Source organism: Patiriisocius hiemis (assembly GCF_031846325.1).
GTDB lineage: Bacteria > Bacteroidota > Bacteroidia > Flavobacteriales > Flavobacteriaceae > Patiriisocius_A > Patiriisocius_A hiemis.
Map to the genome: position 1 here is coordinate 230,687 of NZ_JAVRHZ010000001.1, position 57,671 is coordinate 288,357.

The 57,671-nt window shown below is 33.7% G+C and carries 50 protein-coding genes (2 of these 50 running past the window's edge); 35 read left to right on the forward strand and 15 right to left on the reverse strand.

Features of this window, described 5'->3' with window-relative positions; translation table 11 throughout:
* The 3 genes in view from rluF to RM538_RS01095 are tightly spaced (at most 54 nt apart) and all read right to left on the reverse strand, a layout consistent with a single transcriptional unit that may run on beyond the window.
* A protein-coding gene (gene rluF / locus RM538_RS01085) for a 23S rRNA pseudouridine(2604) synthase RluF (protein WP_311331540.1) crosses the window boundary here: on the reverse strand, positions 1-26 show its 5' end (the start). Its footprint begins 772 nt before the window's first position; 26 of the gene's 798 nt are visible here — the first part of the coding sequence; its start codon is at positions 24-26; the stop codon falls past the left edge of the window.
* Positions 27-80: 54 nt separating this feature from the next.
* Positions 81-320 (reverse strand): DUF2007 domain-containing protein, encoded by a 240-nt coding sequence (locus tag RM538_RS01090; RefSeq protein WP_311331541.1) that lies wholly within the window; start codon positions 318-320, stop codon positions 81-83.
* Between the two features lie 3 nt (positions 321-323).
* Entirely contained in the window at positions 324-1,040 is a 717-nt protein-coding gene (locus tag RM538_RS01095) for a hypothetical protein (protein WP_311331542.1), read from the reverse strand.
* 183 nt (positions 1,041-1,223) lie between these two features.
* Between RM538_RS01095 and RM538_RS01100 the strand changes: the two genes are divergently transcribed.
* Positions 1,224-1,856: a fasciclin domain-containing protein gene (locus RM538_RS01100; RefSeq protein WP_311331543.1), complete on the forward strand. Its 633-nt coding sequence runs from the start codon at positions 1,224-1,226 to the stop codon at positions 1,854-1,856.
* A gap of 71 nt (positions 1,857-1,927) precedes the next feature.
* Here the strand turns inward: RM538_RS01100 and pheT are convergent, their stop codons facing one another.
* Entirely contained in the window at positions 1,928-4,354 is a 2,427-nt protein-coding gene (gene pheT / locus RM538_RS01105) for a phenylalanine--tRNA ligase subunit beta (RefSeq protein WP_311331544.1), read from the reverse strand.
* Positions 4,355-4,437: 83 nt separating this feature from the next.
* Between pheT and RM538_RS01110 the strand changes: the two genes are divergently transcribed.
* A complete protein-coding gene (locus RM538_RS01110) occupies positions 4,438-5,646 on the forward strand; it encodes a peroxiredoxin family protein (protein WP_311331545.1) in 1,209 nt (402 codons plus the stop codon).
* Positions 5,647-5,747: 101 nt separating this feature from the next.
* Here RM538_RS01110 and RM538_RS01115 read toward each other — a convergent pair whose 3' ends face one another.
* Complete coding sequence (locus RM538_RS01115) at positions 5,748-8,066, reverse strand: ATP-dependent helicase (RefSeq protein ID WP_311331546.1); 2,319 nt, start codon at positions 8,064-8,066, stop codon at positions 5,748-5,750.
* Positions 8,067-8,258: 192 nt separating this feature from the next.
* Here RM538_RS01115 and RM538_RS01120 point away from each other — a divergent pair, with 192 nt between their 5' ends.
* The gene (locus RM538_RS01120; RefSeq protein ID WP_311331547.1) at positions 8,259-9,539 is read left to right on the forward strand and encodes an amidohydrolase; all 1,281 of its coding nucleotides are present in this window, start codon (positions 8,259-8,261) and stop codon (positions 9,537-9,539) included.
* Here RM538_RS01120 and RM538_RS01125 read toward each other — a convergent pair whose 3' ends face one another.
* On the reverse strand, positions 9,540-11,087 hold the full coding sequence (locus RM538_RS01125) for an AsmA family protein (RefSeq protein ID WP_311331548.1): 1,548 nt from the start codon (positions 11,085-11,087) through the stop codon (positions 9,540-9,542).
* A 55-nt stretch (positions 11,088-11,142) separates the two neighbouring features.
* Here RM538_RS01125 and RM538_RS01130 point away from each other — a divergent pair, with 55 nt between their 5' ends.
* Positions 11,143-12,756, forward strand: a complete 1,614-nt coding sequence (locus tag RM538_RS01130; RefSeq protein ID WP_311331549.1) for an FMN-binding glutamate synthase family protein — start codon at positions 11,143-11,145, stop codon at positions 12,754-12,756.
* Between the two features lie 11 nt (positions 12,757-12,767).
* Complete coding sequence (locus RM538_RS01135) at positions 12,768-13,292, forward strand: DUF7935 family protein (RefSeq protein ID WP_311331550.1); 525 nt, start codon at positions 12,768-12,770, stop codon at positions 13,290-13,292.
* 37 nt (positions 13,293-13,329) lie between these two features.
* On the opposite strand, the gene RM538_RS01140 is transcribed toward RM538_RS01135, so the two are convergent.
* On the reverse strand, positions 13,330-15,381 hold the full coding sequence (locus RM538_RS01140; protein ID WP_311331551.1) for a M1 family metallopeptidase: 2,052 nt from the start codon (positions 15,379-15,381) through the stop codon (positions 13,330-13,332).
* 46 nt (positions 15,382-15,427) lie between these two features.
* On the opposite strand from RM538_RS01140, the gene recG reads away from it, so the two are divergent.
* Positions 15,428-17,533 (forward strand): ATP-dependent DNA helicase RecG, encoded by a 2,106-nt coding sequence (gene recG, locus RM538_RS01145; protein ID WP_311331552.1) that lies wholly within the window; start codon positions 15,428-15,430, stop codon positions 17,531-17,533.
* A gap of 6 nt (positions 17,534-17,539) precedes the next feature.
* Positions 17,540-18,130, forward strand: coding sequence for a hypothetical protein (locus tag RM538_RS01150; RefSeq protein ID WP_311331553.1), 591 nt, complete (start codon positions 17,540-17,542; stop codon positions 18,128-18,130).
* 1 nt (position 18,131) lies between these two features.
* Here RM538_RS01150 and RM538_RS01155 read toward each other — a convergent pair whose 3' ends face one another.
* Positions 18,132-19,016: an alpha/beta hydrolase fold domain-containing protein gene (locus tag RM538_RS01155; protein ID WP_311331554.1), complete on the reverse strand. Its 885-nt coding sequence runs from the start codon at positions 19,014-19,016 to the stop codon at positions 18,132-18,134.
* 152 nt (positions 19,017-19,168) lie between these two features.
* On the opposite strand from RM538_RS01155, the gene RM538_RS01160 reads away from it, so the two are divergent.
* Positions 19,169-19,786, forward strand: coding sequence for an L-threonylcarbamoyladenylate synthase (locus tag RM538_RS01160; protein WP_311331555.1), 618 nt, complete (start codon positions 19,169-19,171; stop codon positions 19,784-19,786).
* On the opposite strand, the gene RM538_RS01165 is transcribed toward RM538_RS01160, so the two are convergent.
* The 4 genes from RM538_RS01165 to RM538_RS01180 all read right to left on the reverse strand — a co-directional run bounded on the left by RM538_RS01165 (position 19,783) and on the right by RM538_RS01180 (position 22,731).
* A complete protein-coding gene (locus tag RM538_RS01165; RefSeq protein ID WP_311331556.1) occupies positions 19,783-20,247 on the reverse strand; it encodes a nuclear transport factor 2 family protein in 465 nt (154 codons plus the stop codon). The genes RM538_RS01160 and RM538_RS01165 overlap by 4 nt on opposite strands.
* A 65-nt stretch (positions 20,248-20,312) precedes the next feature.
* Positions 20,313-21,176: an OmpA/MotB family protein gene (locus tag RM538_RS01170; RefSeq protein WP_311331557.1), complete on the reverse strand. Its 864-nt coding sequence runs from the start codon at positions 21,174-21,176 to the stop codon at positions 20,313-20,315.
* 91 nt (positions 21,177-21,267) lie between these two features.
* Positions 21,268-22,263, reverse strand: a complete 996-nt coding sequence (locus RM538_RS01175) for a glycosyltransferase family 2 protein (protein WP_311331558.1) — start codon at positions 22,261-22,263, stop codon at positions 21,268-21,270.
* 18 nt (positions 22,264-22,281) lie between these two features.
* On the reverse strand, positions 22,282-22,731 hold the full coding sequence (locus tag RM538_RS01180) for a type I restriction enzyme HsdR N-terminal domain-containing protein (RefSeq protein WP_311331559.1): 450 nt from the start codon (positions 22,729-22,731) through the stop codon (positions 22,282-22,284).
* A 50-nt stretch (positions 22,732-22,781) separates the two neighbouring features.
* Here RM538_RS01180 and holA point away from each other — a divergent pair, with 50 nt between their 5' ends.
* Positions 22,782-23,780, forward strand: a complete 999-nt coding sequence (gene holA / locus RM538_RS01185) for a DNA polymerase III subunit delta (RefSeq protein WP_311331560.1) — start codon at positions 22,782-22,784, stop codon at positions 23,778-23,780.
* Here the strand turns inward: holA and RM538_RS01190 are convergent, their stop codons facing one another.
* Positions 23,781-24,152 carry a DoxX family protein gene (locus tag RM538_RS01190; RefSeq protein WP_311331561.1) on the reverse strand — a complete coding sequence of 124 codons (372 nt, stop codon included), beginning with the start codon at positions 24,150-24,152 and terminating at the stop codon, positions 23,781-23,783.
* Between the two features lie 198 nt (positions 24,153-24,350).
* Between RM538_RS01190 and RM538_RS01195 the strand changes: the two genes are divergently transcribed.
* From RM538_RS01195 to RM538_RS01240, 10 genes are all read left to right on the forward strand, one after another.
* On the forward strand, positions 24,351-28,142 hold the full coding sequence (locus RM538_RS01195) for a choice-of-anchor I family protein (protein ID WP_311331562.1): 3,792 nt from the start codon (positions 24,351-24,353) through the stop codon (positions 28,140-28,142).
* Positions 28,143-28,244: 102 nt separating this feature from the next.
* A complete protein-coding gene (gene menA, locus RM538_RS01200; RefSeq protein WP_311331563.1) occupies positions 28,245-29,150 on the forward strand; it encodes a 1,4-dihydroxy-2-naphthoate octaprenyltransferase in 906 nt (301 codons plus the stop codon).
* A gap of 50 nt (positions 29,151-29,200) precedes the next feature.
* Complete coding sequence (locus tag RM538_RS01205) at positions 29,201-29,878, forward strand: metal-dependent hydrolase (RefSeq protein WP_311331564.1); 678 nt, start codon at positions 29,201-29,203, stop codon at positions 29,876-29,878.
* Positions 29,879-29,926: 48 nt separating this feature from the next.
* Positions 29,927-30,280 carry a four helix bundle protein gene (locus tag RM538_RS01210; RefSeq protein WP_311331565.1) on the forward strand — a complete coding sequence of 118 codons (354 nt, stop codon included), beginning with the start codon at positions 29,927-29,929 and terminating at the stop codon, positions 30,278-30,280.
* 58 nt (positions 30,281-30,338) lie between these two features.
* Positions 30,339-31,388 carry an o-succinylbenzoate synthase gene (locus RM538_RS01215; RefSeq protein WP_311331566.1) on the forward strand — a complete coding sequence of 350 codons (1,050 nt, stop codon included), beginning with the start codon at positions 30,339-30,341 and terminating at the stop codon, positions 31,386-31,388.
* Between the two features lie 5 nt (positions 31,389-31,393).
* Positions 31,394-32,335: a CPBP family intramembrane glutamic endopeptidase gene (locus tag RM538_RS01220; protein WP_311331567.1), complete on the forward strand. Its 942-nt coding sequence runs from the start codon at positions 31,394-31,396 to the stop codon at positions 32,333-32,335.
* Between the two features lie 12 nt (positions 32,336-32,347).
* Entirely contained in the window at positions 32,348-33,418 is a 1,071-nt protein-coding gene (locus tag RM538_RS01225; protein ID WP_311331568.1) for an AMP-binding protein, read from the forward strand.
* A gap of 12 nt (positions 33,419-33,430) precedes the next feature.
* Positions 33,431-34,657 carry a glycosyltransferase gene (locus RM538_RS01230; protein ID WP_311331569.1) on the forward strand — a complete coding sequence of 409 codons (1,227 nt, stop codon included), beginning with the start codon at positions 33,431-33,433 and terminating at the stop codon, positions 34,655-34,657.
* A gap of 146 nt (positions 34,658-34,803) precedes the next feature.
* Positions 34,804-35,289, forward strand: coding sequence for a sigma-70 family RNA polymerase sigma factor (locus tag RM538_RS01235; protein WP_311331570.1), 486 nt, complete (start codon positions 34,804-34,806; stop codon positions 35,287-35,289).
* 4 nt (positions 35,290-35,293) lie between these two features.
* Positions 35,294-35,893 (forward strand): hypothetical protein, encoded by a 600-nt coding sequence (locus RM538_RS01240; protein ID WP_311331571.1) that lies wholly within the window; start codon positions 35,294-35,296, stop codon positions 35,891-35,893.
* Positions 35,894-36,027: 134 nt separating this feature from the next.
* Here RM538_RS01240 and RM538_RS01245 read toward each other — a convergent pair whose 3' ends face one another.
* Positions 36,028-38,517: a M14 metallopeptidase family protein gene (locus tag RM538_RS01245; protein ID WP_311331572.1), complete on the reverse strand. Its 2,490-nt coding sequence runs from the start codon at positions 38,515-38,517 to the stop codon at positions 36,028-36,030.
* A 153-nt stretch (positions 38,518-38,670) separates the two neighbouring features.
* On the opposite strand from RM538_RS01245, the gene bshC reads away from it, so the two are divergent.
* The 14 genes from bshC (at position 38,671) to RM538_RS01315 (ending at position 53,479) form a co-directional block, all read left to right on the forward strand.
* The gene (gene bshC, locus RM538_RS01250) at positions 38,671-40,266 is read left to right on the forward strand and encodes a bacillithiol biosynthesis cysteine-adding enzyme BshC (RefSeq protein ID WP_311331573.1); all 1,596 of its coding nucleotides are present in this window, start codon (positions 38,671-38,673) and stop codon (positions 40,264-40,266) included.
* Positions 40,267-40,434: 168 nt separating this feature from the next.
* Positions 40,435-41,520, forward strand: a complete 1,086-nt coding sequence (locus RM538_RS01255; RefSeq protein WP_311331574.1) for a hypothetical protein — start codon at positions 40,435-40,437, stop codon at positions 41,518-41,520.
* The gene (locus RM538_RS01260; protein WP_311331575.1) at positions 41,517-42,326 is read left to right on the forward strand and encodes a hypothetical protein; all 810 of its coding nucleotides are present in this window, start codon (positions 41,517-41,519) and stop codon (positions 42,324-42,326) included. Before RM538_RS01255 ends, RM538_RS01260 begins: the two co-directional genes overlap by 4 nt.
* Before the next feature lie 243 nt (positions 42,327-42,569).
* Positions 42,570-43,382: a hypothetical protein gene (locus RM538_RS01265; RefSeq protein WP_311331576.1), complete on the forward strand. Its 813-nt coding sequence runs from the start codon at positions 42,570-42,572 to the stop codon at positions 43,380-43,382.
* A 174-nt stretch (positions 43,383-43,556) separates the two neighbouring features.
* Positions 43,557-44,531 carry a hypothetical protein gene (locus tag RM538_RS01270; RefSeq protein ID WP_311331577.1) on the forward strand — a complete coding sequence of 325 codons (975 nt, stop codon included), beginning with the start codon at positions 43,557-43,559 and terminating at the stop codon, positions 44,529-44,531.
* A 164-nt stretch (positions 44,532-44,695) separates the two neighbouring features.
* On the forward strand, positions 44,696-45,154 hold the full coding sequence (locus tag RM538_RS01275; RefSeq protein ID WP_311331578.1) for a hypothetical protein: 459 nt from the start codon (positions 44,696-44,698) through the stop codon (positions 45,152-45,154).
* Between the two features lie 145 nt (positions 45,155-45,299).
* Positions 45,300-45,881, forward strand: coding sequence for an Imm27 family immunity protein (locus tag RM538_RS01280; protein ID WP_311331579.1), 582 nt, complete (start codon positions 45,300-45,302; stop codon positions 45,879-45,881).
* A gap of 161 nt (positions 45,882-46,042) precedes the next feature.
* A complete protein-coding gene (locus RM538_RS01285; RefSeq protein ID WP_311331580.1) occupies positions 46,043-46,750 on the forward strand; it encodes a hypothetical protein in 708 nt (235 codons plus the stop codon).
* A gap of 194 nt (positions 46,751-46,944) precedes the next feature.
* Complete coding sequence (locus tag RM538_RS01290; protein WP_311331581.1) at positions 46,945-47,469, forward strand: DUF6584 family protein; 525 nt, start codon at positions 46,945-46,947, stop codon at positions 47,467-47,469.
* Positions 47,470-47,645: 176 nt separating this feature from the next.
* Complete coding sequence (locus tag RM538_RS01295) at positions 47,646-48,962, forward strand: gliding motility protein GldB-related protein (RefSeq protein WP_311331582.1); 1,317 nt, start codon at positions 47,646-47,648, stop codon at positions 48,960-48,962.
* 271 nt (positions 48,963-49,233) lie between these two features.
* Positions 49,234-50,262 carry a serine hydrolase domain-containing protein gene (locus RM538_RS01300; RefSeq protein ID WP_311331583.1) on the forward strand — a complete coding sequence of 343 codons (1,029 nt, stop codon included), beginning with the start codon at positions 49,234-49,236 and terminating at the stop codon, positions 50,260-50,262.
* 165 nt (positions 50,263-50,427) lie between these two features.
* Positions 50,428-51,498: a hypothetical protein gene (locus RM538_RS01305; protein ID WP_311331584.1), complete on the forward strand. Its 1,071-nt coding sequence runs from the start codon at positions 50,428-50,430 to the stop codon at positions 51,496-51,498.
* A gap of 253 nt (positions 51,499-51,751) precedes the next feature.
* Positions 51,752-52,831, forward strand: coding sequence for a serine hydrolase domain-containing protein (locus RM538_RS01310; protein ID WP_311331585.1), 1,080 nt, complete (start codon positions 51,752-51,754; stop codon positions 52,829-52,831).
* Between the two features lie 159 nt (positions 52,832-52,990).
* The gene (locus tag RM538_RS01315) at positions 52,991-53,479 is read left to right on the forward strand and encodes a hypothetical protein (protein ID WP_311331586.1); all 489 of its coding nucleotides are present in this window, start codon (positions 52,991-52,993) and stop codon (positions 53,477-53,479) included.
* An 85-nt stretch (positions 53,480-53,564) separates the two neighbouring features.
* Here RM538_RS01315 and RM538_RS01320 read toward each other — a convergent pair whose 3' ends face one another.
* Entirely contained in the window at positions 53,565-55,121 is a 1,557-nt protein-coding gene (locus RM538_RS01320; RefSeq protein WP_311331587.1) for a ComEC/Rec2 family competence protein, read from the reverse strand.
* A gap of 131 nt (positions 55,122-55,252) precedes the next feature.
* On the opposite strand from RM538_RS01320, the gene guaA reads away from it, so the two are divergent.
* Both guaA and RM538_RS01330 read left to right on the forward strand, forming a co-directional pair.
* On the forward strand, positions 55,253-56,782 hold the full coding sequence (gene guaA, locus RM538_RS01325) for a glutamine-hydrolyzing GMP synthase (protein WP_311331588.1): 1,530 nt from the start codon (positions 55,253-55,255) through the stop codon (positions 56,780-56,782).
* A gap of 57 nt (positions 56,783-56,839) precedes the next feature.
* Positions 56,840-57,671, forward strand: the start of a protein-coding gene (locus RM538_RS01330) for a LysM peptidoglycan-binding domain-containing protein (RefSeq protein ID WP_311331589.1). It continues 1,076 nt past the right edge of the window; 832 of the gene's 1,908 nt are visible here — the first part of the coding sequence; its start codon is at positions 56,840-56,842; its stop codon lies beyond the right edge, outside the window.

Here is a 57,671-nt window from a genome sequence, read left to right on the forward strand (position 1 = left end):
CGAATAGAATCTGGGTGGTGTTGCATCCTGCAAAAGTACAAGACTTATAGTAATTCATAATATATTAATGGAAAATAAGCTTACTCTCCAATTCCTGAGAGATAGGCATCAATAACAGGTTGTGCTTTTTCGAGTTGATCTTTTCTAACAAAAAGCATTACTTGTCCAGGAACTCCTTTTGCAAAACCAGCAGTAATGCCACTTTCATTATCATTGCGCTCAATAGGGCTAATACCAATCTCATTAAGATGAGCAATTAGTCCCTTAGCTATCATCGCTGGACCAGTATAAATTCTAGTAGTTGTTTTGTCTTTTTCCATAAGTTATGCGTTATAGTATTTGCTATTCCAAATCACACCATTAAAGTTTTTTCCTTTTGCAAAACCATAATAAAGTACAATGCCTGCTACTGCTTTAAACATAAACAAAAACATCAAAAAATATTCTTGCAATGTTACATCCCCTTTGGTAAAAGCCTGCATGGGAGTTATAGATGTTAAAAAAATACTGACCAATAGGGTGGTTAAAATTAGATTTTCAAAACTTTTATAAGGCCACATTACTATTTTACGAAGTGGGTGTAAATCGTTTCCCCATTTGTGAATTAAATAGAAATAATTATTCCCCATGGGAGCAAACAAAAGTGGGTCGTCTGCATTTTCTAATTTTAAAAGCTTAGCTGGCGCAACAATCTTTAAGTTTGAAAGTATAGTGCCGTGTTCTTTTTCAAGCACTCTTATTTTAGAGATGGCTTCTTCTGGAATAGTCCCCTTAAAAAAATGACTATCTAAAAAGCGAAGCCTGTATGTAACACATAAAGCTTTAATGTCTTCAATGTGATAAATTTTTTCTGTTTTAAGGTGTTCTATGTTAAACTCAGCGCTTACCGTTTCTTTATTTGAAAGTCTTTCTGAAATAGCCTGTCTCTGTGTTTCATTTTCAGCAAAAATGGAATACACTTCATCTATCAACTCCTTTTCGGTAACTCTCTTATCTCTAAACTCGCTAAGTTTTTGTTGAATATTTGTTTTTGAAAGCATTTTCTTTTTCTTTTAAAATTACAACATAGTAATGTGCAATACAAGTCTTTAATTGATTTTTGAAGGTATTTTAACACCCTTGTAAAACGTTAAATAAACACTAAAGTTAGCGCTTTATAAAAACCGTGATTGTCTATACTTCGTTTATAATAGTATATCAACACAAATAAAAACTATAATAAAATGAAAACTAAAAAAATTATTACATCAGGATTAGTAGCATTAGCATTACTTGTAAGTGCTACAACTTTTGGACAAGATAAAATGTCTAAGAAAAGTAAAATGGACAAAAAGGAGAAGATGATGATGGATAAGAAAATGTCTAGTGAGAAAACTGTAATGGTTGGTGGTGCTGCAATGTATCCTAGCAAAAATATTATTGAAAATGCTGTAAATTCAAAAGACCATACAACGCTTGTTGCTGCTGTTAAAGCTGCAGGTCTAGTAGAAACTTTACAAGGAGATGGTCCTTTTACAGTATTTGCTCCTACTAATAGTGCTTTTGATAAATTACCAGATGGTACAGTTGCAACTTTGTTGAAAGAAGAAAACAAGAAAAAATTGCAAACAGTATTAACATATCACGTAATTGCTGGAAAATTTAATGCTAGTGATGTTGTAAAAGCAATTAAACAAGGAAAAGGAAATGCAACGTTTACAACCGTAAGTGGTGGTAAATTAATGGCAACTATTAATGGAGATAAAGTAATGTTAACAGATGAAAATGGAGGTACATCTACTGTGACCATTGCAGATGTTAATCAGTCTAATGGAGTGATTCATGTAATAGATACAGTTGTATTACCTAAATCATAAAATTAACTAATACATAAGAAGCTTAGTTAATTTAGGTAAAAGGCGGCAATTTTTATTGCCGCCTTTTAGTATTAACGTAATGTGGCTCCAAAGTCTTTTTCAAACTTTTGCTGGAGTTTTTGCATTATTTTATCAATTTGTTTATCTGTCAATGTTTTGTTCTCGTCTTGTAATGTAAAGTTTAAAGCGTATGATTTTTTTCCATTAGGAAGGTTATCTCCTGTATAGACATCAAACAATTGAACATTTTTAAGTAATTTCTTCTCAGTTTGAAAAGCAGCTTGTTGTAAGCCACCAAATGAGACGGCATCATCAACCAAAAGTGCAAAGTCCCTAGAAACTGATTGATATTTTGGGATAGGTTTCATTTTAAAGTCATCAGTAGAAATTTCTGAAAGAATATTATCCCAATTAAAATCTGCATAAAAAGCTTCATTTTCGGCTTCAAAATGCTTGAGTACTTTTTTTGAAACCACACCAAAGTCAACAAGTGCTTTTTTGTGTAGGGTAAAACTAATTCCTTCAGAAAATATACTGTTCTTAGTATCTTTTTCAGAAAAACCAGTAATTCCTAATCGCTCTAATACTGAAGTGATAATCCCTTTTGTATAAAAGAAATTTGTTTTTTCATCTTTTTGCGTCCAAGCACTTTCTTTCTTTTCCCCTGAAATGAGGATGCTTAAATGTTTGTGTTCTTCTCTTCCGCCTGGAAAATTATGATAGGTTTTACCAAACTCAAACAATTTTACATTGTTCTGTTTTCTATTGTTGTTGTATGCTAATGCTTCTAGTGCGCTTGGAAGCATAGATTGTCTTAAAACCGATAAATCTTGACTAAGTGGATTAAGCATTTCTATATTATATGCTTCTTTTAGGTCAGAAAGAATAGGAGTGTGTTTTGCAGCAGTTAAAGAATTCCCCATCATCTCATGAAAACCGAGTGCTGTTAATTGATTAGCCACTTTATTTTGAATTTGGTAATCCTCAATCTTTTGCGTAGTAGCCATTGAAGCATTTAGTTTTTGAGTAAAACCAATTTTGTTGTATCCATATACGCGTAAAATCTCTTCAATTACGTCTGCTTCTCTTGTTACATCATTTCGGTAGGCAGGTATAGTCATACCTAAACCAGACTCTGTCACATTATTAATCTTAATTTCAAGAGAAGTTAAAATATCTTTTATGGTCTCTCTTGGAATTTCTTCACCAATTAACTTTGTTGCATTTTCAAAACTTAAGACTACTTGATGGTCTTCAATCTTTTTAGGGTATATATCTGTAATATCACTTGTTATCTCACCTCCAGCTATTTGCTGAATTAAGATGGCAGCACGCATTAAGGCATATTCAGTAATATTTGGGTCAATACCTCTTTCAAATCTAAATGATGCATCGGTATTTAATCCGTGTCTTTTTGCAGTTTTACGAACACTTACTGGGTTAAAATAAGCACTTTCTAAAAATATACTTGTAGTGCTTTCGGTAACACCGCTATCAACTCCACCAAATACTCCAGCGATACACATTGGTGTTTCTGCATTACAAATCATTAAATCTTCTTCATGAAGTGTGCGTTCTATACCATCTAAAGTTGTAAATTTTGTTCCAGCTGGAAGTGTTTTTACGTTAACTGTATTTCCAGTAATTTTTGTAGCATCAAATGCATGAAGTGGCTGTCCTAGCTCATGCAATACATAATTTGTCGCATCTACAATATTATTTACTGGGGTTAAGCCAATAGCTTTTAATCTATTTTGTAAACTAGTAGGAGATGCTTCAACCTTAAGCCCACTTAGTGTTAATCCACAATATCTGGGAGCTAATTCACTATTCTCTACTTCAATATCAATTTTTAAAGTTCTACTATCTACATGAAAACTACTAGTAGATGGAGTAATGAGTTCTAAGGACTCTTCATGCTGTAATAATCCAGCACGTAAATCTCTTGCAACACCCCAATGACTCATTGCATCTGCACGGTTGGGTGTAAGACCAATTTCAAAAACGTGATCGTTTTCAATTTCAAAGATTGAGGCCACTGGTGTCCCTACTTCTAGATCAGCATCAAGAACCATAATACCATCATGGCTTTCTCCTAGTCCAAGTTCGTCTTCGGCACAAATCATTCCTTGACTCTCTTCTCCTCGTATCTTTCCTTTTTTTATTTTCCAAGGTTTTCCTTCTGCATCATAGAGAGTAGTACCAATAGTCGCTACAGGTACTTTTTGTCCAGCTGCCACATTAGGAGCTCCACAAACAATTTGTACAGGCTCTCCAGTACCTAAATCTACTTTGGTTACCTTTAACCTATCTGCATTAGAGTGTTGCTCGCATGAAAGTACATGTCCAACTACAACTCCTTCTAAACCACCAGGTATAGAAGTAAACTTAGAAATCCCTTCTATTTCAAGTCCTAAATCTGTAAGAAGCTCGCCTGTTTTTTCGGCGTCCCACTCAATATTGATAAATTGCTTTAACCAGTTATATGAAATCTTCATTTTTAAATATCCTTAACAAAGGAGCAAAGATAACACTTACCTCGTTTTTTGTGCCTAAATTTGAAATATTAAAATGTAACATTATGAAGAATCTACTTGTACTACTACTATTTATTGTGCTAATCTCTTGTACTTCAAAAGTTACTCCGCCTAAGTCTGGTGAATGGAGAGCGGTTTTAGATTTAGGAAATGGTAAAGAATTACCTTTTTTATTTACATATAATGATGATGAGAGTTTAATTATTTACAATGCTGAAGAAAGTATTGAGGTAAATGATATTACTCTTAAAAAAGATTCTATCATAATAGAACATCCTGTTTTTGAAGGAGTATTTAAAGGAGTTTTTACAGAGACATCGATTAAAGGAGATTTTATAAAACCCAGTTTAGATAGAGTAGTGCCTTTTATTATGGAACAAGGTAAAGTTGAGAGGTTTGATGTAAAAACTGCCCCCGACAAGAATGTTACAGGTATTTGGGAAACTGTCTTTAGCCCAGGTAGTGAAGAAGACAGGTACATTGCAAAGGGTGTTTTTGAACAAGTAGGGCATAAGGTTACTGGAACGTTTAGAACAACTACTGGAGATTACAGGTATCTAGATGGAGCAGTTGAAAATGACTCGATGAAACTTTCAACTTTTGATGGAGCTCATGCATTTTTATTTGAAGCAAAAGTGACAGATAGTACACTTAATGGTATTTTTTATAGTGGAAATCATTGGAAAGAACCATTTACTGCAAAGCGAAACCAAGCATATGAACTCCCTAGTGCAGATTCATTAACTTTTTTACGTAAAGGCTACGATAAAATTGAATTTAGTTTTCCTGACACTACTGGAAAGCTTGTGTCTCTTTCTGATGATAGGTTTAAAAACAAAGTAGTTTTAGTGCAAATTATGGGAACGTGGTGTCCTAACTGTCTTGATGAAAGTAAATACTACAAGCAATACCTTGAAGAAAACCTATCTGAAGACCTAGAAATTATAGCACTTGCTTTTGAATATGCTAAAACTGAAGAGAAAGCAGTACAGTCTATTACAAAGTTTAAAGAAGGTACAGGAGTACAATACCCAGTACTATTAGCGCAGTTTGGTACATCAGATAAAAAAGAAGCCAATAAAAAATTACCTATGCTTAATCATGTATTATCCTACCCAACTACTATATTTATTGATAAAAAAGGCGAAGTTCGTAAAATACATACAGGGTTTAATGGTCCCGCTACAGGTAAAAAATACGAAGAGTTTATTGAAGAGTTTGAGCGTTTTGTGTCAATTTTACTTGAAGAGTAAGGCTTTGTTATTTAAAAAGAGTACTCAAGCATTGGAGCAGAATGGCAATTATTTAGCATCTGTCTACATTCTAACAGCGAAGCGGTCTATCGTCTAACGATCTAATCCAACACATTCAACTTCGCAAAACGAAGTAGTAATTTTTTAAGCCCGCCGTTTTCAAAATTTATTTCGGCTTTGGTATCTGCACCTACACCTTCAATTTTTGCAATGGTTCCTTTTCCAAATCGGACATGCTCTACTTTAGTTCCTATCGCTAGATTTGCGTCTTCTGCATTAAAGTTTTTTGAAGCTTCACTTTTTGCAGGTTTTAAACGTCGTAGTTTTCTTAATTGTGCTTCGGTAGGACCTTTAGGAGGTGAACCAGCCTTTGGCTTTCGCATTCTTAATTTACTTTTATCTACTTCGTCAAAGATGTCTACATCTAAAAGGGGCTTAAAGCGATGTTCGGTAATAGGAGTTAGGTATTCAAGGTAAGAAGCATCAATTTCCTCAATAAAACGACTAGGTTCTGCATCAATTAGCTTTCCCCATCGATAACGAGACTGGGTATAAGTTAAATATGCTTGTTTTTCTGCTCTTGTTAAAGCTACATAGAACAATCTGCGTTCTTCTTCAAGTTCGCTACGAGTATTCATACTCATTCCACTTGGGAAGAGCTCTTCTTCCATACCAACTATATACACATATGGAAACTCTAACCCTTTTGCTAAGTGAACTGTCATTAGCGCTACTCTATTTTCGTCGCCTTTATCATTATCCATGTCTGTTGCAAGAGCAACATCTTCTAGGAATTCGGCTAAAGAACCTGTAGTGTCGGCAATTTCTTTTTGTTCTTCAACAAAATCACGCATACCATTAAGTAGTTCTTCAATATTCTCTATACGAGCAATACCTTCTGGTGTACCATCTTTTTTTAGTTCTTGAACTAACCCCGTTTTTTTAGTAACGTGCTCTGCAATCTGGAATGCATCATACCCTTTATTGAGCACTTGAAAACTTTCAATCATGGTAACAAAGTCCTGTAGTTTTCCTTGAGTACCTTTATTGATTTTTAAGTCAATTTTTTCTATGTTCTTCATTACCTCAAACATAGAGCGCTCATAGTGGTTGGCAGCTACAATAAGTCTGTCTACTGTAGTTTGCCCAATTCCTCTAGCTGGGTAATTAATAACACGTTTTAGCGCTTCTTCATCTTTTGGGTTAAGGATAAGACGTAAATATGCTATAACGTCTTTAATCTCTTTACGTTGATAAAAACTAAGCCCGCCGTATATACGATACGGAATATCTTTTTTTCTCAAGGCATCTTCCATTGCACGAGATTGTGCATTGGTACGATATAAAATGGCAAAATCTCCTGGTTTTGCCTGCTCGTTCATTTGTGTCTCAAAAACATTACTTGCTACAAAACGACCTTCATCACCATCGGTCATTGTACGATTAACTTTAATCTTAGCGCCCTCGTCATTAGCTGTCCACACTACTTTTTCTAATCGAGTTTTATTTTTTTCTATAATACTATTTGCAGCATGTACAATGTTCTTTGTAGAGCGGTAGTTTTGCTCCAAGCGATACACTTTTACATCGTCATAGTCCTTCTGAAAGTTTAATATATTATTAATATTCGCTCCTCTAAAAGCATAAATACTCTGTGCATCGTCACCAACTACACAAATATTTTGAAACCTATCTGAAAGTGCTCTTACAATTAAATACTGACTGTGATTAGTATCTTGGTACTCATCTACTAAAATGTATCTAAATCTATTTTGGTACTTTGCCAACACGTCTGGAAAACGAGTTAAAAGCTCATTTGTTTTAAGCAATAAATCATCAAAATCCATTGCGCCAGCTTTAAAGCATTTATCAACATAATTTTTATAGATATCACCAAGGCGAGGCATTTTTGCCATGGCATCAGACTCCATTAATTCAGGGTTGGTAAAATAGGCTTTAACGGTAATAAGACTGTTTTTGTAAGAGGATATTCTAGAATATACTTGTTTATATTTATAGATGTCTTTATCCAATTGCATTTCTTTTATAATACTACGTATTACACTTTGTGAATCTTGAGTATCATAAATTGTGAAGTTTGAAGGGTAGCCTAATTTTTCAGCTTCAAAGCGAAGTATTTTTGCAAAAATACTATGAAACGTTCCCATCCACAGATTCTTAGCTTCACTTGCGCCTACAATTTGTGAGATACGTTTTTTCATCTCACGAGCTGCCTTGTTTGTAAACGTTAATGCCAAAATATTAAAAGGATCAACCCCTTGTGACATTAAATAGGCAATGCGATAAGTAAGTACACGGGTTTTTCCAGAACCTGCACCAGCAATTACAATCATAGCACCATCTTTTTGAAGAACAGGTGCTCGCTGGGCATCATTTAACTGTTGTAAATAGTTTTGCAATTTTCTTTTAAAATGTAGTTGAAATTAGCTTCGAATTTTAAAAATGAAAAATACAGAAAATTGTAGTAGTTATGTATTGAAAAATCTAATAATTATAAACAGTTTATCATTTTTGGATTCTTCTTATTTGTAATATCTTTATCTTTCATTCAGGTGGTAATTATGTGTCGTATTTACCTATAAAACTAACTTATGAAAAACATTCTCTACTTTTTACTACTAGTTATTACATGCAATACGCAAGCCCAAATGGATGCTAGCATTCTTAAAGATATTGAAACTATAGAAGATAAGGTTATTGATTGGCGTCGTTATTTCCATGCCAATCCTGAGCTTTCCAATAAAGAATTTAAAACAGCTGCAAAAATTGCTGACCATCTTAAAAGCTTAGGAATGGAAGTACAAACAGGAATTGCTATTACAGGAGTAGTTGGAGTTTTAAAAGGAGATAATCCCGGAAAAGTAGTGGCACTTAGAGCAGATATTGATGCGTTACCTGTTACCGAACGAAATGACTTACCCTATAAAAGTACAGTTACAGATACTTTTTTAGGAACTGAATCTGGTGTAATGCATGCCTGCGGTCATGATACGCATATTGCTATTTTAATGGGGGTTGCTGAGGTACTTTCAAAGCACAAAGATAAAATTAATGGAACTGTGAAATTTATTTTTCAGCCTGCTGAGGAGGGACCGCCACCAGGAGAAGAAGGCGGTGCTAAGCTTATGATTAAAGAAGGCGTTTTAGAGAATCCAAAAGTAGATGCTATTTATGGATTACATATTAATTCTGGGACTCCTGTAGGCACTATTAAAGTAAAGCCTGAAGGAATTATGGCAGCTGTAGAACGCTTTGAAGTTCATGTAGAAGGTAAAGGATCTCATGGTTCTGCTCCATGGGCTGGGGTAGATCCTATTTTAATTTCAGCAAAGATAATTGATGGCTTTCAGACTATTATTTCTCGTGAGTCTAATCTTATTGATGCACCAGCTGTAATAACAGTAGGGAAGATTACAAGTGGTACTCGTTTTAATGTTATTCCTGAAAGTGCAGAACTTATTGGAACTGTTAGAACTCTTGATTCTAACATGAGAGAACACATTATAAAAAGAATGACCGAGATGGCTAGTGATATTGCTGAAGCTTATGGCGGAAAGGCTACTATGAAATGGCGAAACCAAACAGTTGTAACTTACAATGACCCTGCACTTACAACAAAGGCTGTTAATACTTTAAAAATGGTCGCGGGTGAGAATAATGTTGAAGATATGAAAGCCATTACAGGTGGTGAAGATTTCTCATACTTTCAAGAAAAAGTGCCAGGTGTATATTTCTTTTTAGGAGGCATGACACCAGGTAATACTAATCCGTATCCACATCATACACCAGACTTTTTAATAGATGATTCTGGTTTAACTTTAGGAGTAAAAGCATTATCACAATTAGCATTAGACTACCTTAATAAAAGTTAATTAGGTTAATGCATCAAGAAGTGCTGCACTCACATTTTTCCAAATAAAATTAAAGATAGATTTTGTTTTGTCTCGCTTAACTTCTTCTTTCTTTCCATTTTTAAATTGAGAGTTCGTCTCATCACTTTTCTTTGAAATAAACAAATTTACTATTGCAGAGATAAATTTATTTTTTTCTTTACCATCCTTGGTAAGTACTTTTACTTCAAAATCTTCATACTTAATTTTTAAGTCAATATTACCAATTGAACTATTTCCATTAATAGAAAAATAAGTTTTGTCTAACATCCCTGATACTTTGGTGTTTAGACTTGCCTCTGTAAATTGGTTAAGTTTTTGAGCTTGTAATGATCCAATATCGGCTTTAAAATTAAATTGGTCATTTGCATTAAAATTCCATTGCACCGAAATTGGGCTTTGATTCATAAAAGTAGCTTTAATATCAATCTTAGTGGTGTCTTCAATAAATTCGTTTGTTATATTATCTATTTGAGCATTTAATTTAGAGAAATAGATATTTCCAGTTGGTCTATCTTTTTTTACTTTTTCAGAATAGTCTATATGCCCATTATTTAGTTCAACTTTAGAAATTGTTATTTTAAAAGGTAATTCTTGTAATAAAGTAGCATACATAGGTTTTATAGTTGTATCATCTGGGACTAGTTTATCTCTATATATATTGAGTTTTGGATTTTCAAGTTCAACTTTTTCAATGGTAAACTTAAGACTATCATTTGCCGTTGTTTCAAAGTTAGAATTACTTAGTGTGAGAGAATCAACAGTAAAGTCAAAGTGGTCTCTTTCTGTTTTTAAAATAGTAGATAGTTTTTCTTTTGAATACCTAGTTTTGATTGCTAAATTATTTATTTCTGAATTTTTTGGGGTAACAGAAATACTTTTAGAAGTAAGAATATCAAAATCATTTAATTGATATTTTAGTTCTTCTGAAGAAATAGTATAATTTTTAAATTGAAACGGAATAGGTTTGTTTTTGATTTCTTCAGAAAATAATAAATCTTCTACTAAAACATTTACATTGGTTGCTTGCAACAAAAGACTATCTTTTTTGTTATGAATAATATTAAGTGAGCCATCTTCGATGCTTAGCCTATTAATATTAATTGGTTTTTCGCTTAGCTCTTTTAAAAAGCTATTTTCTTTTTGAGAAGATTCCTTTTTATTATATGTCACGTTAGGCTTTATGACTACTATTTCTTGAATACTAATTTTATTATTCACGATGTAGTCCCAATAGCTTGTATTAGTGACCTCAATGCTGTTTATAAAAAGGGTGTTGTCCTTAGTTGGGAGTGTATCATTTTTAAGCACCAACTTGATATCATTCAAGATAATACTTCCAGAAATAGTGCTAATTGTTAAGTTTTTATATGATAGGTCAACGTTTTGGGGTAAGTTACTAAGGTGTTCTTCTACTTTATTTTTTACGAAGCTATTTATAAATAGACTAAGGGCTACAAAAAGTAACATTACTGTAGTTACGATATATAGCAATTTTTTCTTCTTATTTGCCATAAAATAAAGATACATATATCCTTATTTTTTTAAGAGTCAATTTTAATATCTTTACCTAAAAAATAAGTATATGGATTCTGTTTTGGCTACTATTAGTAGTATTCCTTGGTGGGCTTGGGTTCTATTAGTGATTGTAATTATTGCTTTGCGTGATATTTTTCAGAAAAAACATACAATTCTCCATAACTTCCCTGTAGTTGGACACTTTCGGTATATGCTAGAAAGTATAGGTCCAGAGCTACGTCAATATATTGTTGCCAATAATCGTGAAGAACTTCCTTTTAATAGGATAGAGAGAGGGTGGATTTATGCTTCTGCAAAAAATGAAAATAATTATGAAGGATTTGGTACTGACCGAGATATCTATGAATCAAACTATATTTTTATAAATAATGCAATGCTTCCCTATAAGCTCGCAGATGACCATCCAAATAGAAAAGACCCATATTTTTTAGGATGTGCAAAAGTTATGGGTGCTCATAATAAACGAAGAAGACCTTATAGACCATCTTCAATTATTAATGTTTCGGCAATGAGTTTTGGTTCACTCTCTGCAAGAGCTATTGCCTCTTTAAACAAGGGCTGTAAACTTTCGTATGCGTATCACAATACTGGTGAAGGTGGTTTGTCGCCTTACCATAAGAATGGGGGTGATGTTGTTTTTCACTTTGGAACAGGCTATTTTGGGGTTCGTGACGATGATGGGAACTTTTCTATGGAAAAGATGATAGAACTTGTAAAAAATAACCCGCAAATAAGAGCTATCGAGGTAAAGCTGTCGCAAGGGGCAAAGCCAGGTAAAGGCGGTGTACTTCCTGCTTCAAAAATAACAAAAGAAATTTCTGAAATACGTAATGTTCCTATGAACAAAGACGTACTTTCTCCTCCCACACATTCAGCTTTTGATGGCGTAGAAGGATTGGTAGATTTTGTAGAGGCTATTGCCGATGCAACAGGACTTCCCGTTGGGATAAAATCTGCAGTTGGAAAACTTGATGACTGGCATAAATTGGCCGAACTAATGGAAAAAACTGGAAAAGGTCCAGATTTTATAGCTGTTGATGGAGGAGAAGGGGGTACTGGAGCAGCGCCACCAAGCTTCGCAGATCATGTGTCAATGCCTTGGGTATTTGCTTTTCCTGAAGTCTATAAAATATTTAAAAAACATAATCTCTGTGAAAAAGTAGTTTTTGTAGGAAGTGGAAAATTGGGGTTTCCGGCTAGAGCTGCAATGGCTTTTGCTATGGGAGTAGATTGCATTAATGTGGCTCGTGAGGCAATGTTAGCTGTTGGGTGTATACAAGCTAAGGTATGTCATAATAATACATGTCCAACAGGAATCGCTACTCAAAATAAATGGTTGCAAAGAGGAATTAATATTGATGATAAAGCCACGCGAACTCATTTTTATTTTAAAAATTTTAGAAAAGAATTATTAGAGATGACGCATGCCTGTGGGTATGAGCACCCTTCGCAGTTTACAATGGAAGATGTTGAAATTACTTTAGGCGATAAAAACTTAATAAAAACGTTATCAGATTCGTTTGGGTACAATAAAGTTGATGTTCCTTTTAATGGCGTAAAAGAAATACAAGAGTGTCCAAATCTTGGAGGAAATTACAAAAAGAAAGAAGCAAAGGAGAAGGTAAAAGAATTAAAAAAGTTAGATGAAATAAGATATTAATATAAGTTAGCATGGAAGAAATGACCCAAGTTTTAAGTTATGTTGCGTATTTATTACCAGCAATTGTAGTAGGAATTATAGCCTATTTCTTTTTTAAAGGGCACACAGCCAATGAAGAGGGAAGAAGACGTTATTTAATACAAAAAGAGGCACAGAATAAGATTTTACCCATGCGTTTACAAGCATATGAGCGTATGACTTTATTTCTTGAGCGCATTGACCCAATGAAACTATTGGTGCGTGTTAAGCCTTTTTCTAATGAGGTAGATAAGTATGAAGATCTTCTTATAAGAAACATTGAACAAGAATATGATCATAACATGACACAACAAATCTACGTGTCTCAAGAATGTTGGAATTTAATTAATGCTGCCAAAAATGCGACTATTCATATAATACGACAAGGTGCAATGCATGAAAAAGATAATGGAGCCGACAAAATGCGTGAGTGGTTACTGCAAAACTTTATGGAAGAAGTAACTCCTTCTCAAAAAGCACTAGCATACGTTCGTAAAGAAGTAGGAGAGTTGTTTTAAATTAGGCAATAGGTAGAAAAAGTAGTAGGTAGCTTGTTTACTCTAATACTCTGTTTAGGTATTCCTTTTCTTTTTCAGAAAAGCTACTTAGCTGATTCTTAAGTGTCTCTTTTTTATCTGGCTTTTTAAGTACTTCTGCAAGTAACTTTCTAGCTTCGCTTCTAAAGCGCCAGTTATGGTGTACACAAGCATTTAAAAGGTTTTTTAGCACACTCTTGTTATATAACTGAAGTTGATTTACATACTCAAACGCTTTTTGACGCACTTCAAAACTAAACTCTTTACTTGTGTAATTTTGTAATTCTTTTTTATAAATAGGTTTTGCTGAAGTGTTATATCCATCTGTAAGTAATGCCAATGCCAGCCATAATTGTTTTATATTCTTGTTTTGAAAACCCTCTGTATTTTTTGTTTTCTCTAGAAAAGAAACTCTTTCTTCTGGGTAGTTTTGCCATAGTCCTATTAAAGCAGATTCTAAAGTAACATAACTCTTATCATTTAATAGACTAATAAAACTGTCTTTTAGGCTTGGAGGTATGGTCTGTACTGTTTGAGAAATTGCTTGACGAACAAATAGGCTGTTACTTTTTAAGCCTTTTTGGTAAAGTACTTCGGTTTCATTTATAGGTTCATTGTATAATTGATAAATAGCTTCTTGACCTATAAAATCATTGGGAAAAGTTAATGCTTTATCTAATTGTTCTATTTTATCTTCTAAGGGCGTACTTCTTAATGCTGCTATTTCAAAATAACGGTTCATAAATGGCGACTTAATAAGTGATTTATAAGCTTGTTCTGCTTTAAAGGCAGTTTGTTGCAACCAATCTTGTTCCCATTGCAAAATATCTATGTCACTAGCGGCTCTTACTTGTGTTAGAAAATCTTCGGTTGAAACATTCTTAAAAGCATACTTCTGTAAATAATTTTTGATAGCTTTTTTAAAAGCTTCTTCTCCAATTTTTTCTTTTAAAATATGCAATGCCCAAGCTCCTTTTTCATAAAAGGTTACCGAGCTCGCTTTAGGATTTAACAGAGATTCTCCTTTTCCCTCCTCACTCAACGCTTTGAGTTGCTCTGCGGTGTTGTAAAGTTTCCAGTAAAAATAATCGTCTCCAAAGACTTCTTTTTCTGCTAGTAAGGCGTAATATGTAGCAAAACCTTCTTGTAACCAATGGTGTGTCCCTGAGGTTTCAGTTATAAGATTTCCAAACCATTGGTGTGCTAGTTCATGCGCATTTACATTCACATAATTTCTATCATTAAACCCAATAGAATCTACTACAAAAGCTTCAGAAAAAATAGTGCAGCTTGTATTTTCCATCCCAGCGTATAAAAAGTCTCTTACTGGTACTTGTTTGTAGTTCTGCCATGGGTAGGGAACACCAATTTCAGTTTCAAAAAAATCAAATATCTCTTTTGTGTAGCGGTATGTAGGTTCAACTTTTAAAGAGTCTTCTGGCTTATAATACAGCTCTATTGGGACACCAGAAGTAGATTGTAGTATTTTTTTATCAAAATCACCTATCGCAAAAGCAACAAGATAGCTAGACATGGGTTGTTGCATGTCAAAATTCCACAATTCTCTGTCCACAGGTTTATCATCATATAAACTTAGTTTTCCATTTGCAATTACAGTAACCTCCCTTGAGGTATTATATGAAATGTCAAATTCAATTTTATCGTTCATATCATCAATACTGGGCAACCAATGTGAGGTGTATTTCCCTTGTCCTTGTGTCCAGATTTGATCTCCTGTAAAGTATAGGGTTTGCTTTGGTTTTGCTTTATAAGAAAAGGATATAGAGTACGTATGGTTAGTCTTAAAATTACCTTTTAAGGTTATTTTTTTTTCTGAAGAAACTACCTCTATTTCTGTGCTTTTTGATATTATATCATAAAAGTTAATAGCATCTAGATATACCGATTTTGCGTCTTTTAGCATTGTGAAGCTTACCAGTACATTACCTTTTACAGTTTGACTTTCAGATAAGCATTGGATTGTTGCTTCAACTTTTTTAAAATCAACAGTTTCTGTTTGTTGACATAGTACGGTAATTGGGTAAAGTAAAAAAAAGAGTAAGTATCTCATAAAAGACAAGCATCAATTGTTTTGCCAAAATACCTAAATTCGTGTTATGAATGAAAATTTTTTGCAAACTCCAATCGATTATCTTAAAGGTGTAGGTCCTAATCGAGCCGATTTGCTTAAAAAGGAGCTTGGAATCTTCACTTTTCAAGATTTGTTACACCTCTTTCCTAATAGGTATTTAGACCGTACTAAGTATTACAAAATTGCACAATTACAGCAAACCAATGCAGAGGTGCAAATAGTTGGTACCATAACACACATAAAGACAGTAGAGCAAAAGCGAGGAAAACGACTAGTGGCTACATTTAGAGATGATACAGGCACGATGGAGTTAGTATGGTTTAGAGGACACAAATGGATTAAAGAAAATTTAAAGTTGAATACTCCATACGTTGTATTTGGAAAAACTAACTATTACAATGGGGTCTATTCTATGCCGCATCCGGAAATGGAATTACTTGCTAAACATGAAAAAGGAGTTCGGTCTGCGATGCAACCTATTTATCCCTCTACTGAAAAGCTAAATAATAGCGGAATTACAAATAGAGTTATAATAAAACTACAGCAACAATTGTTTACTGAAGCGCATACTTCTTTTTCTGAAACACTTTCACAACCACTATTGGAAACATTAAAATTGCTTCCCAAAAAAGAAGCTTTAATAAATATTCATTTCCCCCAAAATCAGGAAAAATTGGCAAGGTCTCAATATCGATTAAAGTTTGAGGAGTTATTTTATATTCAGTTGCAGTTAATACGAAAAAATGTACTGCATAAAACTAAAATTAAAGGGTATCCATTTACAAAAGTAGGGGAGTACTTCACAACTTTTTATGAGCAGTATTTACCTTTTAAATTAACCAATGCGCAAAAACGAGTTATAAAAGAAATCAGAAACGATTTGGGTAGTAATGCTCAGATGAATAGGCTATTGCAAGGTGATGTTGGTTCAGGGAAGACAATAGTGGCGTTTATGTCAATATTAATAGCACTTGACAATGGTTTTCAAGCTTGTTTAATGGCTCCTACTGAAATTTTGTCAGTACAGCACTATAACAACTTACTTGAATTATGTAATAAACTGAAAATCAGTATAAAATTATTAACTGGTTCAACTAAAACTTTAGATAGAAAAAATATCCACGCTTCTTTAGAAAATGGAGAATTACAAGTGCTCGTTGGCACGCATGCATTGCTTGAGGATAAGGTAAAATTTAATAATTTAGGACTTGCAGTAATTGATGAACAACATAGATTTGGTGTTGCACAAAGAAGTAAGCTTTGGCATAAAAATACACACCCTCCTCATATATTAATAATGTCGGCTACTCCAATACCAAGAACGTTGGCTATGAGTGTTTATGGAGATCTAGATATAAGTGTAATTGATGAATTACCCCCAGGAAGAAAAGACATTAAAACTGTCCATCGATTTGACTCCAATAGACTAAAAGTTTTTAGGTTTTTAAAAGATGAAATTTCTAAAGGAAGACAGGTGTATATTGTGTATCCATTAATAAACGAAAGTGAAGCATTAGACTATAAAGATTTAATGGATGGGTATGAAAGTATTGAGCGCGAATTTCCAAAACCAAACTATCAAATCTCTATTGTTCATGGACAAATGAAAGCCGCAGATAAAGAATTTGAGATGGATCGCTTTGTAAGAGGGGAAACGCAGATAATGGTTGCTACTACTGTTATAGAAGTTGGCGTTAACGTCCCTAACGCTAGTGTGATGGTTATTGAGAGTGCAGAACGCTTTGGTTTATCACAATTACACCAATTACGGGGTAGAGTAGGGCGAGGAGCTTCGCAGAGTTACTGTATCTTAATGACTAGTCATAAATTATCTCAAGATGCTAAAACTCGTTTACAGACTATGACTCGTACTAGTGATGGTTTTGAAATCGCGGAAGTTGATTTAAAATTGCGAGGACCAGGTGACATTATGGGAACACAACAAAGCGGCGTTTTAAACCTTCAAATTGCAGATATAGTAAAGGATACTGAAATCCTTAAAATAGCAAGAAGTTATGCTATGCAGGTACTTAAAAGTGATCCTAACCTAATACAGCCTGAAAATTTACCAATTAAGAAAGCATATAATCAACTAACAAAGTTTAAGAATATTTGGAATTACATATCGTAGTCACTTATGAAAGTTAAAAAAACATATTTAAAAGGAGGAGCTATTTTTTTTGTTTCATTGATTGTTATTTTGGTAACAACTTTAACGGTTTATTTTACTGGAATTCATTCTCACCGAAGTATTACATCTAACTTTTATATTTCTCTAAGTATAATATCCTTCTTTATTTTTTTATTTCTTTTTTATGGATTATACAAAGGAGTTGGATTGTTGGATAGCTTTCCAAAGTTTAAGACTTTTAAGCGAGGAAATATAATTCCAGAGGTTCCACTTATTGAAGGTTTTGGAGAAACTGGTCTTGATATGGCTTCTGGAGGTGGTTTAAAAGGAATTATTATCTCAATCTTACTATGGATTGCAATTACTATTCTTATGTTAGTAGGTTTACTTCTACTTGAAATTGTGTTATGGTTTTCTTTTTTTATTTTATTAGCAATGCTTTATTGGATTTTCTTTAGAGCTTTACGACTTGTTTTTAGTAAATCCCATAATACTATTGGTAAGCTGGATACCTCTTTATTTTTTGCATTTGGATATACTACGATGTATGTAGGTTGGATGTTTTTTATTGTGTTTCTAGCAGATTATCTAAGATGATTTATTCAGCTATAGGAAGGTGTGTATTTATAAAACCACTTAATTTTAGTTGTAAGTCAGCTATACTTGCTTGACTCCAATCGTCTCCATGTCCGCCTTCATAAACAGTAAAACTATTAGTGATTTGTTGATCTGTAAGATTGTCTTTTAGGGTTTGTCCATTAGTTAATGGAACTAGAGGGTCCTGGTCTCCATAAAACATTATTGTAGGACTACTAGAAGCATTTACTTGTAATGCAGGGCTTACTTCTGCCGCGTAGTCTGTTACACCAGGATATGCGTCTTCATCAACAAAAAAACCAAGAGCTACTTGAAAGTTAGGGTCATTCGCGTAAAAAGGATCTGTAAAATCACTTGGGCCAACTATATCTGCTACAAATTTTACTTGATTATCTGTATCATAAACATAGTCATATTGTAAAGAAAGATGCGCTCCTGCACTAGTCCCTATAAAGCCAAATTCTGGGAGAATTTGCAAGTCTTCAGCTTCGGCAGTTAGTTTGTTTAGGACAGAATCAATATCTAAAAACTGATTAGGAAAAGCTGGGATAGATGTAGTTGCTAATACATAATTCATATTTACAATAGCATGATTAGGATGATTTTGCTGAATAAGACTTATAAAATTGCTCATATCTGCCTTATCTCCTTCAATCCATCCACCACCATGTACTAATACTATTACCTTAGTTTTTGAAGCTGTCCTGCCCTCTGGAAGGTAAATATCGTAAGCCTGTTGGGGGTTACTTCCGTAGGAAACATCCATTCTAACCTCTGCTTGTAATGGAGAGGGTTCTTCTTCTGGGGTTTCATTGTCATTAGAAGAGCAAGATGAAAGTGCCAACCCTACTACTATAAAACTGAATATATAAAGTAATCTTTTCATAAATCTTAAAGATATAAGCTATAACGACAAAAAAGCTATTTTATGGTGCTTAGTTATTATCATTGTTATTAACTTTTTAATAGACGAAAAACATACATGAAGTTACAATTTCCAATATTTTTTTTGTAAATTTAAGTAAGTGTATATAGAGTATGGCAGAGTATATTAAACTTTACGAAGAAAACCCGAATCCTAAAGATGTTAAGCGAGCAATAGATATTGTTAGGGGTGGTGGACTTATTATTTACCCTAGTGATACTGTATATGCCTTAGGTTGTGATATTACAAATAACAGAGCCTTAGAGAAGGTTGCCAATATTAAAAATGTAAAACTCGCTAAGGCAAACTTTTCTTTTGTTTGTGAAGATTTAAGTAACCTTTCAGATTACGTAAAACAAATAGACAGCACAACATTTAAAATATTAAAGCGTGCATTGCCTGGTCCTTATACATTTATTCTTCCTGGAAATAATAACCTACCTACGGTATTTAAAAAGAAGAAAGAAGTTGGTATACGTGTTCCAGATAACAACATTACGCGTGCTTTAGTAAAGGAATTAGGAAACCCTATTATATCAACTTCAATTAAGGATGAAGATGAGGTGATTGAGTATACTACAGATCCAGAGTTAATTTATGAGAAGTGGATGAACATTGTAGATGTGGTTATAGATGGTGGATATGGAGATAATGTACCTTCAACTGTTATAGATTTAACTGGAAGTGAACCTGTATTAATACGAGAAGGCAAGGGGAGTCTTGAGATTTAAACCTGCTTACTTTCAAAGGTAGATAAGCTTTTTAATACATGTTTTCTTAACTTATTTTTGAAATAGGGTGTCCATCCAAGCAAAACCCCTGTTGTTCCAAATGCTTGCTTTGACCACCTGTATACGTCAAAACTATCTATATGTTGCACTATTTTACCATCTTTAAGAGTAAATGAAGCATCAATTTTATTGTGAACTTTTCTATTTTGTTTTCCAAAATTGTAAAAGGCTTCCCAATGTGCAGTTCCAGATTCCCAATCTTCAGTAATATTTGAAGCTACTATTTTAAAATCACTTGACTTTGGTGCGTCTAACAACATACGCCACATGTTTTTAGCATGCTCTCCTTTTAAAACACCAAACGCAGGATCTTCAAAAATCACATCATTGCTATATAAAGCGACCATTGTTTCAGCATCTCTGTTTGCAAATGCTTCGTAAAATTTTGTAATTACTCCCATTTAGTAAAGATAAAAAAACCACGCTAGCTAGCGTGGTTCTTGTTTATTAGTTTATTGAATTAAAATTATTGACCTCCTTCAGTAGAAAGTGTCTCTAATTCTGTTTCAATCATTTCATAAAACTGATCAATCTTAGGAAGTACATATATTTTTGTTCTTCTGTTTGTTGAACGGTTTTCTGCTGTTGAGTTATCTACTAGCGGCACAAACTCACTACGACCTGCAGCTATCAATTGTGATGGATTAGCTCCTAACTCCATTAGTTTTCTTACTACAGCTGTTGCACGTTTAGCACTTAAGTCCCAGTTATCTAATAAAACACCCTTTTTGTAAGGTACATTATCTGTATGTCCTTCTACAAGTGCTTCAAAGTTAGGCTTACTGTTAATTACTGTTGCTACTTTTCCTAGTATTTCATTAGCTCTAGTCGATAGGTTGTAGCTTCCACTTCTAAATAGTACTTTATCACTTAATGAAATAAATACAACACCTTTTTCTACGTTAATTTGGATGTCTTCATCATCTAGTCCAACTTCTTTCTTTAAACTAGTTACCAATGCTAGCGTTACACTATCTTTTTTATTTAAGGCATCTTGTAAACGTGAAATTTTAAGATCTTTTTCTTTTAAACTTTCTAGAGACTTTTCAAGATTAGTGGCTCCTTGCTTAGTTAAAATTGTAAGGTCCTTAGAACTTTGAATTAAGTCTTGGTTAGTTCTTTTAAGTTCGGCAAGACGCTCTTCAAGAGATTGTACTCTCGTAAGGGCAGCAGTTTTATCTGTTAAACAACTGTTCAACTTTACTGTTGCTGTATTTAATAAATCTTGCGTATTTTTTTGCTTAGCTTCTAGATCTGCGTATTTCTTCTTAGAAACACAAGAAGTTAAAAGTAGGGCAGAACTAATCGCTAGTATCAGTATTTTTTTCATGTTTGTTATTTAATTTAAATGTTAAATTATAAGTCAAAATTATTAAATGGTAGGATTAAACAATAACGATTAACAATACTTTAAGTAAAAATTAGTAGCCGTCGTTAAAGTGTCTTCTCTTTCTTACAAAATACTGAAAAACAATAGATTTGACTCTATAGTACTCTAAATATGAAGCATTTTTCTTTCTTTTCTGAATAAATTTAGGAAGTAAACCATAAAAACTAATGTGTGCTTTTAAAATTGCAATAATATGCTTAAACTTTCCTTGCAATAAAAACTGAAAAGCTGCTAATCCGTCTAGTAATAATCTAATTAATACTCTAAACCAAACTGTTACCCCAGCAGAATTTTTTACTAAAAGTAATAAAGTGTTTCTAAAATTATAAAATGTCTTTTTGGGGTTGCTTTTAGAAAGTGTTGCTCCACCAAGATGATATACTTTAGAAGCGCCAATATATTTAATCACTCCACCTTTAGCTTGCAAACGCCAGCATAAGTCTATTTCTTCTTGATGCGCAAAGAAGTCTTCATCAAAACCCCCAATAGCTTTAAATGCTTTGTTTTTAACAAAAAGGCATGCCCCTGTGGCCCAAAAAATTGGTAAAACATCATTATACTGTCCCTTATCTTTTTCTATTGTATTAAATATGCGACCTCTACAAAAAGGATATCCATATGCGTCTAGAAACCCTCCAGCAGCGCCAGCATACTCAAAATAGTCTTTGTTTTTGTAATCTAATATTTTGGGTTGGGCGGCAACTAATGTAAGGTCATTTTTAAACGCATTAGTAATGGGTTGTAGCCAATTTTTGGTTACTTCAACATCACTATTTAGTAGCACCAAAATGTCTTCTGTAACGTTTTTTAAAGCATCATTATATCCCTTCGCATAGCCGCCATTAGTTGTATTCTGAATTATATTTACATCTTTATACTTTTCAGTTATAAAAGCTACAGAATCGTCTGTTGAGGCATTATCCGCAACATATATAGTAGCTTCTTTAGAATAGGAAACGACACTAGGCAAAAACTCCTCTAGTAGTGATTTTCCATTCCAGTTTAATATTACAATTGCTATATTCACGCTACAAATAAAGGTATTTTATATATTTTGATAGGTAGGAAGTTCTTCTAAAAAAACATAACGTTCTTTATTTTTCTCAATTCTACAGTAATAATGATGTATTCCATTAGTTACCATTAAATATGTTGCATTTAATGCCATATTGTAGCGTGCAATCTGGTCAAAAGTTGTTTGCGTAATAGCCACTTTGGGACGTTTACACTCTACTATAAGATGAATACTGCCATCATTGTTAAAAACAACGATGTCATATCGTTTTTTTGTACCATTAAGTTCTAATTGCTTTTCGACGTTGATATGTGATATTGGATATTCTTTTTCATTTATTAAAAATTTAAGCACATGTTGACGAACCCATTCTTCTGGAGTTAGTACCATAAATTTTTTTCGGATTGGGTCAAAAATCAATGGTTTGTTTTCGTTACTTTTGAAACGAAACGAATACTTTTTAAAATTGAGCGGTTGCATTATTGTAAAAGTATAAAATACATAGGGTAACCACTATAAAATTTTCATTTTTGAGTAACGCAAATACTATTATAAATACCATTAAAAGTGGAACGATACATCCCATCTATTTTTTGATGGGCGAGGAGGCGTATTTTATAGACACTATTTCTAGTTACATTGAGAATAATATACTTTCAGAAGAAGAAAAGGGTTTTAATCAAGTTGTTTTGTATGGTCGTGATGTTACCGTAGATGAGATAGTGAGTAATGCAAAACGGTATCCTATGATGGCAGAAAGGCAAGTGGTTATAGTAAAAGAGGCGCAAGATTTATCACGTACTATTGAAAATCTAGTGTCTTATGCTGAAAACCCACAGCCTACAACAGTTTTGGTTTTTTGTTATAAATATAAAAAGTTAGATGCTAGAAAAAAATTAGCAAAAACCATTAAAAATACAGGTGTTTTATTTGAAAGTAAAAAACTGTACGATAATCAAGTGCCAGACTGGATAAAAGGGGTGTTAGCAACAAAAGGCTACACCATCACTCCTAAGGCAGCACAAATGTTAGTCGAATTTTTGGGTAACGATTTAGGAAAGGTTAATAATGAAATACAAAAGCTGCAACTTATTCTACCAGATGGGAAGCAAATTACACCACAGGATATTGAAGAGAATATAGGGATAAGTAAAGATTTTAACAATTTCGAATTACAAAACGCGATTGGAGCTAGGGATATAAAAAAAGCATATGCAATTGTGCAATATTTTGCACAGAACCCAAAGAATCATCCCATAGTAATGACAGTTTCTTTGCTGTATTCTTTTTTCAGCAAATTATTGACGTATCATTCCTTAAGTAATAAGGCAAATGCCTCAAAAGCCTTAGGAGTAAATCCTTATTTTATTAAAGACTACCAACTTGCCGCTAGTAACTATCCTATGAAAAAGGTAAGTGCTATAATTACTGCTGTTAAAGAAGCAGACTTAAAAAGCAAGGGTGTTGGCGCCTCTAATATGCCACAAGGTGATATTTTAAAAGAGCTATTGGTTACTATTTTTAAGTAATTATCTCTTATCTACCGAAAACTTCCCAGGACCCAAAAGGGCTATAGCAACAAATCCTATTAGGTATATAAGTGCTAACTCTTTTTTCTGAAAAGGATCAGCTCCATGTACCACAAAAGCGGCTACTGCCATTGTAATAATTGCTGGGATGGCTGCTAATCGAGTTTTTAACCCAATTATGATTAGAATAGGACAGATTGCTTCTCCAATAACTGCTAATATTTTTGAAGCAACTTCTCCAATACCTATAGGATCTCCAAAATCAAAGTTTCCTTGTAAAACTTCCATAAGTTTTGGAATACCATGAAAAAGCATTAATCCACTTACTCCTACACGTAAAATTAAAAGCCCTAATTGATTTCTTGAAGCCATATCTAGTTGGTTTTGGTTTGCATAAAAGTAAAAAAAGATTTTGAGTTCGAAATTTTTTAACCTGAAAATTACATTCCAATAACATTTAGTGTTAACAACTTAAATTAAACTACTATTTCTTCATTGTAGCTTAATACTAAGCTAAAACTATACTTACAATAGCCTAATACATTTGTGTCAACTAATTTAAAAACACCTATGAAAAATATTTTACTTTTTTTTACACTCTTTATTACTAGCTATTTATTCTCACAAGAAGCACTAATTACTGGATATGTAGATTCTCCATGTCCAGGGGCAAATGGACGTGTGCTAGAGATATATATTAATGGTACAATTGATTTAACCAATTGGAAAGTCCAAAGACAATCTAACGGAAATGGCTTTACAACAGATATCGATTTAACAAGTTTTAGTTCAATTTCAGATGCTTTTTTATATGTTACAAATGACGAAACCATATTAGCTTCAGAATTTGGTATATCCTCAAATGTTCTTATGAATGGTAATATCAATTCTAATGGAAATGATGCTTTTCAAATTGTAAATGCTGCAAATACAGTTATTGATAGATTTGGAGAAGATAATGTTGATGGAGCAGGTACTGCATGGGAGCATACAGATTCATTTTACTTACGAAACGATATGGAAACTGCAAATGGCGGTAGTTTTAACGCTGCAAATTGGACATTTGGAGCTATTGACTCATTAGATGGAGAGGGATTATGTAATGGCTCAACAACATTAAGCACACAAGTTACTTTAGGGAGTTTTATACCTTCTGGTCTTTCATTTACACTAGAGATTACCGAGATTTTTTCTGGTCAAGCTGGTGATGATTTAACTGCAGATTGGTTTGAAATTACAAATAACGGAAGTGCTGCATGGGTTTCTGGGAGTGACGGTGATTTATATTATGATGATGAATCGACTTCAAGTACCGATGCAGATATAATAAATGGTATTACAGATATACAACCTGGAGAAACAATAATTGTTCTTATAACAGATGATGTAAATGAAGTTACTACGTTTACAGGCGTTTGGAGTCCTGTTATTGATTTATCAGGAATTGAAATAGGAACTACAGATGGTGCAGGACTTGGTGGTGGTGGTGATGCTGTTACTCTTTGGGTTGGTGACCCAACAGCAACTACTCCAGTAGATAGTGCTACCTATCCGGACACAGCGGCAAATGATGGACAGTCTTATGATTCAGACTTAGGAGCATTTAGTGTAGTTGGTAATGCAAATGGAGCAGTAGAAACTATTGCACTTGGAGGAGATGCTGCGAATGTACCAAATATTGGTTCTCCTGGTAATGGACCAGCTATTACTTCAATGTTTAACTTATTAATTACTGAAATTTTTTCTGGTCAAGCTGGCGATGATTTAACTGCAGATTGGTTTGAAATTACAAATACGGGAGTAGATGCTTGGATTTCTGGAGTTGACGGTGATTTATATTATGATGACGAATCGGCTTCAAGTACCGATGCAGATATAATAAATGGTATTACAGATATACAACCTGGAGAAACAATAATTGTTCTTATAACAGATGATGTAAATGAAGTTACTACGTTTACAGGCGTTTGGAATCCTGTTATTGATTTATCAGGAATTAAAATAGGAACTACAGACGGCGCTGGACTTGGTGGTGGTGGAGATACTGTTACCCTATGGGTAGGTGACCCTACAGCAACTACTCCAGTAGATAGTGCTACTTACCCTGATACGGCTGCTAATGATGGTCAGTCTTATGATTCAGATTTGGGAGCATTTAGTGTAGTTGGTAATGCAAATGGAGCAGTAGAAACAATAGCACAAGGAGGCTCTAGCGGAAATGTGCCAAATATAGGTTCTCCAGGAAGTGCTATTAATATGCCTGTTACTGTTACTGTAGAATTTGATACTGCTTTTACTTCTGTTTCTGAAAGCGGTGCAGGAATCGAAATATTTATTTCTCCCTCTCAAGCTCCAACTACTCAAGGAAGTATAGATGTATCCCTTATAACCGCTGGAACTGCAGTTGAAGGAACCGACTTTATTTTTGCCTCAACTCAAACAATAACTTTCCCTGCGGGAAGCACAGATTCACAATCAGTACTAATTCCAATACTTAATAATACAGAAGATAATGCAGATGTATTTTTTGTACTTCAATTAGAGAATGAATCTGATGTTCAGATTGGAGCACAGGATGTTTTTTCAGTCTATATTTTAGATGATGATACAGTTATCCCTGCTGGAGACTCCTCTGTTTTAGATATGAACTTTTTAGCTAGTTACTTGGTAGATGCATCTGGTACTGCCGAAATTACAGCTTATGACCCAATAACTCAGCGTTTGTTTGTAACAAACTCAGAAAGTATAGAAGTATTAGATTTTTCAGACCCAGAAAATATTTCATCTTTAGCAAGTGTTGCATTACCTGCAGGAACTTCTGGAGTGCAAAGTGTGGCAGTTAACAATGGTATTGTTGCCGCTGCTGTTTCAGCAGAAACTAAAACGGATAATGGTTTTGTGCTTTTTGCAGATACAGATGGTAATAATCAAGTTGGAGTAGAGGTAGGGGCGTTACCAGATATGTTAACATTTACACCAGATGGTTCTAAAGTTATTGTTGCAAACGAAGGTGAACCTAATAGTGATTATACAATAGATCCAGAAGGGTCTGTGTCAATAATTGATGTTTCTGGAGGTTTAGGTGCTATTTCTCAAGCAAATGTCACTACACTCAATTTTAATGCTTTTAATCCTGCTCAAGCAGCTCTTGAAGCCGCTGGAGTAAGAATATTTGGGCCGGGAGCAACTGTATCTCAAGATCTGGAACCAGAATATATAACAGTTTCTAATGATAATTTGTTTGCTTACGTAGTACTACAGGAAAACAATGCATATGCTGTGGTAGACTTAACACTAAACACTATAACACAGATACTTCCATTTGGATTAAAAGACCATAGTCTTCCAGAAAACTCACTAGATGTAAGTAATGATACTGATTTTATTTTTGATTCAACATGGCCAGTCTATGGGATGTACATGCCAGATGCCATTTCGTTTTATGAAATAGGAGGTGTTGGGTATATTGTTACTGCAAACGAAGGAGATGCAAGAGAGTATGATACTTTTGAAGAGGAACGCAACATTGGTGATTCAGATTATATTTTAGATGCTTCGGTATTTAATAATGTTGATATTTTAGCTTTGTCAGCAAACCTTGGTGAAATAAATGTTACAAATGCTTCTGGGGATATTGATAATGATGGAGAGTTTGAGGAGATACATGTATTTGGTGGACGTTCATTCAGTATTTTTGAAGCAAATACAGGTACTCTTGTATATGATAGCGGAAATGATTTTGAAACAATTACTGCAAACCATCCTATTTACGGAGCAATATTTAATGCAAGTAATAGCAATAATTCTTTTAAAGATAGAAGTGACAACAAGGGCCCTGAGCCTGAAGGTGTCATTGTAAAAGAAATTGATGGTAATCACTATGCGTTTATTTTATTAGAAAGAATTGGTGGTGTAATGGTGTACGACGTTTCAGATCCAATGGCACCAGTTTTCGTACAATATTTAAATAGTAGAGGAGCCGTTGCTGGAGACCCTGTAAGTGGAGACCTTGGACCAGAAGGAGTTGTATTTGTAGATGCAGTAGATAGTCCTACTGGGTCTGCTTTATTAATAGTTTCTAACGAGGTAAGTGCAACTTTAAGTATTTTTTCTTTAGATAACGTGGTTTTAGGAATAGACGAAGTTGAGTTTACAAATACCACCAATTTTGTTATCTATCCAAACCCAGCAAACGAAAGAATATACCTTAGTAAACCAGGCAACTATAGTATTTATGACATAACTGGTAGAATAGTGAAAAATATAAGTGAGGCATCTTCAATAGTAATCTCAGATTTGAGTACTGGAACGTATATTGTAAGCAATACTGAAGGTGTTTCACAAAAGCTCATAATTAAGTAAATTTTAGTTTCATATTTAAATTGAGTTAAGTTAACCTGCGTCATTTTTTAATGGCGTAGGTTTTTATTTTTAAACGTATTTTTGTTCTTTATTTTTTAATTTATGAAAAAAATACGTGCTTGGTTTTCTGCAGCGAGATTACGTACACTTCCTCTTTCTATATCTGGAATTTTAACAGCTGGTGGAGCAGCAATACTTGTTGAGCAATTTGATATAACAATCCTAATACTTGCAATTTTGACAACATTAGGTTTTCAAGTACTTTCTAATTTTGCAAACGACTATGGTGATGGTGTAAAAGGAACTGATAACAAAAATAGAGTAGGTCCTGCTCGTGCACTACAAAGCGGTTTGTTAACTGCAAAAGAACTTAAATATGGAATGATAGCAACTAGCTTTATTACCTTATTTCTAGCTAGTCTACTTATTTTTATTGCGTTCGGAAACAAAAACTTTATTCTATCACTTGTTTTTTTTAACCTAGGAATTGCAGCTATTGTAGCTGCCATTACTTATACCGTAGGTAAAAAAGCGTATGGTTATAGAGCTTTGGGAGACGTATTTGTTTTTTTGTTTTTTGGACTAGTAGGCGTGATGGGTTGTTATTTTTTGTTTACCCAAACATTAACAAGCTTTATCGTCTTACCAGCTATTACAATAGGCCTCTTAAGTGCTGCGGTGCTTAACTTAAACAATATGCGTGATAGAGTAGAGGATCAAAAAGTAAATAAAAATACATTGGCAGTTGTACTAGGAGCTAAGGTGTCAAAATTGTATCACACTCTTCTTATTTTTATAGCTTTTTTGACAGCGGTATGTTATTTTTTTTTAGAAGCAGAAGCGGCTATCCATTTTCTTCCTTTGTTGGCATTTATTCCTCTAGGACTTAATATTTATGTAGTTTTTAAAACAGAAACACCAGCCTTATTAGATCCAGAATTAAAAAAAGTAGCGTTAAGTACGTTCATTTTTTCTCTTTTATTCATCTTAACACAATTTTATTTTTAATTGCGGTTGGGTTGTTTTAAATTATGTCTTCATTATAAAAATAATTCAATATGAAAATTACTTTTTACGGTCAAAATAGTTTAGCTATAGAAACCAATGAGAAAAATATTATTGTAGATCCTTTTATTTCAGGAAATCCACTATCAAAAGATAAAGTAGATATTAATACCCTAAAAGCAGATTATATACTACTTACGCATGCACATGAGGATCATATTCTAGATGCTGAGGCTATTGCAAAAAATACAGGAGCAACTATAGTAAGCAATTATGAAATTGCTATGCATTATCAAGAAAAAGGATTTACTGTACACCCGCTAAATCATGGAGGGAGTTGGAAATTTGATTTTGGAAAAGTAAAGTATGTTAATGCTATTCACACTAGCGCTTTCCCAGACGGAAGTTATGGAGGACAACCAGGAGGCTTTGTTATAGAAGCAGATAAAAACATCTACATTGCAGGAGATACAGCTTTAACGATGGATATGAAACTTATCCCGATGCACACAAAATTAGACCTTGCTATTTTACCTATTGGAGATAATTTTACAATGGGGATTGACGATGCTGTGATAGCAAGTGATTTTGTTAAATGCGATAAAGTCCTTGGGGTTCATTATGATACCTTTGGATATATAGAAATTGACCATGCGCAGGCTAAAAATGCTTTTGAAAAAGCTAATAAAGAGTTGATTTTATTAGATATAAAGCAAAATATTGAAATTTAGTATTTGATTGTAAGATTACTAGACTATAAGATTATTAGATAAATAGGTATGCATAGGTTTAAAGATTTAGAGATATGGAAGAAAAGTAGAAAATTTTGTCAAGAAGTATATACTATAACATCTAGTTTTCCTTCGGAAGAGAAATTTGGAATAATTAATCAGTTACGAAGAGCTTCTGTTTCAATTCCATCTAATATAGCTGAAGGCTGCTCAAGAAAGTCAAATAAAGAATTCTCAAGATTTTTAGAAATTGCTATTGGTTCTTGTTATGAGATTGAAACACAGATTCTAATCTCTAATGACTTGGGTTTCTTGCAAGATGATGACTTACAAGTACTACAATCTAGATTACTTGAAATTATAAAAATGACTTCAAAATTTAAAACTAATCTAACCATCTAACCATCTAACCATCTAACCATCTAACTATCTAAAAATCTATTAATCTATACAATCCACCTTGAAAGCAACCTACCAAAAACACGTATTACAATTTAAACGCCTCTCAGGCACTTCAAGAGGGGTTTTAAAAACAAAAGACACCTACTTTATTGTCATTCATGATAGTAATAAAAAAGGAGTAGGTGAATGCGGGTTATTACGCGGATTAAGTATTGATGATGTACCAGAGTATGAAGAAAAACTACAATGGGTTTGTAATAATATTCATTTGGGTAAAGAAATTTTATATACTGAATTAACTCATTTTCCGTCTATTCAAATAGGAATTGAAACTGCTTTTATGTCTTTACAAAGAGACACACCTTTTTCTATTTTTCCTTCTGAATTTAGTAAAGGAAATACTGCTATCAACATTAACGGACTTATATGGATGGGTGATAAAAGTTTTATGAAAGAACAAATAGCTCAAAAACTTTCTGAAGGTTTTAGTTGCATAAAAATGAAGATAGGTGCTATTGATTTTAAAACTGAAATCGATTTACTCCAAAGTATTCGTTCTGAGTTTTCAGCTTCAGAAATTGAACTTCGAGTAGATGCAAATGGAGCTTTTACCCCTAATGATGCTTTAGAGAAACTTCAACTACTTTCAGAACTAGAATTGCACTCCATAGAGCAGCCTATTAAACAAGGCCAATGGCAAGAAATGGCAGCTTTATGCGAACAAACACCGCTCCCAATTGCTTTGGATGAAGAACTAATAGGAGTTTTTAGTCTTTCAGAAAAACAAAAGTTATTAGAAACAATACAACCGCAATATATTATTTTAAAGCCTAGTCTTATTGGTGGTTTTAAAGGTAGTGACGAGTGGATCTCATTAGCCCAAAAACAGAATATTGGTTGGTGGATTACTTCGGCATTAGAAAGTAATGTAGGATTAAACGCCATTTCGCAATATACTTTTACAAAAAATGTTAAATTGCCGCAAGGATTAGGAACTGGTAGTTTATACACTAACAATATTTCTTCTCCCTTAAGAATTAGTAACGGAACGTTGCTATATGATACTAACTTATCATGGGAAACGAACCTTATTAAAGATTTAAATTAAACACTATGTATATATCTCAAGCATTTAACGTTTTACATGATTGGTGGCGATACCTTGTAGGTGCTATTGTTATTTTTATAGCCTCTCAAGTTGGTAGTATTCCTTTTGTAATTGCGGCTACTGCAAAATTAATGACAGAAGGTGGTGATGTTAATGATTTACAAGATACTTCAAAGTTAATGACCATTTTAGATTCTAACCTTACGCTGTTTTTAATGTTGTTAGGGTTTGCTGTAGGTCTTCTTGGTCTTTATTTTATGGTTAAGTATTTACATAAACAAACAATGCGATCTCTTACAACTTCTAGAAAGAAAGTAGATTGGGGGCGTGTATTTTTTGGGTTTGGTTTAATTGCTATTGTAACAATAGTTTTAACAACTATAGATTATTATAGTAATCCTGATGATTATGTATTACAGTTTGAAGTAGTTCCTTTTTTAATAATGGCACTTATTGCAATTGTGATGATTCCCTTACAAACTAGTTTTGAAGAATACCTTTTTAGAGGTTATTTAATGCAGGGGATAGGTGTGATAGCAAGAAATCGTTGGCTTCCATTAATAGTTACCTCAGTTGTATTTGGAGGACTTCACTTTTTTAATCCTGAAGTAGATAAACTAGGCTCAATTATCATGGTGTATTACATTGGTACTGGTTTCTTTTTGGGGATTATGACGTTGATGGATGAGGGAATGGAATTAGCACTCGGTTTTCATGCCGGCAATAATATGATTGCTGCTATGTTAGTAACAGCAGACTGGACTGTTTTTCAAACAAATTCTATATTAAAAGACATCTCAGAGCCTTCGGCCGGAGTAGATATTCTTATTCCTGTATTGGTAATGTATCCTATTTTCTTAGGTATTATGGCTTGGAAATACAAATGGAAAGGATGGGGAGAAAAACTCTTTGGAAGAGTAACCCCGCCTGCTGAAATTACAGAATAACAAATAAATATTTTGGAAACCTCGCGCATTCATCCATCATTTAAACTCAATGGGCTGTCCTTTGATAACCCTAGTGATCTTTTAGAGTTTGCTACCAAACTTAAAAGAGAGGGAAGTCCGCACGAGATGAGTATGGGTAAGTTTATCTATAAATGGCTAGATGATGATGAATTTGTTAAAGTAAAAACCTCTGGTTCTACAGGAAAACCTAAAAAAATTAAACTAGCTAAGCAATCTATGATTAATAGTGCTGCTGCAACTGGAACTTATTTTAAAACAGGACCAGATACAACAGCATTACTTTGTTTGCATCCCAAATTTATAGCTGGTAAGATGATGTTAGTTCGTGCAATGACTTTAGGTTGGGATTTGCATGTTGTTGCACCAGAAAAAGATGCCCTTACCCAGTACGATAATAAGTACGATTTTGCAGCGATGGTCCCATACCAAGTACACCATTCTATCCAATCATTAAATAAACTTAAAAAACTAATTATAGGTGGTGGTCCTGTTTCATCAGAGTTAGAACAACTACTCGACGAGGTAGAGACCGAATGCTTTGCAACCTATGGCATGACCGAAACGATTACCCACATTGCAGTTAGAAGGATTAATGGCATGGCAAAATCTGAAGCCTATGCCGCACTTCCAAATGTAAAATTTAGTACAGACGTAAGAGGTTGTTTGGTTATTGACGCACCACAAATTACCCCTAATACAATAATCACAAACGATTTAGTTGCGCTAGAAACACCAACTCGCTTTAAATGGCTAGGTCGTTTTGATAATGTAATAAATAGTGGTGGAGTAAAAATTTACCCAGAAACTATAGAAAAAAAATTATCTCCCTTTATTGATACCTCCTTTATTATTACTTCAGAAAAAGATAAAGAACTTGGAGAACGTCTTGTTTTAGTAATTGAGCATGACGACGATGATAATATCCCTAATTACAAAAACGCCTTTGAAGCCTTAGAGCCTTTTGAGAAACCAAAACGAATCTATGCACTCTCTCAATTTCCTTATACAGACAATGGAAAAATAAAGCGAGGAATGGTAAAAAAGGTGCTTGAGAAGAAATAAAGTATTATAATCTTGCAACACCTCTTAATTATTGGACATACCATTCCAGAGCCTACTACTACGGCCGCTGGAACAAGGATGCTACAATTAATTTCACTTTTTAAAGAAGCTGGATATACAATCACTTTTGGGAGTACTGCCGCAATAGGCGAGTACTCCCAAAATTTGGATATACTGGGTGTGTCTTGGCAACCCTTGGAGCTTAATAGTGATAGTTTTAATCAGTTTATTGAAGAACTAAACCCTAGTGTTGTTTTATTTGATAGGTATATAACCGAAGAGCAATTTGGTTGGCGTGTCGCTGAGGTTTGTCCGAGTGCACTTCGTATTTTGGATACTGAAGATTTACACTTTTTACGAAAAGCTAGACAAGAAGCATTTAAAAAGAGTATCTCAATTTCTAATTCAAACTTATATACAGAAACAGCAAAGAGAGAGTTAGCAAGTATCTTACGGTGTGATTTAAGCCTTATTATCTCTGAAGTTGAGTTGACCTTATTGAAAGATAACTTTAAAATTCCTGAAGCGTTGTTGTATTATCTGCCTTTTTTGGTTGATACTACTACTTTAAGCAAGACTCCTTCTTTTGACGAAAGAAAGGATTTTATGTGTATTGGTAATTTTCTACACGCTCCTAATGAAGATGCTGTATTACATTTAAAACAAGACATCTGGCCAAAAATAAGACAACATTTGCCAGGGGCAAGATTACATGTGTTTGGGGGCTATGCAAAACAAAAAATTAAGCAGTTACATAATGAAGCAGACGGCTTTTTAATTAAGGGTTGGGCACCAAGTGTAGAGGATGTAATGGAGAATACAAAAGTAAATCTAGCTCCTTTACGATATGGAGCTGGTTTAAAAGGGAAATTACTAGATGCTATGCACTATGGATTACCAAGTGTTACAACACCAATTGGAGCAGAGGGAATGCATGGTAGTTTGCCTTTTGGAGGATTAATTGCTACTTCAATATATGATTTTGTAAAAGCTTCAGTAACATTATATACTAACAAGGCGGCTTGGGAGACAGCTAAATTAAATGGGCAACAAATTCTTCAAGATAGATTTTCTAAGCAATTATTTTCAGAAGATTTTATAAATAGAGTTCAACAACTTTCAGAAACACTTCAAGAACACCGAAATTCTCATTTTATAGGACAAGTTTTACAACATAGCACTTTACAAAGTCATAAGTACTTAAGTAAGTGGATTGAAGCAAAGAATAAAAACAAGTAATTGTATTATACTATAATTGTATTGTCAATTTGTGTGTCCCGAACTAACGATTGTTTATAATATTTTATACTCTTCAGAAAAAAACTTTTAAAAAAGTGTGATTTTTTTAAAGTGTTAGACACTTATTAGTTGTAATTAGATATTGCATGCAGCAAGAAGAACTATTTATCGTAACCATCAAAGAGAACGAGGGCATTATTTATAAGGTCTCGAGGATGTACACCGATACAGAAGAAGATCAAAAAGATTTGTTTCAAGATATAGTATATCAACTTTGGAAATCTTTTAACTCTTTTAAGGGTAATGCAAAGCGAAGCACCTGGATGTACCGAGTAGCACTAAATACGGCTATTGCATACTTAAATCGTTCCAAAAAACAGATAAAACAGACTTCTTTAGACTTCTCATTACAAATTGCAGAAGAGGAGATTGACACCTCTTTTCAAGAAAAAGTTGATGTCTTGTATATACAAATTAAACAGTTTAGTGTGGTTGAGAGGGGAATTATCCTTTTATATCTGGAAGGTAGAAGTTACGAAGAGATAGCTGCTATTACAGGTTTTACTGAAACAAATGTGGGAACAAGACTCAACAGAATTAAACAAAAATTAAAGAAAACAATTAAAAGCTAAAATTATGGAACTAGAGGAAATGAAATCACTTTGGTCATCCTTAAGTGACAAAGTAGCAAAACAAGAATTAGTAAATAAAAAATTAGTTATGGAAATGACCCAACAGAAATATAAAAACAAGTTTAAAACACTACTTAATTATGAAATAGTAGGATCAGTAATATGCTTTCTAACTGCGGTTTTAATACTTTTTAATCTTGATAAAATGGATACTTGGTATCTTATGACGTGTGCTGTATTCTCATTAGCATTTATATTAGTGTTACCAGTTTTGGTATTAAAAAACCTTATAGGAATTAAAAATATTACCATTGTAAATAGCACCTATAAACAAACAATCACTCACTTTGCAAAAGAAAAAAAGAGACTTATGCTTATACAGCAAATAGGACTTTCTTTTTCCGTTGTATTAATGTTTACAACAATGCCAGTTTTTTCAATGATATTTAATAATAAAGATTTCTTTAAACAAGAATATGGAGTAGGGTTTTGGATTTTTATAGGAGTATTGGCAATTGGAGTACTACTATTTTCATTATGGGGATATAGGTGTTATAAGCGTATAATGAGTAGTGCGGAAGACTTACTTAAAGGAATTGAGTAATTAAAGAAAACCTTTAGGCTTTTAATGTCTGTTCGAGTGCAGTCGTGAACTTTAACTTACTTATAGTTTATAAAGGTTTCGACTGCACTCAACATGACAGCGCAAATTTTATTATTTATACCGGGTATTTTAATTTACAAGCTAACCCCTCTACTATTCGCAAAGAAAATACTATTTACAAACAATAATTTTCCATTTTCCCAGAAAGAACGGAATAGTACATTGTCAACTAAATAAATAACGCTTCCACGACCTATTTTGTCTTCTCCAAAAACTAAAGAGTTTTTTAATTTTGCTTTAGCATCATCACCAGAGAAACCAGCAACACTCACCGCATCTCCTTTTATATATCCTACATTGTATCCATTGTCAAGGAAAGAATACGAACTGCTACCTAGTTTTAAACTGTAATACGTGTCTCCGTAACCAAAAGCCATTGGATGAGAAGGGTCTAAGGTAGTTTTGTAAATACTTCCTGTGATAAAATTCTTTACGCTTTCTCGTTCTCTTTGATCATAAGGAATTAGCTTGTCATCGTCATTATCTTCCTCTTTTTCTTTATCATCATCACTTTCATTGTTTTTTAATGCGAAACCATCTTTTCCTGCAAAATTACCAACGGCACGCCCAAAAGCAATAATCTTTCCGCCACTACGTACCCAGTCTTTTACATCTTTCATTGTATTTTCATTCATTATTCTTCCATACCATCCTTCGGGTACTACTAAAACATCAAATTTTTGTAGCACATCTGCACGAAAACTATTTGTATTAATAGATGTAATAGGGTATTTAAGTTGTTGTTCAAAGAAATGCCAGATAGCACCATAGCTTAGTGACGAAGTTCCATCTCCTTGTAAAACAGCAATACGTTGCTTATTTACTACTTTAATATCTGGAGAACCAAAGTCTGTAATGTTATCAGCAAAACTAGTATTAGATACGTATAATTCTCTTTTATGCTTGTTTGCTATTTCAACTAGCTTACTATGAAAATCAGGATTCTTTCGGTTGTCACTTTTTGTAATAACAAGGCTCCCTCTGTCAAACGCCTTTCCATTAAATTGTAATTTCTTTTCAGAAAAACGAACCACAATATCATGCTTCAGCAAATCTACTAAAAATTGCGCATCGTATAGGCTATTCCATTTTGCAATATATCCCGCAGCACTTGGAGCAGCCGAATTATTTACAGTCATTAGAGGCTTATTGCCATTAGGATTTACCAGGCTTGTAGAAGCAACCGCTTGTAATCCATACGCATGTGGAATACTCCAAGCTGTAATATCATAAGTAAGCGGCTCGCTTAATTTTGCATCTGGCTCAAACAACGCTTTTATCATTTTACCTTTAGGTTGATTGGTAGAAACCACAAGCGCACCAGCAGCGCTCATACTTCCATTTTCATTTTTACTATAATCAAAACCAGAAACGTTTCCGCCACTAGCAAAGCCGTATTGTATTTCATGCTTGTCTAACAAATTTGTAAGCGCATCTATTTTATCAGGATTCCCTTTTAATACATAGCTTTTGTATTTTAAATTGTTATTCTGGAAGAACTTTTTAAACTCATTATTCAGCTTTGCTGCATTTTGAGAAGAAATCTCAACGGTTGAAAGCGCAGTAGTGGTATGATGTGCTACTCTATCAACTAAAGTAAGTTCGTACCCCTCATTTGTATTTACGCCTAATCCTGCAAAACCGTGTCCAGCTTGCTCGTAGGTCATTCCTATAGCTCCCATAAAAGTAGGGTAGGTATCTCCGTAGCTTGGGTATAGTAAATCAAAACGTTCTCTTGTAAAAAACAACCAACCCTCTTTATCAAAATAACGCGCATGGTTTTTACCAATTTGCGTTTGGAAATCACGTTGCCAAGGACTTATAATTTCGTGAAATGGTTCTGCTGCTGGAGCAAAGTAATACGGTTCATTAATTCCTTGTTCATGAAAATCTACATGCACATGCGGCATCCATTTGTTGTATATTTTTAAACGTTGCTGAGACTCTATTTGTGTAGCCCAAGCCCAGTCACGATTTAAGTCAAAAAGATAATGGTTGGGTCTTCCACCTGGCCAAGGTTCATCGTGTTCTGTTGCATACTGTGATGGATTATAAGGAGTTGCTTTAACTTGGTTGTACCAATTGGCATAACGGTCACGTCCATCTGGATTTACACAAGGGTCAATAATCACAACTGTATTTTGTAACCAAGCCTGCTTTTCTGTAATGAGGTCATAAAGTGTTTGCATGGCAGCTTCGGTACTAGATGCTTCATTACCATGTACATTAAAACTTAACCAAACAATCGCAATTTCTGGAGAAGCACTTCCGCTTTCAATTCCAATGTTTTTTAAGTTATTGGTTCTTATGGTTTCAATATTGGCTAGGTTTTGTGGTGAAGACACAATCGCGTAGGTAAGGGGTCTTCGTTCGTTTGTTTTTCCGTAGGTATCATAAGTTACCATCGTACTGTTTTTTGCTACATGCTCAAAATAATTTACTACATCTGCGTGGCGAGAGAATTGTGTACCTATGGTATATTCTAGAAACTCTGAAGGTGATTTAACTTGTGCTAGCGTGCTAGTTATAATAAAAAGGAAGGTGAGTGTAAAGAGTTTTTTCATTTGTGTTTTTTGTTTTATATCGTAATTTGATTGAATGCTAAAGATACTAGTAAATTGTAAATTGAAAGTTGAATTGTAACTCAAATTAACGTAATTTTAGAAGTTGACAGCTTAAAAAGTAGTTATTTTTGTTTCAACTTTCTCAAAAACTCTATGCCCAAAACAACCCTTCCGTATCAAGAAACAGGATATTTTTCAAAACTGATTTGCGATTATCTTGCTGAAAAAGATACTCTTAAAGAGTTCTACGGAAAGTTTCCCAACATTGAAAATTTTGAAAAACAAATAGAGCAAAAGTCATTGTCCTTTGAGGCAGAGTCGAGAACTACTTTAGTTAACCAACTCAACCAACAATACAGCGGTTTTAAAGTTTCAGAAAACACACAAGCTAATATTAATAGTTTGCTGAAGCACAATGCCTTTACTATCACAACGGGGCACCAACTTAATCTCTTTACTGGGCCTTTGTATTTTTTATATAAAATTATTTCAGTAATTAACCTTGCAGAAAAATTAAACAACAAATATCCAGAAAACACTTTTGTGCCTGTGTATTGGATGGCAACAGAAGACCACGATTTTGAAGAAATTAATTATTTTAATTTTAAAGGGAAAAAGATAGCATGGGAGCGAGAAAGTAGTGGAGCTGTGGGTGAATTAGATACCAAAGGGCTTGATAAAGTTTTAAACGTAGTTAAAGCACAATTTGGAGGAAGCGAGCACGCTAAACACTTAATAGCCCTTTTTGAAGAAGCCTACACTAAACACACCAACCTTGCAGACGCTACACGATATATTGCAAATTCCTTATTTGCTAGCTACGGGCTTGTAATAATTGATGGTAATGACACCCAATTAAAAAAGCAGTTTATCCCTTTTGCTGAAAAAGAACTTACCCAACAACTATCCTTTGCGAAAGTTACGGAGACAACAAAAAAACTAACCAACTTAGGCTATCCAGAACAGGTGCATCCTAGAGAGATTAATTTGTTTTATTTAAAAGAAGGACTCCGTGAGCGTATTATAGAAAGAGACGGACGCTTTTATATTAACGAAACCGAAATTTCTTTTTCTACTACCGAAATTTTAAACCAATTAAAAAGACATCCAGAGCGATTTTCGCCCAATGCCTTACTAAGACCGTTATACCAAGAAGTAATTTTGCCTAACCTTTGCTATGTTGGTGGTGGTGGAGAGCTGGCATATTGGTTCCAGTTGCAAGAATACTTTAAAACAGTTGCTATACCCTTTCCAATGTTATTATTGCGAAACTCTGTTTTATTGGTGCCAGAAAAGCTTTTTGAGAAGTTAGAAAAGCTAGACGTAGCTATTAAAGATTTGTTTTTAAAGCAACACCAATTAAAAACAAAACACACCAAGAAACTCTCTGAAATTGATATTGATTTCTCAACCCAGAAATCACATTTGCAACAGCAATTTAAAGACTTATACACATTAGCTAAAAAAACAGATGCCTCTTTTATAGGTGCTGTAGCGGCACAAGAAAAAAAGCAATTAAATGGCTTAGATCATTTAGAAAAACGACTCTTAAAAGCACAAAAAAGAAAACTAGCAGACCAGCTAGAACGCCTTACCCTAATACAAGACGCCTTATTCCCAAGCCAAAGCCTACAGGAGCGTAATACAAACTTCTCTCAGTTTTATCTAGAGTATGGAAATAGTTTAATAAAGCAGTTAAAACAAGAGTTAAACCCGTTAGAGGATGGGTTTACGATTTTAAAATTGTAACTGTTATAAAATTCTAGGTTTTATTAACGTAAACGTTTTTTTATTTTTTATGTAGCTTTACAGGATAACGTTAACAAAAAACTCATGGTATCCTGATTTATTTACGGGATAACGCTAATAAATAAAGCGATATAACGAGTTGTGCTTCATACTGAAAAAACTGAATTTATGAGAAAAATTATATTAATTCTATTGACTTTTCTATCCATAACGAGTGCTTATTCTCAGTCAAAGGTCATAAAAGAAGCGGAAAAATGTGAAGGTTGTGCGACCGCAGAACAAATTAGACATATAGAAAAACTTCAAGTTGAGTTAGATAAATTAGTTGATAGAATTCCACCAATAAACAATGATGTAACTACCGATTTGGAATTATTGAAAAAACACTTAGAGAAAAACGAGCAAGCACTAAACTACATTTATAGCAATCAACTCTCTGCCAAGTGTACAAAACTAAAACAGCTTCAGGGTAAAGCGAACTTGCCAGCCACATGTAATATTGAACGTAGAATTGAACTGCTAGAAAATATGAATGAGCGGCTTGTGGTTAAAATTGAAAGCATAGTAAACCCAAAACAAACAGAAGCAGGAAAGCAAGAAAGTGCCAGAATAAATAGCCACGTTATTACCATGAGTGAATTGGAGAATGAACTGGAAATGCTTGATGACGAATTCAAGACAAATAGTACCAAAAAAGCCAAAACCAATAACAAGAGCCTTGATGATATTTTAGCCGAACTCGACAATGAGACAAATTCGAGCGAAAGTGACTTTCTAGAATCCCTTGATGAAAACACCGATGCCAAGGCTTTTACAATTAACACTAAGGATGGAAAACAAGGTGTAATAGACAACAATGGAAATGTACTTATTCCTTATGGTGATTGGCGTATCATGGAGTATAAAATGGGTATTGCCCAGGTATATGTTGAATTAGAATCTTTATGGGATTGCGATTGTTATAGTGAATACTTAGAAGATAGAGTCAATTTTCGGGGGACACCTGTTGCGCTTATTTGGAAGAGTGGATACGTTGACAAAACAGGTAAATTTATAGATGATCCAAAAATTGAATTTAGCACCGATTGTACAATTAATTTGCGATTATCATTATGGAGCAGTAGTATGACGGAATCTGAAATAGAGAGAGCTAAAGAAAGACAGAGAAAGGAAATTACGCTTGCCGAAAAAAAATGCCAAACAAATGCTGAATCTTGGAAAGAAGAAATGTTAACCAAATATGAAAAACCATGAATAGAATAGTATGTCTAATAAGCTTTTTATTATTTGCCCAAATAGCTATTGGGCAGATAGACAAGCAAACTGAGAACAAAATCAAAGTAAAATACCTAAGTGCACAAGCAGATTATAAAGCAGCAAACTATTGGGACGCGCTAGAAAATATTAAAGAAATTGAAGCACTAGCAGACGGCCAAAAGGTTGCGTCCGTGCAAAATATCAAGGTAAAATGCTATATAGGGGTTAAGCAATATGACAAAGCAAAAAAGGAACTCGAAGCATTGTATGTTCTGAACCCTTCGCCAAAAATCTTGAAAGATATTGCTAGTTATGAAAGTAAGATTAATGCAGGGATTGAATTAATTAATCAAGAGAAAAGTAAACTCAAAATATCTAATGGCATAGCAAATATTCAGCCTAGCAAAGATAATGGTTATATTGTAGATTATCCATATTCTTGGACTATACAAGATTGTTATAATGAAACAGTACTTCTAATAAAATTACAATCAGAAAAACAAACAATAAAGGGATACCGATATAAGGGAATAACATATACAAATATTGAACTTGATGCTAGGTTAGCTACAAATTCTATTGTATTTGTTTTTGATGTTTATTATGATGACACCTTAATTGGTGAATTGAAAGCAGAGAATGTAACAGGTTCTTTTTCAGGATGCTTTGGAGAAACATTCTATCTAAGTGAAATTGATAAATTCAATAAAGAAAGACATAACCAAATAGAAAAATTTGGTTTAAAATTAAAAGCCGCAACTGGTGGTAGTGAAGATTATAGTTTAAACAGTCGACTTAATTAATTTACTTTTAGGTTTATAAAACATGACTAATTTGAGATTAAAAAACACCACCCAAAAATCGCAGCGTATGTACAGTAACTCCAGATTCCGTGAATCCGTTCGAGAGGTCCGCAGATAATAATGGAATAATAATGGAAGGAAGGGCTTCACGTTTCAAATTAGGGAAAAAGAAAGAGCAGAAAAAAAATGCCAAGTTGTTATGAAGGCTTGGGAGCAAGAAATGTTAACTAAATATGCTAAACAATGAATAGAATAATATGCCTAATTAGCTTTTTATTTTTTGCCCAAATAGCTATTGGGCAGATAGACGAGCAAACTCAGAACAAAATCAAAGTAAAATACCTAAGTGCAAAAGCAGATTATAAAACAGCTAACTATTGGGACGCGCTAGAAGATATTAAAGAAATTGAAGCACTAACAGACGGCCAAAAGGTTGCGTCCGTGCAGAATCTCAAGGTAAAATGCTATATAGGAATTGAGCAATATGACAAAGCAAAAAAGGGACTCAATGCATTATATGCCATGAATCCTTCTTCTAAAATTCTAAAAGACATAGCCTCCTATGAAGGAAAAATTGATTCTGGAATAAAGGCAGAAATTAAGAGAAAAGAGGAAGTACGACTAGAAGTCATTGAAAAAGAATTGGAGCTAGAGAGAAAAAAAGAAATAAAGAAAGCCTCTGAGTTGAATAAAGATAAGTACTACTCATTCAATGAAATTGATAAAGGTCCTATTTTTCCAGGATGTGTAATCACAAATAATGATTTAAAAAAATGTTTTCACAATAAAGTAACTAAATTAATTAATAAAAAGTTTGATATTGATATACTAAATCAAATTCAGTCATCATCTGGTCAAATAAAATTAGGGTTAACTTTTACAATAGATTACTTAGGAAACATTATTAACATTAAAGGAAACACAGAAAATGAAATATTGAATAAGGAATTGGTAAGAATTGGAAACTTTATTCCAAAAAGATTAGTGCCAGGCGAAATTAATGGAATTCCAGTAAATGTTAATTACAGTTTATTAACTACTATCTACAAAAATTAATTTAATATTATTAAAAGTACGAAAGCACAACAATGTGTATAAGTAATAGCGGTTTAAGTGATAAAACGAAAGTATAAACATAAAATTAAGGTCAGTGCTAAACTGAAAAGTTAGTGAGTAGAAATCCGCTACTACTCATACACTAGACCGTTGTAAACAAGCCTGAAAAAAAATATGGGATTAAGAGAAAAACTTTTGGAATTAAGGGAACGACAAAAAAAATCGATTCCTTCAAGAGTTTTCTTTAATCATTTCTTTGCAATTACATATTGTATTTCTTGTAATGATGACAGATTTAAGCTTAAGAAGATACCCTATTACAATAAAATAAAAATTAAAAACCCTGATTTTAAAATCAAAGAAGTTAAAAAACTACTTTGGAATTCTTGGAGTACTGAATACGCCTACAGAATTGGAGAACAGATTGACAATGCTGAATATTACAAGTTTTCACTTCATTGGAATTTTCCTCAAGCCTACTATTCTGCGTATTTATCAATGACTGCATTTCACGAAACACAAGGAATTGCGAATGACCAACACGAAAAATCAATAAAACTGTTTGGGAATTCAGTAAAGGACAAACATTATCCATCCGCAATTGGATTTTACAGCAATGGACTAAAAGACGAGTTTCAATATAACGGACTTCCTACTTTCAAAGGTTTTCCTAAAGACAATAGCCCTTTGACAAAAATTGATTGTTTGGAGGACGCTGAATTACAAGTAGCGACATTTCTAAAAACCACGAGAAAACAAAATGCAAATGATAAAAGAGAACGTTTTAAAAAGCAGAATGACAAAAGATTTTTGAACGGAAAAAAAGAATTTAGAAAAGCATTTAGTAAAAAACATTGGGATATTATTTACGGAACTATTCCTGAAACATCTGTATTTAATTTGCTATATAGATTACGAATAAAGGCAAATTATAGAGACATTGAAACTTTTATTAATGCAGATATAGATTTCAAGAGTTTCCACACGAGTTTGGGAGAATTAATTGACTATTTAAATTTTGTACACGAAGCATATATTGTGAAAGCAATTGGAATAGACAAATACGAGAAAATTCTCAATGAATTTCCAAGTCATCTAAACGACCGAACTGCATTGAGAAGATTTTATGAAATAATCAAAAAAATATGAAAAAAGGCCAGTTTACAACAATGTATAACCGCAATTACGGCGGATTCGACTACGTCCGAATCCACTCGGAATTGCTAACGTCAGTGCTAAACCAAAAATTAACGCATATAAACCCGTAACTGACGGTTATACGAGACCGTTGGCATTCATTGATACAAAAAACGATGAAATTAAAATTAATTTATTTGACTTTTATTATCGGATTTTTAAATATCTCGAAAATTCATTCTCAATCTGACCTGAAACTTGTAAAAAAGAAAAACGGAAAAACAGTTCACTTTACAATGGTTGACAAAACACCTTTCGAAAGTGATTGTGACGGAATTTCGGACGAAAAAGAAAGGACGCAATGTTTGGAAAAAAGTTTACGTGACCAAATTCTAAATCTGATTGAGAAAGACTATGAATATTATGGAGAAATGTATGTTTGGTTTACATTAGACAAAAAAGGAAACGTGTCTGATATTGCTACTAAAGGATATCCAAGCTCACCTGAATTTGAAAAAGATATTAAAAAAGCAGTTACGGAATTAAATCTGTCTAAATCGACTTATCGAAAACGGAAAGTTAATGTTAGATGTTATACTCGTGTTCTGCCGAAAGTTATTAATCCGAAAAAATAACTACACACAACAACGTGTATAAAAAATTGCTATTTTGTGCTTAATTCTATGGTTGTTGCACGTTTGCTACGTCTGATTTTCCTTCGGAAAATCCTCGCACGCAAACACGCAACTTTCCATATACAAAACCGTTGTACAACATTTGATGAAAACCAGAGAAATTATAGGAAAATGGGAGTTTATAGGTGGTAAAGTTATTGCTGACAGCAATTGCAAAACCATAGAATCAATGATTAAAAACGAACTAATTAAACTTGAATCTAGCGAAGGTGGTTGGACATCAAAATATCAAGGTAATGATGGGAGAATTTGGGAATTGAGTTATCCAGAAAGCCATTTACAAGGTGGTGGACCACCAAAACTGATTCAAATAAGTAGCGGAATGAGAAGAATTGCGAATCTGACCAAACCGAAAGACGGAATTAAACGACTTATGATTTTTAATGACGATTATGGGACTTACCTATTCGGATATAAAAATACAGAGGATTGCGGAGCAGAATGGGACGAATGGTATGAAACGGAAAATGACGCAATGGAATTATGCGAAACGGAATACGGAATTATTAAATCGGATTGGACTGAAATCCCAAATCCTGAACCTAATTGCCAACACGATTGGATAAATCCAGTTAGAATAAAAGGAAGCGACAACGGAAAACCTGAATTCGGAAAATTAGAAAAGTTGATTAACGGAAAATGGACGGAGTTTGAGCCGACTGAATAAAAAAACGTTGTACAACACCGTGTATAATTAATTGCTTTGGTCGTTGCTTATTTGGAAAATTCCTTCGGAATTTTCTCGCGTTCGTTTTTGTTTACTAAATTAGTTGCTGAAACACGCAACTAACCATACACAAACACGTTAGGCACAATATGAACAAAGCTTTGAGACAAATATTATCAATTGGAATTTTGACATTGTTTCTGACTCAAATTGGATTCAGTCAATCGATTGACAAATTTGTCGACTCGACAATCAAAGTTGATAGCCTAAATGTTCCATCGGATTTAAAACAAGCTTACTTTCCGAAAGAAATTCTTCCTGAAGTTACAACGGAATGGATTATGGAAAACGATACCACTTATTCAATTAAGACAAAAGTTAAAATAGGAACTTATGACGAATTTGTTGCGAATTGGTATTCAGAGCATCTTCACGCAATGAAAGAACCTTTGTTGTTTAATAGGAAAATTGACAAAGAAGTTTATCGCTTTACTTGGTTGAGAACTTTTGACAAACCAATGACTTTTAGATTTGAAAAAAGAAATGAAAAATATATTCTTTATTGGAAAGTGCTAAATGGTGCTGGTGGATATGAACCTGGAGAAATAGAAATTGAACGATTGAAAATACTAACCGAAAAAGAATGGAATGAATTTAACCAACTTATCGGAAAAGCGGATTTTTGGAAAATGGATTTAGGTCGTAGTTCAAACGGAACTGATGGTTCTGAATGGATTATGGAAGGTGTAAATCAAACGGATTATAGAGCTGTAATTGTTTGCTCACCAAGTAAAGGAGATTTTTATAATGCTTGTGATTATCTGATTTCCTTAACGAATTTGAAAATATCTGAAAAAGACAAATATTAAAAATACTGTGCCTAACACCGTGTAAAAAACATTGCTTATTTTAGTTTAACCGTTTGGTCGTTGCTTTGTTTGCTAGCTTCTGATTTTCCTTCGGAAAATCCTCGCACTCAAACACGCAACGTTCCTTACACATAAACGTTGTGGTGCATTTAAGAAAAATAATCTTCTGATAAATAAAATTTGAATAAGTGAGCTTGGAAAACAAATTAAGAAGTATCGAAGCAGACATCCAGAATGGATTGAAATATAAATCGGCAGATCGTTTGCGCAATCTGATTAATGAACATCCAAACGAACAAAAGTTATGGAATAGACTTGCAGAATTATATTATGATAGCGGATTTTTGGACTCTGCTGGAAAATATTGGATTTTGACCGAACCGACTGATGAGCGAATTAAAAAATGTGTTGAGATTTATGAAAAGTCCGTGAATTATTCTGGGTATCAAATTTTGCAAGAAATCACTTTTCGTGGAGACAAAACAAAACTTTCAAAATATGCTCAAAAAAAGTTAGCGGAATTAGAATCTGACAGCAAAGAAAAAACCAATCATATTCCAGAATTTAAGCCAAAAGTCAATAAACCGAAAAAGCAAAATAAGAAATACGTTCAGACTTTTAAAGACAAACTAGGAGGATATGTAATATTTGGAATTGTTGCGGTAATTGTAGTTTTGATTATAATTGGCTTTGTATCTGTAATTAAATGGATATTCTAGCAATAAAAACGACACCACAACATTGTATATAAAAAATTGCTATTTTGTGCTTAACCAATGTGAGTTGCTTTGTTTGCTTGCATCTGATTTTCCTTCGAAAAATCCTCGCACGCAAACACGCAACTTTCCATATACAAAACCGTTATGTGCAGGCTGAATAAAAACAAAATTGAACTATGAAAAAAGCTTTGATTTTACTGATTACAGGATTAACCCTAGTAAACTGTAATAAGAGACAACAATTAAATCAAAACGTTATAACAACTGATATTCCAAACTTTTGGAACGCATATGATAATATCACGTCAACTAAAGATTCTGTCTTGCAATATAAATATCTTGACAGTTTATATTTTCAAAAAGGAACTGTAGGATTAGAAGGAATTAGACAAGCAAGAAATTATACACCAGAAGATTATATAAACGCAATAAATAGTTATCCAAAATTTTGGAAATCAATTCGAGAAAACACCTTACAAGCAGGCGAAGTGAGTACCGAATTAGAACTTGGAATTGATAAGCTCAAAGCAATTTATCCTGAATTAAAACCCGCAAAAATCTACTTCACTATAGGAGCCTTTCGTACAGGAGGTACAACAATTGATAGTTTGGTTCTTATAGGTTCTGAAATATCATTGGCTGATAGCACAGCTGAGACAAGCGAATTTCCAGAAAACTTTTCCTATTTAAAATCGCATTTTGCAACAAATCCAAACAAACACCTGGTGTTTTTAAATGTCCACGAATATGTACATACACAACAAAACCCTAGAGTTTTCAATATCCTTTCACTTACGTTATATGAAGGAGTAGCGGAATTTGTAGCTTCAAAAGCACTTGATAAAACATCACCCAATCCTCAAATAGCATTTGGTAAAGAAAATGCTAAAAGAATACAAGAAGTATATGAAATTGAAATGTTTTATCCCAATAACCGATATAAATGGTTGGACGGAAATGCCCCGAATGAATTTGGCATGAGAGATTTAGGGTATTATGTCGGATATCAGATATGCGAAAACTATTACAATCAGGCCGATGATAAATTAAATGCAATAAAAACAATGATTGAGTTGGATTACACTAACGAATCAGAAGTAGAAGAATTCGTGAAAAAGTCAAATTATTTTTCCGAAACGCTTGACGTTTTATATCAAAATTTTGAAAACAAAAGACCTTACATTGTCGGTATAATCCAATTTGAAAACAAAAGCCAAAATGTGAGTCCCAAAACCAAGGCAATTACTGTAACATTTTCTGAACCGTTAAATGGGTATAATACAGGTGTGGATTTTGGAGATTTAGGACAAGAAGCATTTCCAAAAGGTACTTTGAATGGAAGAAAGTGGGCTGATGACAATAAATCTTGGACATTACCAGTAGAATTAGAGCCAAACAAAAACTATCAGATATTAATCTCAAATAATTTTAGAACAGAAAATAGTATTCCTTTAAAACCATACTTAATAGAATTTAAAACCAGAAAAGAATAAAGCCAGCTCACAACAACGTATATAACTCATAGCTAGTAGGTTGCTTAAACTAAGTTAAGGTATATTTGCAAGTCCGCCAAATTTTTTAATTTGGCTTATTGAGAAAAAAGATAATAAGAAAAATTAAAAAATTCGGCTCGTGCTTAATCCGAAAACAATTTCATAATTTACACGCTACGAGCCATATACACAACCGTTGTGGCTAATTTGAAAAAACTGAACTTTCCTAAATTATGAAACCATACAAAAAAAAGAAAACTGAAACAGAAGAATGATAAAAAATAAAAAAGCCAAATGGATTGTAAGAGCATTATTGCTTATTGGAACTGTAGTTTCATTATTTTTCGTTCCTTGGGTTTTGGTAAAGGCTTGGATTTTACCGCTACCAAATACTGTTCAAGAACAAGTAGATGAAGCAATAGATTATGGTTTTGACGGTATGATTGTTTATGTAGACCAAGCAAGAAAACAACCCCAGTTCTATACTGGCGGTTGGAAAAATAGAGAAAAGAAAATTCCAGCCGACCCAAAATCATTGTTCAAAATTGCCAGTATTAGTAAGTTATATACAGCCGTAGCAGCTACGAAATTGGTCAAAGAAAAGCGTTTGTCTTTTGATAAGTCGTTAACCGATTATCTTCCCGAACTAAAAGGAAGAATTGAAAATGCTGATGAAATCACATTGAAAATGATGATTCAACACCGGTCTGGAATTCCAAATTTTACCGACAATCCAGCGTTTTGGGAAAACGAAGAAGAAAATGGCAAAAATGCCTTAGGTTTTGCTTTAGACTTACCTGCTAGTTTTAAACCAGACAAAGGATATGAATATTCAAACACGAATTATTTATTGCTTCGTAAGATTTTGGATAAGGTATTAGGATACAATCATAACGAGTATATAAAAGAAAAAATTTTGAAACCTCTTGAATTGAAAAATACATTTTTTTCGATTAATGATGTTGATTTGTACGATGTAATGAGCGGATATTATGTAGGAATTGAAGAAGATTTTAAAGCCCGTGACTTTGGAATGTTAGCAACCGCAGAGGATGTTGGAACATTTTTGAGAGCATTGAATGATGGTTCTGTATTTGAAGAAGGAGAACAGGAATTATATCCGTACGAATATAATCACGGTGGTTTAGTCATTGGTTATCAAAGTCTGGCAGAATACCATAAAGATATAGATGCGGTTGTCGTTCAATTTATTAACACAACAGATTTTGAAGGTTATGAATGGAATTTATCGGAAATTATAATTAACCGAATTGTGAAAATTATTAAAAAGAAAAACTAGCCACAACAATGGCTATAAACAATTGGGGTGAAAGTGATAAAGCTAAAAGATAAACATAAAACAAAGGTAGGTGCTAAACCGAAAAGTTAGGGTACAAAATCCCCAACTGTTTATAGCCGAGACCGTTGTAAAACATAATCAACCAAACACATAAACCAAGGAAAGATGAAAAAATTAATCCTAATTACATGTTTTTTGACAAGCATTTTCGCACAAGCTCAAGAATATACATTTATTTCTGATAGCTTAAGATTACTTCCGATGCAAGAACTGATGAAAAAAGAACCACCAGCAGATTTTGAACCCGTTTATTATGAGGATGGCACACCAGTAGCCTTTAAAGAAGTGTTACCTCTAATAATAGAACGAAAATTAATACCTCGCATGTTTGTTGATGAAAATGGAGAATATAAAGCGTTGGTTGTAAAAAGCACTCTTAAAAATGAAGACATAAGAATTGTATATGAAAACATACCTGAATCATTATCGAAGTCAGGCTATTCATTTGGAAACCCTGATAGTGATACGGTAATCATAAACATAGATGGTGGGCCTAGAAATAATCTTAGTACATATGGATTTGAATTTGCATTTAGCGTTCAAGGTGGAATAGATGAAAACGACTATTTTTTAATAAATATGCGTGAATCACAAACACTACATCCAGAAGAAACAGAAAAGGAAGAAATTTCGTGGGAACAGGCGAAAAATTATAATATAAAAACGGTAAAAACACTTTATGAGCTAATTAGTTATTTTAAATCAGAACATAAAAAAGTGTATGTTGTTGGTGGCTCTTACGGCTCTTTAGTTGGCTTACAATCTCTTGCTGATTACAACAATATTGCAGACGGATATTTATTAATGTTTGGTAGACTTGATATGACTAAAGAAGTCAGTACAGCTTATTCTAAAGGATATGACGCTAATTTTGAAGAAGACGCAATTACGCCAAAAATTGGGGAAAAATCTGATAATGTATATACAGTTAATATGCGAAAAATTGCCGCAGCAATGAATAGAGATATAAAATATACCGAATTACTAAAAGATGTAAATCTTTCTAACCTCATTTACTTTTATAGCGAAACCGACCAAAGCGTTGGCAAACTAACAGAAAAGGAAGCAACATTCCTCAAATCAAAAAACGCTGAAGTAGTAAGTGTGAAAATTGAACACGGAAAATATTTCGAACTAGTTTTAAAAGATGGATTGGAAATGATGTTAGAAGATTAAAAATCAGTATAAATCACGTTTTACAACAATGTGTATAATTCATTGCTAGTTATAGCTTACTTACGAAAATCCTCGCGGATTTTCTATCTATGATTTGTTTGCTAACTTTAATGCTTAACCACGCAACGACACGAGAGGCAAATGCCTCGAACTGACGAAGTAAATCATACACTAGACCGTTACCAGCAATTAGAAAAAACTGTAACAAGCTGTCTTTAAAGCAATCATTGAATTAATAAATATTAAATTTTCTATGCGACTAATAATCCTTTTTGCTTTAACATTATTTTCAACAACTGTTTTTGCCCAGAGAAAACCAATTTCAAATCTTCCTTCTGTTAATCCTGAAGAAGTAGGTTTTAGTCAAGATTCCTTAAATATGCTTGATGATTTAATCGATAATTTCAAGCAAAGAGATTATCGAGCTCTAATAGTTATTAAAGACAACAAATTAGCAATTGAATATTACTATAATTCATTTTGGAGAAACCATATTCACGATATACGCTCAGCCGGAAAAAGTATTACCTCAATATTATTAGGTGTTGCTATTCAAGAAGGTTACATTGAGGATTTAGACCAAGATGTTTACTCTGTTTTCTCGAAAGAAAAATACCCTTCTATTAATGAAGACTATAAAAAGATAAAACTGATTCATTTACTAAATATGGTTTCGGGTTTAGATGCAGATTCAGATAATTCTGATACGCATGGAAATGCAGGCCATTGGATTGCTAAAGATGAATGGGTAAACTACTTGTTAAGTATTCCATTAGTCAGAAAACCAGAATCGAAATGGGTTTATGCGGATATAAACGCAGTTCTAATTGGAGCAATAATCGAAGAAAAAGCAGGAATGAGTTTGAGAGACTTTGCCAAAAAATATGTTTTTGACGAATTAGAAATTAAAGAGTTCTATTGGTATACAAATGCTTCAAACCAAACAGGAGGTGCGGGAAATCTTTACATTTCTGCACTTGATTTTGCCAAGCTTGGTTGTTTAATTTCAAATAAAGGAAAATGGGGCAACAAACAAATTATAAATTCTGATTATGTAAATCGTTTAATCAATGAAAATTCAAATGCAATTGGAGACTATAATCCGCTGGCAGATGGATATGGAATGTTGTGGTATAAATCTAAACGAAAGTTCGGAACGAAAGAAGTAGAATATCTCTGGGCATCAGGAAATGGCGGAAATCATTTAGTTATTGTTCCTGAAAAGAATATGGTAATAGCAATGACTTCTGGAGCATATGGAAATTGGTATCCCCATAAAAGAGCCTACAGTATTTTGGGCAAAGTATTCCAAGCTTTGGAAAAAAATGAATAAAAAAACTGCAGATAACAATGTGTATAATTCATTGCTAGTTAAAGCCTACTTACGAAAGTCCTCGCGGACTTTCTATCTGTGATTTATTTGCTAACTTAGACCTAGTCAACACAACTAATCATATATTCACTTCTTGTTAGTCATAAACTTAATAAAGTAATGGAATATTCCAATTTATTAAATACCCTTGCACAAATAGCCTTAGGAACTTTAGGTTTTACAGGTGTTGTTGTTGCTTTAAAACACAGTACAGAGGATTGGGATAATTATGAAAAAATACGATTTCAAGCTTTAGTCACAACAACTTTAACTGCTCTAGTTGGCTCTTTATTACCACAGGTATTTGCAATTGAATCTGATGACAGCTTTCTAACTTGGAGGTTAGCTAATTTGGGTATAGGAATAATGCATCTAGCAAACTTTAGTTCAATTATTTATGCAGCCGTTAAATATAAAGTTAAACCAGAATTTAAAGGGTTTAAAGATGTATTGGACACCATAATTGGTCCAGCTCTAATAATTTTACATTTTGTGGCAGCATTAGGTTACATTCCATGGCTCGAACTATTACTTGTTATTGGTGTACTACAACAATTGTATATTGGAATTAGTAATTTCCTCGTATTTATTAGTTGGAAAAAAAAGTAAAATAAAGCGTTTATATCATACAACTCTGTTGTGTGTAAAATATTAATAATTAGCTGCTTATTAAATAATAGTATATTTTTAACTACTACCTCGTTTTAATATCTTCAAAAGAAATAACTCGTTTCCCGTTTTTCATTTTTACAGTAAAGGCATAAGCTTCTTTTACCCAAGGCTTTCCGCTATGTGTAAAAACAACCACACGCTCACCATCGGTTCGAAGTTCTATGAGTCCAAAGTTAGTTCTATCAAAACCATAAAAATCAATTTTTTTAAGCTCTTTGTCAGTATTTCTGCTTGAAAATAATTTGGTAAGTTGCGCTCTTGTAAAAGTATCTTTAGTGTGGTTTTTAAAGAAGGCGTTTAGGTCTTTTTGTGTAAAGCTTACGTCTTTGTATTTAAAAAAAGCGGCTAACTCTGTAGAAAATATAATTCCTTGGTCTTCTCGAGATACTTTTCCTAAAGCATTAAGTAAAGTGGCTCTTGGATGCATATATTCCCAAAACTCACTATCGTCTCCAGATGAGATAAGAGAAACAATAGGCTCCATTTTTTTTAAGGTTTTAAAGTCAAACTCGTGTGAGCCGTGGTGGGGTGCTTTTAGTATTTCAGCTTTCAATAATCTATCATCCAGTTTTTTATCTAGCACCTGCATGGACTCTTCGTTTAAATCACCTGTAAAATTTATCCGCACATTGCCATAGCTTAATCTAAAAGCAATAGAATGTCCGTTTATAGTGTGAGATGCAGAATACTTGTGCGAGCTTACATCGGCTTCATGAGTTTCGGCCTCTGGGTCGGGTGCATGTTTGTGCAAAAAGGGGAGGGCTTCTACTTCTTGTCCGTTTTCTTGTACTTTTTCAGTAAAAGGACCATGTAAATCTATTTTTATGCCTTCATCGTGTAAAAAATCAAATACTTGTGTTTCATCCATACCATAATTCACTCGTCTAAAATCAATAGGTGCTCTGGTTTCCCAATGGTCTATGGTTTTGGTCCAAGACTTAAATTTTACGTTTTGCTGTGATTTGGGTACTTCTCTAGGGTCGTTAACTAAATCTGTAATAAAGAGTTTGCTGTTATGAACTGCTGTTTTGCCTAGCCGTTCTTCCTCATCAATAGAACTAGGCCTTTTTACGAGTCCGTTGTGAAGTATCCTTTTGGGCTGTATAGCAACGCGTTTAGTTCTATGGACTTCTGCCTTTTTAAATTCATTTAAGCCATCAAAATGGTCGGCATCTCCATGGGTAACTATAATAGCATCAACAGGGATAGGGTTGTTCTTATGTGATCTTTTATATTTAAACCGAGCGGTAAAGTGGCGTGGAAATAACTTATTATGTCCTCCATCTATAATAATAATTTTGTCCTCAGGGGTTTGGAGCACCATGCCATCTCCTTGTTGCACATCTACCATAGACATTTTTAAGGTTCCCTTACTCATAGTCTTTGGCTTGCCTTTTACGTATCCTTCGTAGGGGCTAAAGTATCTATTAAGAACTTTAACCTTTGTTTCTCTTTTTTGAGAATTATACTCTACAATTTCAACAGGATCTCCAAATATGAGGATATCACTTTTTTTATTTTTTCCTTGTGCATTTTTTCTGTAAACAGAAACAAAGTCGTCTGCAATAAACGTTGCCATAATTTTAATTTAGTTAGTTGCTTCTAAGGTAGTTAGAAATGATTAATTGTACTACCGTTTTTTAACCTGTTTTTTCTATAAAAAACTTACTTGCATCATTTCAGATTAAAAATGTATCCTTATTTTTGCCTATGCAAAACAACGTCCTCATTCTAGATTTTGGATCGCAGTACACGCAGCTAATTGCTAGACGTGTAAGAGAATTAAATATTTACTGCGAGATCCACCCATATCATAAAGTACCACAAGATTTATCGAGTTTTAAAGCCGTTATTTTATCGGGGAGCCCTTTTTCGGTGCGCGCCGAGGATGCGCCGCATCCTGACCTTTCACAAATTAAAGGTCACAAACCGTTATTAGCGGTTTGTTACGGCGCTCAGTATCTAGCTCATTTTAATGGGGGTAGTGTGGCACCATCAGACATCCGTGAGTATGGTCGCGCTAAGCTAACCACCATATTGAGTCATGACGATTTGTTTGCAGGCATAAAAGAAGATACACAGGTATGGATGAGCCATAGCGACACTATAGCTACTTTACCAGAAAAAGGAGTGCGTTTGGCTAGCACAGATGATGTTGCAAATGCAGCTTATAGAATTGAAGATGAAGAAACCTACGCTATTCAATTCCACCCTGAAGTGTATCACACAAAAGATGGAAAACAATTATTACAAAATTTTTTAGTTGACATTGCAGGAGTAGCACAGTCTTGGACACCTGCAGCATTTGTAGATACTACTGTTTCAGAATTAAAGAAAAAAATTGGAAATGATAAGGTAGTACTAGGTTTGAGTGGAGGTGTAGACTCTACTGTTGCTGCTATTTTATTACACAAAGCAATAGGTAAAAACCTGTATTGCATTTTTGTAAATAATGGATTGCTACGTAAAAATGAATTTAGCGATGTATTGCTTCAGTATAAAGATATGGGGCTTAATGTAAAAGGGGTAGATGCATCATTACGCTTTTTGGACGCACTCAAAGGAGAAAGTGATCCCGAAGCAAAACGCAAGGCAATTGGTCGTGTTTTTATTGAAGTTTTTGATGATGAGGCAACGAGCATTAAAGATGTAACATATTTAGCACAAGGTACTATTTACCCAGATGTGATTGAAAGTGTATCTGTTAATGGACCTTCTGTAACTATAAAGTCACATCACAATGTTGGTGGACTTCCAGATTTTATGAAATTAAAGGTTGTAGAGCCATTACGAATGCTATTTAAAGACGAAGTACGTCGTGTTGGTGCAGAAATGGGAATTGATTCTAAGTTGTTAGGAAGACATCCGTTTCCAGGTCCTGGATTGGCAATTAGAATTCTTGGAGATATTACTGCAGAAAAAGTTAGAATTTTACAAGAAGTAGATGCTATTTTTATTGACGGACTTAGAAAATGGAATTTATACGATAAAGTTTGGCAAGCAGGAGCTATATTGCTTCCAGTAAATAGTGTAGGAGTGATGGGAGATGAGCGCACCTACGAAAAAGTAGTTGCTTTACGTGCAGTAGAGTCTACCGATGGAATGACGGCAGATTGGGTAAACTTACCTTACGAATTTTTACAAGAAACCAGTAATCATATAATAAATAGAGTTAAAGGCGTTAATAGAGTAGTGTACGATATAAGCTCAAAACCTCCTGCAACGATTGAGTGGGAATAAATTTAGTTTAATTTTAAGATAAAAAAGTTTACATTGTACAAGTAAAACAAACCTCACGTGAAATACATTTTTTGCATACTTACCTTACTTATAGTAAATACTAGTTGTGGTTCTATTGCACAACAGCAATATAAAAGTCATACGGTTGCTCAAGGTGAAACCGTTTATAGTATTTCAAAAAAGTATAATCTTACTGAAGCTGAGATTTATAAGCTGAATCCAGACGCTAAAAAAGGAGTGCAAACAGGTAGCATACTTATTTTGCCATCCAACATTGGTACTATTTCAAATTCTGAAAATACTCCTACGAGCTTTAAAAGGCATCGTGTAAAACGAAGAGAAACGCTTTACAGTATCTCACAATTGTATAACGTAAGTCAAGACGATTTAAAAAAATACAATAAAGAGTTGTACTCCAGACAGCTTAAAAAAGGGGAAAAAATCCAAATCCCTATTTTTGGTGGAGCATCCTCTAATACCTCAAATACTGGTAGTACAACAACTACAGAAGACCCTAAAAAATCTACACATACCGTTCAGCCTAAAGAAACGGTATATGGGATTGCTAGAAAGTACGGTATTACAATTCCAGAACTACAAGCACTAAACCCTGGATTAGGTGAAAGTGTTCAAATAGGAGCCACTTTAAATGTTCCAGATACTTCAGTTACTGAAACAGCTACTATAGATGACGAGAACTATAATTTTTATGAAGTCCAACCCAAAGAGGGCTTTTTTAGGTTAAAAGTAAAATTAGGTCTTACTGAAGAAGAAATTGTTCTATTGAATCCGTATGCAAAAGATGGTTTAAAAGAAGGAATGATTTTAAAAATTCCGAAGGGAGGAAACGTTAGTACAGATCAAGTTACTAAAGTAAATCTAGAGAATG

What these genes read in the sequence shown, in the direction of transcription:
- RM538_RS01090 (WP_311331541.1), bottom strand. Translation starts at nt 320, where the DNA reads ATGGAAAAAGACAAAACAACTACTAGAATTTATACTGGTCCAGCGATG.
- RM538_RS01095 (WP_311331542.1), bottom strand. Translation starts at nt 1,040, where the DNA reads ATGCTTTCAAAAACAAATATTCAACAAAAACTTAGCGAGTTTAGAGAT.
- RM538_RS01100 (WP_311331543.1), top strand. Translation starts at nt 1,224, where the DNA reads ATGAAAACTAAAAAAATTATTACATCAGGATTAGTAGCATTAGCATTA.
- pheT (WP_311331544.1), bottom strand. Translation starts at nt 4,354, where the DNA reads ATGAAGATTTCATATAACTGGTTAAAGCAATTTATCAATATTGAGTGG.
- RM538_RS01110 (WP_311331545.1), top strand. Translation starts at nt 4,438, where the DNA reads ATGAAGAATCTACTTGTACTACTACTATTTATTGTGCTAATCTCTTGT.
- RM538_RS01120 (WP_311331547.1), top strand. Translation starts at nt 8,259, where the DNA reads ATGAAAAACATTCTCTACTTTTTACTACTAGTTATTACATGCAATACG.
- RM538_RS01125 (WP_311331548.1), bottom strand. Translation starts at nt 11,087, where the DNA reads ATGTATCTTTATTTTATGGCAAATAAGAAGAAAAAATTGCTATATATC.
- RM538_RS01130 (WP_311331549.1), top strand. Translation starts at nt 11,143, where the DNA reads ATGGATTCTGTTTTGGCTACTATTAGTAGTATTCCTTGGTGGGCTTGG.
- RM538_RS01135 (WP_311331550.1), top strand. Translation starts at nt 12,768, where the DNA reads ATGGAAGAAATGACCCAAGTTTTAAGTTATGTTGCGTATTTATTACCA.
- RM538_RS01140 (WP_311331551.1), bottom strand. Translation starts at nt 15,381, where the DNA reads ATGAGATACTTACTCTTTTTTTTACTTTACCCAATTACCGTACTATGT.
- recG (WP_311331552.1), top strand. Translation starts at nt 15,428, where the DNA reads ATGAATGAAAATTTTTTGCAAACTCCAATCGATTATCTTAAAGGTGTA.
- RM538_RS01150 (WP_311331553.1), top strand. Translation starts at nt 17,540, where the DNA reads ATGAAAGTTAAAAAAACATATTTAAAAGGAGGAGCTATTTTTTTTGTT.
- RM538_RS01155 (WP_311331554.1), bottom strand. Translation starts at nt 19,016, where the DNA reads ATGAAAAGATTACTTTATATATTCAGTTTTATAGTAGTAGGGTTGGCA.
- RM538_RS01160 (WP_311331555.1), top strand. Translation starts at nt 19,169, where the DNA reads ATGGCAGAGTATATTAAACTTTACGAAGAAAACCCGAATCCTAAAGAT.
- RM538_RS01165 (WP_311331556.1), bottom strand. Translation starts at nt 20,247, where the DNA reads ATGGGAGTAATTACAAAATTTTACGAAGCATTTGCAAACAGAGATGCT.
- RM538_RS01170 (WP_311331557.1), bottom strand. Translation starts at nt 21,176, where the DNA reads ATGAAAAAAATACTGATACTAGCGATTAGTTCTGCCCTACTTTTAACT.
- RM538_RS01180 (WP_311331559.1), bottom strand. Translation starts at nt 22,731, where the DNA reads ATGCAACCGCTCAATTTTAAAAAGTATTCGTTTCGTTTCAAAAGTAAC.
- RM538_RS01190 (WP_311331561.1), bottom strand. Translation starts at nt 24,152, where the DNA reads ATGGCTTCAAGAAATCAATTAGGGCTTTTAATTTTACGTGTAGGAGTA.
- RM538_RS01195 (WP_311331562.1), top strand. Translation starts at nt 24,351, where the DNA reads ATGAAAAATATTTTACTTTTTTTTACACTCTTTATTACTAGCTATTTA.
- menA (WP_311331563.1), top strand. Translation starts at nt 28,245, where the DNA reads ATGAAAAAAATACGTGCTTGGTTTTCTGCAGCGAGATTACGTACACTT.
- RM538_RS01205 (WP_311331564.1), top strand. Translation starts at nt 29,201, where the DNA reads ATGAAAATTACTTTTTACGGTCAAAATAGTTTAGCTATAGAAACCAAT.
- RM538_RS01210 (WP_311331565.1), top strand. Translation starts at nt 29,927, where the DNA reads ATGCATAGGTTTAAAGATTTAGAGATATGGAAGAAAAGTAGAAAATTT.
- RM538_RS01220 (WP_311331567.1), top strand. Translation starts at nt 31,394, where the DNA reads ATGTATATATCTCAAGCATTTAACGTTTTACATGATTGGTGGCGATAC.
- RM538_RS01235 (WP_311331570.1), top strand. Translation starts at nt 34,804, where the DNA reads ATGCAGCAAGAAGAACTATTTATCGTAACCATCAAAGAGAACGAGGGC.
- RM538_RS01240 (WP_311331571.1), top strand. Translation starts at nt 35,294, where the DNA reads ATGGAACTAGAGGAAATGAAATCACTTTGGTCATCCTTAAGTGACAAA.
- RM538_RS01245 (WP_311331572.1), bottom strand. Translation starts at nt 38,517, where the DNA reads ATGAAAAAACTCTTTACACTCACCTTCCTTTTTATTATAACTAGCACG.
- bshC (WP_311331573.1), top strand. Translation starts at nt 38,671, where the DNA reads ATGCCCAAAACAACCCTTCCGTATCAAGAAACAGGATATTTTTCAAAA.
- RM538_RS01255 (WP_311331574.1), top strand. Translation starts at nt 40,435, where the DNA reads ATGAGAAAAATTATATTAATTCTATTGACTTTTCTATCCATAACGAGT.
- RM538_RS01260 (WP_311331575.1), top strand. Translation starts at nt 41,517, where the DNA reads ATGAATAGAATAGTATGTCTAATAAGCTTTTTATTATTTGCCCAAATA.
- RM538_RS01265 (WP_311331576.1), top strand. Translation starts at nt 42,570, where the DNA reads ATGAATAGAATAATATGCCTAATTAGCTTTTTATTTTTTGCCCAAATA.
- RM538_RS01270 (WP_311331577.1), top strand. Translation starts at nt 43,557, where the DNA reads ATGGGATTAAGAGAAAAACTTTTGGAATTAAGGGAACGACAAAAAAAA.
- RM538_RS01275 (WP_311331578.1), top strand. Translation starts at nt 44,696, where the DNA reads ATGAAATTAAAATTAATTTATTTGACTTTTATTATCGGATTTTTAAAT.
- RM538_RS01280 (WP_311331579.1), top strand. Translation starts at nt 45,300, where the DNA reads ATGAAAACCAGAGAAATTATAGGAAAATGGGAGTTTATAGGTGGTAAA.
- RM538_RS01295 (WP_311331582.1), top strand. Translation starts at nt 47,646, where the DNA reads ATGAAAAAAGCTTTGATTTTACTGATTACAGGATTAACCCTAGTAAAC.
- RM538_RS01300 (WP_311331583.1), top strand. Translation starts at nt 49,234, where the DNA reads ATGATAAAAAATAAAAAAGCCAAATGGATTGTAAGAGCATTATTGCTT.
- RM538_RS01305 (WP_311331584.1), top strand. Translation starts at nt 50,428, where the DNA reads ATGAAAAAATTAATCCTAATTACATGTTTTTTGACAAGCATTTTCGCA.
- RM538_RS01310 (WP_311331585.1), top strand. Translation starts at nt 51,752, where the DNA reads ATGCGACTAATAATCCTTTTTGCTTTAACATTATTTTCAACAACTGTT.
- RM538_RS01315 (WP_311331586.1), top strand. Translation starts at nt 52,991, where the DNA reads ATGGAATATTCCAATTTATTAAATACCCTTGCACAAATAGCCTTAGGA.
- RM538_RS01320 (WP_311331587.1), bottom strand. Translation starts at nt 55,121, where the DNA reads ATGGCAACGTTTATTGCAGACGACTTTGTTTCTGTTTACAGAAAAAAT.
- guaA (WP_311331588.1), top strand. Translation starts at nt 55,253, where the DNA reads ATGCAAAACAACGTCCTCATTCTAGATTTTGGATCGCAGTACACGCAG.